The following is a 54642-nucleotide window of genomic DNA, read 5'->3' as shown; positions in this document are numbered from 1 at the left end:
GCTACCCGGCCGAGCTGAACCAGGTGTGGACCCATCTGATCGACAACGCGCTCGACGCGATCGGCGCCTCGCCGGGCACGCTGACCCTGCGCACGCTGCGGGACCTGGACCGGCTTCGCGTGGAGGTGTGCGACACCGGTCCCGGCATGTCCGACGACGTGCTGGCCCGCGTCTTCGACCCGTTCTTCACCACCAAACCGTTCGGGGAGGGCACCGGACTGGGCCTCGACGTCGCCGCGCGCATCGTCGACCGGCACGACGGCAGCCTGTGGGCGGAATCAACTCCCGGCGATACGCGTTTCATTACTTCACTGCCGATCGGGCCATAGGAAGGACCTGTCATGGGCGAAAAGTGCCTTCCCGACGAGTTGCGCTCGTTGTTCCTCTTCGAGGCACTCGACGACGAACAGCTGGCGACGCTGTGCGCCAACGGTCACATCGCCACCTTCGAACCCGGCCCGATCCACTCCGAGGGTGATCCCGCGACGTGCTTCTACGTGCTGATCGAGGGCGAGCTGGTGATGTCGAAACGCTCGGGCGGAGTCGACATCGAAACCAACCGCACCTCGCAGCGGGGCGTGTACTGCGGCGCGTGGTCGGCCTACATCCCCGGCGCCGAGCACGTCTATCAGGCGTCGGTTCGGGTCACCACGCCGTCGAAGTTCTTCGTCCTCGACGCGAACGCCTTCGCGGAATTCATGCAGAAGGAATTCCCGATGGCCGTGCACCTGCTCGAGGGACACATGGTCGGTGGCCTGCGGCAACGCCAGATCCTCGGCCAGCGCGAGAAGCTGCTGGCGCTGGGCCAGCTGTCGGCAGGCCTGACCCATCAGCTCAACAACCCGGCGGGGGCGACGGCCCGCGCGGTCGCCGATCTGCGTGAAGGCGTCGGCAAGATGCGGCACAAGCTCGCGATGCTCGCCGACGGCAAGTTCACCCCCGCCGCGCTGAAAACGCTGATCAGCATTCAGGACGAGGTCGCCGAGCAGGTGGCCAAGTCGAAGTCGCAGGAGCTGACGGCACTCGAGACGTCAGACCGTGAGGATCAGATCGGCGACTGGCTCGACGAGCACGGCATCGCCAGCGCGTGGGACTACGCGCCGACATTCGTCGAGGCCGGTCTGGACGTCGACTGGCTGGAGCGTGTCGAGGCCTCCATCGACGACGTGGACTGCTCGGCCACGCTGCCGGGCGCGATCGGCTGGCTGAAGTACACGATCGACACCGAGTTGCTGATGAACCAGATCGCCGAGGCGAGCAAGCGCATCTCCGCGCTCCTGGCCGGCGCCAAGCAGTACTCGCAGATGGATCGCGCGGAGTACCAGAGCGCCAACATCCACGAACTGCTGTTCAGCACGGTCAAGACGATCTTCGGCGACAAGCTGGGCAAGGACAAGCCGGTCGCGCTGCACTGGGACAAGGACAAGACGCTGCCCGAATTGCTCTGCTACCCGGGCGACCTGAACCAGGTCTGGACGAACATCATCGACAACGCGATCCAGGCCATGAACGGCCACGGCAACCTGACGATCCGGACCATGCGGGAGAACGAGTCCACGGTGCGTGTCGAGATCTGCGACGACGGACCGGGCATCCCCGAAGACATCGTCGAACGGATCTTCACCCCCTTCTTCACCACCAAGCCGTTCGGCGAGGGCACCGGGCTCGGGCTGGACCTGGCCTGGCGCATCGTCGTCGAGAAGCATCACGGCAACCTGTCCGTGCAGTCGCAGCCGGGCGACACCCGGTTCATCGTGTGCCTGCCGCTGGAGGCGCCCGCGCCCACGGAAACCGCGGCGTCGGCCACAACCGGTATGACCGAGCCCGCTGCCGGGTAGTGACCTGAGCGAGGAATTCCTACGACGAGAGGTCCCGATGTCTGAATCCGAAGGTCCGTCACTCAAGCCCGCACTGGGCCGATACGGGGTGTGGACCGGCCAGCCGGTCACCCCGGAGCAGGCCGCGGACATCGAAAAGCTGGGCTACGGCACCGTGTGGGTGGGCGCTTCGCCGGCGGCGGATCTGGCGTTCGTCGAACCGATTCTCGAGAAGACCGAGACTCTGCAGGTGGCCACCGGCATCGTCAACATCTGGACCGCCGACGCCAACGAGGTGGCCGAGTCGTATCACCGCATCGAGAAGGCCTTTCCCGGCCGGTTCCTGCTCGGCGTCGGCGTCGGCCATCCTGAGCACCAGCAGCAGTACACCAAGCCGTACCAGGCACTCGTCGACTACCTCGACGTGCTCGACGCCGCGAAGGTACCCACCAGCCGCCGCGTGCTCGCCGCGCTCGGGCCGAAGGTGCTGAAGTTGGCCGCGCAGCGCAGCGCCGGTGCGCACCCGTACCTGACCACCCCGGTGCACACCGGCCAGGCCCGCGAACTGCTCGGGCCGACGGTGCTCATCGCGCCGGAGCACAAGGTGGTTCTCACCGATGACCCGGCCGCTGCGCGGGAGGTGGGCCGGCAGACCGTCGACTTCTATCTCGGGTTGTCCAACTACGTGAACAACTGGAAGCGGTTGGGCTTCACCGACGACGACCTGGACCGGCCCGGCAGTGACCGGTTCATCGACGCGGTGGTGGCGTACGGATCACCCGACGAGATCGCGGCGCGACTCGACGAGCACCTGCAGGCCGGCGCGGACCACGTGGCCATCCAGGTGCTCGGCGGCGGCGACGAGCTGCTGTCGACGCTGGAGGAGCTGGCGCGTCCGCTGGGTCTCGCGCAGAGTTGATTCCTGCCGGATAGAGTCGGCAACCATGCGATTGCTGGTTACGGGGGGCGCCGGCTTCATCGGTGCGAATTTCGTTCATGCCACCGTGCGTGAACGCGACGACGTGCACGTCACCGTGCTCGATGCGTTGACGTACGCGGGGAGCCGCGAGTCGCTCGCGCCGGTGGAGGGGGACATCCGCCTGATCGAGGGTGACATCACCGACGCGGAACTGGTCGGCAGGCTGGTCGCCGAGTCCGATGCGGTGGTGCACTTCGCTGCCGAGACCCACGTCGACAACGCACTCGCCGATCCCGCTCCGTTCGTTCACACGAATGTACTGGGAACGTTCACGGTGCTCGAAGCGGTGCGCGCCAATGACGTTCGTCTGCATCACATTTCGACCGACGAGGTGTACGGCGATCTCCCGCTGGGGGATCCGGTGCGATTCACCGAGGCCACGCCGTACAACCCGTCGAGCCCGTACTCGTCGACCAAGGCCGCCTCCGACATGTTGGTGCGCGCCTGGGTGCGGTCGTACAACGTCGCCGCGACGCTGTCGAACTGCTCGAACAACTACGGCCCGTATCAACACGTGGAGAAGTTCATTCCGCGGCAGATCACCAACATCCTGACGGGGCGGCGACCGCGCCTGTACGGCGCCGGAGCCAACGTTCGGGACTGGATTCACGTCGAGGACCACAACAGCGCGGTGTGGCGCATCCTGACCGACGGCGAGATCGGCCGCACCTATCTGATCGGGGCGAACGGCGAGCGCGACAACCTCACGGTGCTGCGCACGATCCTGCGGCTGATGGACCGCGCCGACGACGATTTCGACCACGTCATCGATCGAGCGGGCCATGATCTGCGCTATGCCATAGATCCCGGCCCGCTGCGCGATGAACTGGGGTGGACGCCACGGCACACCGATTTCGAGGAGGGGCTCCGCGCGACGATCGCGTGGTACCGCGACAACGAATCATGGTGGGCTCCACTGAAAGACGCGGTCGAAGCGCGCTACCTGGTGCGTGAAGGGTGAAGGTGCGCGAGCTCGTGGTCCCGGGCGCGTGGGAGCTGACGCCGACGGTGCACGGTGACTCACGCGGCGGGTTCTTCGAATGGTTCACCGAGGCGTCGTTCACCGCCATGACGGGGCATTCCCTCGATCTGAAGCAGGCGAACTGCTCGGTGTCGTCGACGGGAGTGCTGCGCGGCCTGCACTTCGCACAGCTGCCACCGAGTCAGGCCAAGTACGTGACCTGCATGCGTGGCGCTGTCGTGGATGTCGTGGTCGACATCCGGGTCGGCTCCCCGACCTACGGCAGCTGGGATGCGGTGACGCTGGACGACGACACTCACCGGGCGGTGTACCTGTCAGAGGGCTTGGGTCACGCTTTCCTTGCGCTACAGGACAATTCGGTGGTCACCTACCTGTGTTCGGCCGGCTACGACCCCGCACGGGAGCACACCATCGATCCTCTCGACCCGGCGATCGGCATCGACTGGTCCTCGTGGCTTCCCACAGCCGACCTGATCCTGTCCGATCGCGATCGCGCCGCCCCGTCCCTGGCCGACGCGAATTCCAGCGGTGTACTGCCCACGTGGGAAGAGTGCGTCGCGTTCGCCGAGAAGCTCCGCGGCTAGGGCCCCTGGTCGTCTTCGGGTAGGAGGTAGCGCTCGGGGTGGTGGTAGCCGTTCACGCGGCGTCGGCCGGTATCGAGGTCGGGTGGGGGCAGCCATTCGGTCTGGCCGCGGTCGTTGACTTTCGTGGTCCAGCCGGTCTGTTCGACCATCCGATTGATGCTCCTATGCAGCGTCAAGGCTTTCTTTGGGTGCGGCTAGGTCGGCTTGGAGTGCTCGGTAGAGCTCGCGTACGACTGCCCGTTTGAGGCAGCGGATGATTTCTTTTTTGGTCTTTCCTTCTTGGATCCGCCGTTCGAGATAGCGCTGAGTGGGTTCGTGCCATCGCAGACGATTGATCACGATGAGGTGGATGGAGCAGTTGGCGTGACGGTCGCCGCCGCGATGTAACCGGTGGCGAGTGGTGTTGCCACTGCTGGCTGGAATGGGAGCTACCCCGCACAAGCGAGCGAGAGACGCTTCGGAAGAGAGTCGGTCGCTGTTCTGGCCGGCAGTTGTCAATAGCTGGCCAGCGGCTTCAGTTCCAACTCCGTTGATGGCTAATAGGTTTGGTGCGTGTTTGGTGAGGATGTCCTTGAGTTCGGTGTTGGCTTCGGCGATCTCCTCGTCGAGATATTGGATCCGTCGAGCCAGGCGTCGCAGCATCCTGCGGGCGGTGATCGTGGGATCGTCGATGGCGCCGGCGGTCGGTATGCGCAGCCGGGCGCAGCGTGAGACCAGGGCGGCGCGGTCATAGCTGGCGAGTTTTGCTCGCAGATCTTCGGGTGCGCACCAGAGCAGGCCGTGGATCTGCTGAAGCGCTGCTTTGCGCGCCTTGGCTGCGCTGCGGCGGGTAGCCCGGATCTGTCGTACGGCCTCGACATGACCGTCACGATTTTTTGGGGTGGTGGTGGCTGATTCGCTGAGTACCGCGCGGGCGGCGTTGATCGCATCGATTGGATCGGACTTGCCTTGTCGGCGGCGGTCTTGGCGGTTAGGTCGGGCCACCTCGATCACTCTCACGCCCTGGGCTTGCAGATGACGGTGTAAGCCAGCCCCGAACGAGCCGGTGCCCTCGATACCAACGGTGGTGAGGCCGCCGAGCGACTGCGCCCAGGACAGCAGGCGTTGATACCCCGCCGGTGTAGCTGCGAACTCCTGATCACCCAATAGCTGGCCCGTGCCAGCATCCAAAACGGCGGCGTGATGGGTCATTTTGTGAGTGTCGACGCCCGCTACGACGTGACGAGTTAGCGATAGCTTTGTCATGCTGGTTCCTGCCGTCCTCTATCCGGTGGATGGGTGGGCGTCACCGGCGTCGATGGTTGGACAGGACAGAGATGGGGGCCTGTTGGCGCAAGCTCCTATGAAGTCACAGCCGTCACGTCGGTGACGTCGAGCACGCCACCATCGACGACAGCCGACAGATCAACACGCAGGACAACCCGTTAAGGGTGTCAGTCAGGGCCGGAGTCAGACCGCCGCCGACAGTGGCGCCCCTCCATGCTCTCTGTCCGGTCCACACGCGAGGGTGAGGGTGGTGATGTCGGTGGCGCCGCCGTCCTTCCAGTCCTGCACGTGATGCACCTGCGCCCAGTAGCCCGGCACCGTGCAGCCGGGTCTGGTGCAGCCCCGCGCGGAAGAGTGCAGCATGATCCGCTGCGCGGGTGAGGCCAGCCGTTTCGTGCGGCCGAGGTACAGCGGCTCATTGGTGTGCCGATCGAACACCGCCAGATAGTGATGGGCGTGGCCGGCCATGCGGATGAGGTCCGCCACCGGCAACAGAGAGCCACCACCGGTGACCGCCATCCCCGCGGACTTCTCCAGCTCCTGCAGCGTCGTCGACACGATCACCGTGACCGGTAATCCGTTGTGCGACCCCAAGTCCCCTGAGCACAAGGCCATCCGCCCGACGGCCAGCCACGCGTCATGGTTGCGCTGGGCAGCGCTGCGCGTGTCATCCCGGCGCTGTTGCTCGTCGGGTTCTGCGTCGACACACGGTGTCTGGTCGTCGGGGTTGCACATGCCCGGGGCGGCAAGCTTGGCCTGGATGGCTTCGTAAGTGGCGCGTGCTTCCGGGGTGATCCAACCGGACAGGCGGCTCATCCCGTCGGCCTGTTGCTGGCCGAGCGTGATGCCGCGTCGGCGGGCCCGGTCGGCGTCGGTGGGTTCGGGGCCGTCGGCGTCGATCATCGCCGCCAACCGATCCGCAGCCTTCTTCAACTCATTCGGGGTCAGCCCGGCGCCGAGGCGGGCGAGTTGGCGGTCGGCGGCAGCGCGGGTATCGACATCCACCCACACCGGCAGTCCGTCGTGGAACGTCGCGATCACCGCGACATGCTCAGCATCCAACGCTCCGGCGGCTTGCGCCGCAGCAGTCGCCTCCCACAACGGCTGCAACGGCTCCCCGGTCAACGCTTGCCGCGGACCCAACGCGGCCGCTTCGGCGAGTCGGCGTTTCGCCTCTCTATCCGAGACCCGCAGCGCTGTCGTCAACACCTTCTTCCACGACGCTTCCCCCAGCCGGCGCGGCTCCGTCTCTGTGGTCAGCCGAGCCAGGATCTGATGCTCCAACGCCGGAACCGACCGCACCACCGTCGTGACCTCAGCCAGCAGGGCTACCAGCTCAGGATGGGTCAGCGTGTCGCAGGCCTCGGACAGGATCGCGAGCTGAGCCCGCATCCCCTCCACCGCACCCGCGACTACCTCCATACATCGAACACTAGTTCGATATACCGACAAGTCCCGCCTCTTGCCATCACCCAGCGAGGATTACTAGGATATCCAACTATCTACACTCGGTCGCTCCTGGAAGGCTCCTCATGACCAAGCGAATTCCCCACTTCATCGACGGTAAGCGCAGCGAGCTGGCATCCACTCGGACCGCAGACGTGTTGAATCCGAGCACGGGCGAGGTCCAGGCTCAGGTGCTGCTCGCCAGCAAGGCCGACGTGGACACCGCGGTCGCCTCTGCCGTCGAGGCGCAGAAGGAGTGGGCGGCGTGGAACCCGCAGCGCCGGGCCCGCGTCATGATGAAGTTCATCGAGCTGGTCAACGCCAATACCGAAGAACTCGCCGAACTCCTGAGCATCGAGCACGGCAAGACCGTCGCCGACTCCAAGGGCGACATCCAGCGCGGCATCGAGGTGATCGAGTTCGCGATCGGCATCCCCCATCTGCTCAAGGGCGAGTTCACCGAAGGCGCCGGCGGCGGCATCGACGTCTACTCGATCCGCCAGCCCCTCGGCGTGGTCGCCGGCATCACGCCGTTCAACTTCCCCGCGATGATCCCGCTGTGGAAGGCCGGACCCGCGCTGGCATGCGGAAACGCGTTCATCCTCAAGCCTTCTGAGCGTGACCCGTCCGTTCCGCTGAGGCTCGCCGAACTATTCCTCGAGGCGGGTCTGCCCGCCGGCGTCTTCCAGGTGGTGCAGGGTGACAAGGAGGCCGTCGACGCGATCCTCACCCACCCCGACATCCAGGCCGTCGGCTTCGTCGGCAGCTCCGACATCGCGCAGTACATCTACTCCACCGCCGCCGCCAACGGTAAGCGCAGCCAGTGCTTCGGCGGCGCCAAGAACCACATGATCGTCATGCCCGACGCCGATCTCGATCAGGCCGTCGACGCGTTGATCGGCGCCGGCTACGGCAGTGCGGGCGAGCGGTGCATGGCGATCAGCGTCGCGGTCCCGGTCGGCGAAGAGACGGCGAACCGGCTCCGTAATCGCTTGGTGGAGAGAGTCAATCAGCTCCGCGTCGGGCACAGCCTGGACCCGAAGGCCGATTACGGTCCGCTTGTCACCGCTGCCGCACTCGAGCGGGTGAAGAGTTACATCGCCCAGGGCGTGGATGCCGGTGCCGACCTGGTGGTCGACGGTCGCGAACGGACGACGGACGAGCTCTCCTTTGACGACCAGAGCCTGGAGAACGGCTACTTCATCGGTCCCACGCTCTTCGACCACGTCACCACCGACATGAGCATCTACACCGACGAAATCTTCGGCCCGGTGCTGTGCATCGTCCGCGCCCACGACTACGAGGAGGCACTGAGCCTTCCGAGCAAGCACGAGTACGGCAACGGCGTCGCAATCTTCACCCGCGACGGCGACGCAGCGCGCGACTTCGTCTCGCGGGTACAGGTCGGCATGGTCGGCGTGAACGTCCCGATCCCGGTGCCGGTGGCCTACCACACCTTCGGCGGCTGGAAGCGGTCCGGCTTCGGCGATCTCAACCAGCACGGCCCCGCGTCGATCCAGTTCTACACCAAGGTCAAGACCGTCACCGAGCGGTGGCCGTCGGGCATCAAGGATGGCGCCGAATTCGTCATCCCGACCATGAAGTGACGACGTGGACTTCTTCAGCCTCGGCGACGACGACCGCGTGATCGCCGAGACGGCAGCGGCGTTCGCCACGAAACGGATGGCGCCCCACGCGTTGGAGTGGGACGAGACGCATCACTTCCCCACCGACGTCCTGCGGGAAGCCGCGGAACTGGGCATGGCCGCGATCTACTGCCGCGAGGACGTGGGCGGCAGCGGCCTGCGGCGCATCAACGCGGTGCGCATCTTCGAACAACTCGCCACTGCCGATCCGACCGTCGCCGCGTTCCTGTCCATCCACAACATGTGCGCGTGGATGATCGACACCTTCGGCTCACCCGAACAGCGCAAGACGTGGGTGCCCCGGCTGGCGTCGATGGACGCGATCGCCAGCTACTGCCTCACCGAGCCGGGCGCCGGCTCCGACGCGGCCGCCCTGCGCACCAAGGCTGTTCGCGACGGTGACGGGTGGGTGCTCGACGGGGTCAAGCAGTTCATCTCCGGGGCCGGTAGCTCCGACGTCTACGTCGTGATGGCGCGCACGGGAGCCGATGGCCCCAAAGGCATCTCCGCCTTCGTCGTCGACAAGGACACGCCGGGATTGAGTTTCGGCGCCGACGAACAGAAGATGGGGTGGAACGCTCAACCCACCCGGCAGGTGATCCTCGACGGCGCACGGGTGCCCGCCGAGGCACTCCTCGGCGGCGAGGAGGGCACCGGCTTCGGCATCGCGATGAAGGGCCTCAACGGCGGCCGCATCAACATCGCGGCCTGCTCGCTGGGCGGCGCGCAGGCGGCCTACGACAAGGCGACCGCCTACCTGGCCGACCGGCACGCCTTCGGCGGTGCGCTCATCGACGAGCCCACGATCCGGTTCACGCTGGCCGACATGGCGACCGCGCTGGAGACGTCACGAATGATGTTGTGGCGAGCGGCGACTGCGCTCGACGAGGATCACCCGGACCGGGTGGAGCTGTGCGCGATGGCCAAGCGCTACGTCACCGACGCCTGCTTCGACGTCGCCGACCAGGCGCTGCAACTCCACGGCGGGTACGGCTACCTGCGCGAGTACGGACTGGAGAAGATCGTCCGCGACCTGCGGGTGCATCGAATCCTCGAGGGCACCAACGAAATCATGCGCGTGGTGGTCGGGCGGGCAGCCGCTGCCCGGGCCCGCGCCTCGTAGACGACGACGTAAAGAGGAGAAGCATGACGACGATCGCATTCCTGGGACTCGGCCACATGGGCGGCCCGATGGCGGCGAACCTGGTCGCCGCCGGGCACACGGTGCGCGGCTTCGACCCGGTGGTCGCGCTGCGGGACGCTGCCGAGGAGAAGGGCGCGGCGGTGTTCCACACCGGCGCCGAGGCAGTCAGCGCAGCCGAGGTCGTGATCACCTCGCTGCCCAACGGAAACATCGTCAAGGCTGTGTACGACGAGGTGCTTCCGGCGGCCCCCGGCGGCGCACTGCTCATCGACACGTCCACGATCTCGGTCGACGACGCGCGCACCATCCACACCCAGGCAGCGGATCGCGGCCTCGCGCAGATCGACGCACCGGTCTCGGGAGGTATCAAGGGCGCGACCGCCGGCACGTTGGCGTTCATGCTCGGTGGGGACACCGGGGCCGTCGAACGGGCCCGCCCGGTACTGGAACCGATGGCGGGCAAGATCATTCACTGCGGCGATTCGGGCGCCGGGCAAGCCGCCAAGCTGTGCAACAACATGGTGCTCGCGGTGCAGCAGATCGCGATCGGCGAGGCGTTCGTGCTCGCCGAGAAGCTCGGCCTGCCCGCGCAGTCGCTGTTCGACGTGATCACCGGCGCGACCGGCAACTGCTGGGCAGTCCACACCAATTGCCCTGTGCCCGGGCCGGTTCCGACGTCTCCGGCCAACAACGACTTCACGCCCGGTTTCGCGACAGCGTTGATGAACAAGGACCTCGGCTTGGCGATGGCCGCGGTGGCGTCGACGGGAGCGCAGGCTCCGCTGGGGACGCACGCTGCGGACATCTACCGACAGTTCAACGAAGATCACGCCGACAAGGACTTCAGCGCTGTGATCGAGATGCTGCGCGGCTAGACAGGTCCCAGCAGGATCTGCCGGATCACCGGACGGGCGAAGCGAATCAGCTCGTCACGGCTCAGCTCGGCGACGGCGGGGTTCACCATCACGTAGCGGGTGACGGCCAAGCCGATGACGAACGCGCCCATCAGGCCTGCACGTTGGGCCGCGTGGTCGGGGGTGACGACCGCCAGCGCCGGCCCCACCTGGGTGGCGAACACCCGTCGCATCGTCTCGACGGCAGACTCACTCGTCATGGCCGCCCGCAGCAGCGCGACGAACGTACTGTCCTGCTCCCAGACCGCGAAGAACCGGGACAGCAGGACGTCGGCGACGTCGTCGGGCGCGACGGACGTGAGATCGGGCAGATCGAGGGTGAAATCGGCGGCCTCGGCGAACAGCTCCTGCTTGCTCCCGAAGTAGCGGTTGATCAACGCCGGGTCGACGCCCACGTCGGCGGCCACCGCGCGCATCGTGGTGGCTTGATAGCCCTCGGAGCCGAACCGCGCGCGGGCCGCCGCCAGGATGTCGGCGCGCGTCTTCGACGCGTCGCGGGATCGGGTCGAGCTCACCCGCGCAAGGATAGGACGCCGTGTACGCGCGGAAAGCTAGGCAGCGGTCGGGGTGGGATGGGTGTCGCGCCAGGAATCGTGGATCTGCCGACAGTCCGCGATGCGATGCAGGATGCCCGCTCCCTCTGAATCGACTGCACCGACCGAGATCGTCGCCACCCCCGCGGCGTTCGCGGACTTGAAGCTCGCCGACGAACCCGCGAACGCCAGCGAACTGCGGGCCGTGACGCCCAGTTCGGCCAGCGCGGCCCGGAACAGGTCGGTGCCCGGCGCATCCTCGGCGGTGACGATCGCGGTGACCACACCGTCGCCGACGAGCTGCCGAACCAGCGGCGCCACCCAGGAGTGGCTGCCGGAGCTCACCACCCCGACACTGATCCCCGCGGCATAGGCCTCGGTGATCAGGTCCGCCAGGCCTGCGCGGGCCGTGATGTCGGCATCGAGGATCGTCTCGGCGAGAATCCGGTTCTTCCGGGCGCAGATGTCGTCGACGAGGAGTTCGGCGAGCACATCGCAGTCGGAGCGGATGCCGCGCTTGCGCAGTTCGGCGGCCACCCGCCGGCGCTCGTCGCTCAGTGTCAGCAGCTGCCGGTACCGCGCCTCGGACCAGACGATGTCGAGGCCGAGCTCGGCGAACGCCGCGTTGAACGCGAGTCGATGCCCGGCGCAATCGAGGTCGGCGATCGCGTCGAGGTCGAAGATCACCGCCTGAAGGGAGGGCTTCAAGGTCGGTGCGAGGCTCTCGCTGGGGCTGGGCCAGTCCCACCAGAACCGACCGGCACGCCAGGTTTTCTGCTGTGAGGGCTCCATGACCGTCATGGTGTCCCAGGTCACAACTCGGCCGCCTCCCCCATTAGGGGGATTCGGCGGGGAATCGCGGGTGCGCCTCTAAGGTGAGGGCCATGACCAGCCCCTCGGATCGCCCCGGCCCGGTGCGAATCGTGCTGGTAGACGACCACGAGATGGTGATCGAAGGCCTCAAGGCCATGCTCACCGCGTTCGCGAGCAGGGTCACCGTGGTGGGCCAGGCCGTCGGCGCGGAAAAGGCCATGGACGTGATCGCCGACCTCGATCCCGACATCGTGCTGTGCGATGTGCGCATGCAGGGTTCGAGCGGTCTCGATCTGTGCCAGCGGCTGCGCGAGCGCGATCCGGGCCGTCGCGTCGTCATGCTCTCGGTCTACGACGACGAGCAGTACCTGTTCCAAGCGCTGCGTGTCGGAGCGGCGGGCTATCTACTCAAGAGCATCAGCAGCGAGGAGCTGGTGCGGCAGCTCGAGTTCGTCCACACCGGGGCGACGGCGATCGATCCGGTGATGGCCGCGCGCGCAGTCGACACGGCTGCCCGCCTGCAGCGCGACGAGTTCTGGCCCGGCGCACGCCAGGGCCTCACCCAACGAGAGAGCGAGATCCTCGCGCTGGTGGTCAACGGTCTGTCCAACCGCGCCATCGCGGCCAAGCTGGTGATCGGCGACGAGACGGTCAAAACCCATCTGAGCTCGCTGTACCGCAAACTCGGCGTCAGTGATCGCACCGGTGCGGTGGCCACCGCTCTGCGCGAAGGCATCTACCAGTGAGCGCGCGGCCGGTCCTGACCGCCGATCGGGAACTGGCGCTGCTGCGCGAACTGATCCAGGCTGCCTCGCGCGGCCCCGGCGTGGAGCCGCTGGCCGCCGCGGCGGCTCGGATGATCACCGCGGCCACCGACAGCGACGTCTGCTTCGTCCACGTCCTCGACGACACCGAGCGATCGCTGACGCTGGCCGGCGCCACCCCACCGTTCGACGCCGAGGTCGGCAAGATCCGGCTGCCCCTGGGCCAGGGAATCTCCGGGTGGGTGGCCAGTCACCTGGAACCGGTGGTGATCCGCCGCGACAAGGAGTCCGACCCTCGCTACCTGCCGTTCCAGTCGCTGCGCGGACGTGACTTCACCTCGATGGTCTCGGTGCCGATGGAGTCGACCCCGGGCGGGCTGGTCGGCGTGCTGAACGTGCACACCGTGGCCGAGCGGGACTTCGGGGACCGCGACGTCGAGCTGCTGCTGGTGATCGGCCGACTCATCGCCGGGGCCATGCATCAGGCCCGCCTGCATCGCCAGCTGGTGGCCCGCGAACGCGCCCACGAGAACTTCGTCGAGCAGGTCATCGAGGCCCAGGAGATCGAACGGCGCCGGCTCGCCGGCGACATCCACGACGGCATCTCCCAGCGGCTGGTCACCCTGTCCTACCGGCTCGACGCCGCCGCCCAGGCAGCGCGCTCCCCCGATGACCGCGAGGCGCTGACCGAGCAGCTGGACCGCGCCCGCGAGCTGGCGGACCTCACGCTGCAGGAGGCCCGGGCCGCGATCAGTGGCCTGCGCCCACCGGTGCTCGACGACCTGGGTCTGTCCGGCGGGCTGGCCAGCCTGGCGCGGTCGATCCCGCAGGTCAAGATCAACACCGACCTCGCCGACACCCGGCTGCCCGACCACATCGAGCTCGCGCTCTACCGGATCGCCCAGGAGTGCCTGCAGAACGTCGTCAAACATGCGCGCGCGACGGTGGCCCGGCTGGCGTTCCACGCCGACGACCAGACCGCCCGCCTCGAAATCGCCGACGACGGCGTCGGTTTCGACACGTTGGAACGCCCGCTGGGTAGCGACGAAATGGGCGGATACGGTCTGCTGTCGATGGCCGAACGCGCCGAGATCGTCGGAGGCCGACTCAACATCCGCTCGCGCCCCGGGGCGGGCACCACCGTCACGGCGACGATCCCACTTCCCAGCCGCTAGAGCGGCCGCGAGCTAGAAGTCTCCGGCGCCGCGGCGCAGCGTCTCGATCGCTGACGACAGGGCGAGGGACTGCTCGTCGGTGATGCCGAGATCGGCGAACACCTCGGTGTTGAGCGTGACGGTGGCGTCCTCGACCGTGGACCGCCCCAGGTCGGTGAGGCGGACCAGCGTCGTGCGCCCGTCGGTCGGGTGTGGGATGCGCTCGACCAGACCGTCGGCCTCCAGCCGGCGGATCGCGTGCGTGACGCTGGTGACGTGGACCTGCAACCGGTCCGACGCCTTGGTGATCGGCAGCGCGCCGGTCCGGCTGAACGCCAGCAGGCGCAGCAGTTCGAACCGCGAGAAGCTCAGGTCGTAGGGCCGCAGCGCGGCCTCGACTCGGGCCAGCAGGATCTGGTGGGCGCGCATCACGGACGTCACAGCGACCATGCCGTCGGCCACCTCACCCCACCCCGAGGCCTCCCAGTTGGCGCGGGCGGCGGCGATCGGGTCACGGGGCACGCCTCTTCTTACCGCATCACAGCTGCTTCTCCAGCAGCACCTTTCCGTCGGTCATCGAGACCATCTGCACCGCGGAGATGTCAGCGCGCTGCATCGGGGTCGTCCCGCTGGGGAGCGCCGTCGCCCCGGGGATCCCCAACCAGGTCGCGATCTGCGATCGGGTGCCGTCGCGGCCGACGACGACCATGCCGAGGCCCTTGGGCGGCGTGTTGTTGTCGCCCCACTGGCCGTAGGAGCAGGACATGTCGATGCGGGTGCCCCAGCCGAAGTCGGTCAGCGCGATGCTGGCGTTGATCGGCGTCGGAGCCATCTTGGTCATGTCGGCCATCTGTGCGGTGTTCTGTGTGGTGGCGCCGTCCTCGAACCCCATGATCGCGGGCCGGGCCACCAGCAGAATGCCGACGGCCAACACCGCCGCGGCCAATCCGACGACGGTCGAGGTGACCCACCGGCTGCGGCGGCGGCGCCACCGAACCTTGGCCAGCACGTTGTCGAGTACCTCGGGGCGCAGTGGCGGGTACGGCTGCTCGTCGTCGAGAGCGGTCACGTCGTCGAGGTCGAGCAGTCCCAGCAGCCCCGGCATCCCGGACATCTCTGCCACGGCGTCGCGGCACTGCGCGCAGCCGGCGAGGTGGTCTTCGTATTCGAGGCGCTCGTCGCTGCTGAGCGAGCCCAGCACGTAGGCCGCGTCCCAGGTCAGGTAGCGGTCGTCGCGCTCGTGGACGGTCATCGCGTCACCCCCATCTCCTGGAGTCCCAGTCTCAGGGCCCGCATGGCGTAGTGCAGCCGGGATTTGACCGTGCCCTCGGCGATGCCGAGGTCGGCGGCGATCTGCGCGGTCGTCCAACCCTGGTAGTAGGCGCGGCGGACGACGGCGCGGTGTTCCTCCGTCAGCTGGGCCAGCGCGGTGGAGAGCAGGATGCGGTTCAGCGCGGTGTCCACCTCGTCGGACGATGCGCGGTCGACGACCTCTTCCGGCACCGGTTCGGCGGCCTCGTTGCGGAACCGGGCGCTGCGCCGCTCGTCGATGATCATGTTGCGCGCGACGGTGAACAGCCAGGCCCGGGCGGAGCGCTCCGCGTCCGCGGTGACCGAGGGATGTCGCCACGCCTTCAGCAGCGTCTCCTGCACCACGTCCTCGGCGCGGGCGCGGTCACCGGTCAATCGCAGCGCATAGCGCCACAGCGCATCGCCGTGTTCGTCGTAGAGCACGCGCATCATGGCGGCCTCCGGATCGTCCATTCCCAACCTCCGTGTACTACACGGTGTCGGCGGCGTTCCGGTTCACCCGCAGCCCGAATCAGAGGGTGAGAATCCTCGGCCCGTCGTCGGTGACCGCAACGGTGTGCTCCCAGTGTGCGGCCCGGGAGCCGTCCGTGGTGACCACCGTCCAGTCGTCGTCGAGGATGCGCGTCTTCGCCGTGCCCAGAGTCAGCATCGGTTCGATCGCGAGCACGGAGCCGACGGCCAGGTGCGGTCCCCGCCCGGGCGAACCCTCGTTGGGCAGGAACGGGTCCATGTGCATCTCGCGGCCGATGCCGTGGCCGCCGTAGCCGGCGACGATGCCGAAGCTGCGGTCGTAACGCTTCTCGGCGGCATGGGTGCCGGCCTCGATGGCATGCGAGACGTCGGTCAATCGGTTGCCGGGCACCATCGCCGCGATTCCGGCCTCCATCGACTCGCGGGTGGCGGCCGAGAGGTTGGCGTCAGCCTCGATCAGGTCGCCGATGCCGAAGGTGACGGCGGAGTCACCGTGCCAGCCGTCGAGGATCGCACCGCAGTCGATCGACACCAGGTCGCCGGCGGCGAGCGTCTCCGTCGCCGACGGGATGCCGTGCACGACGCGGTCGTTCACCGACGAGCAGATGGTGGCCGGAAATCCGTGGTAGCCCAGGAACGACGGCACCCCGCCGCCGTCGCGGATCACCGCTTCGGCGACACGGTCCAGGTCGAGGGTCGACACGCCGGGCGCGGCAGCCTCCCGGACGGCACGCAGCGCGGCGGCCACCAAAGCACCGGCGGCGGCCATCGCGTCGAGTTCCCCGGCGGTCCGCTGGGGAACGACCTTGCGGCTGCGCAGCCCGGGTAGCGACACCATGGCTAGCGGCCGAGCGCCTTCAACGCGCGCGCGAACACCTCGTCGAGCTCGCCCACGGCGTCGACCGTGGTCAGCGAGTCGCGGTAGTGGTCGAGCAGCGGAGCCGTCTCCTCGCGGTACACCTTGAAGCGATTACGGATCACGTCCTCGGTGTCGTCGGCGCGGCCGCGGCCCTGCAGGCGGGACACCAGTTCCTCTTCGGGCACCTTGAATTCGACGACGGCGTCCAGCGACAGGTTGCGCTTGGCGAGCATCTGGTCCAGCGCCTCGGCCTGCTCCACCGAGCGCGGGTACCCGTCGAGGATGAAGCCGGCCTGGGCGTCCTCGTCGTCGAGCCGGTCGTCGACCAGCGCGTTCGTGAGCGAGGCCGGGACGAGATCGCCGGCGTCGAGGTACTTCTTGGCTTCCACACCCAGCTCGGTGTTGTTGCTGATGTTGTACCGGAACAGGTCGCCGGTGGAGACGTGCGGGACGCCGAGCTTGTCGGCCAGCTTCTGAGCCTGGGTTCCCTTGCCCGCGCCGGGCGGTCCCAACAACACGATTCTCACTTCAGGAACCCTTCGTAGTTGCGCTGCATGAGCTGGCTTTCGATTTGCTTGATGGTGTCCAGGGCGACGCCGATCGCGATCAGCACGGCGGTACCACCGAACGGCAGGTTCTGCACCGAACCGGTGTTGCCGATCTCCAGGAACAGGTTGGGCAGCACCGCGATGACACCCAGGTAGATCGAGCCGGGCAGCGTGATGCGAGACAGCACGAACCGCAGATAGTCCGCGGTCGGCTTGCCCGGCCTGATGCCCGGGATGAAGCCGCCGTACTTCTTCATCTCGTCGGCGCGTTCGTCGGGGTTGAACGTGACCGAGACATAGAAGTAGGTGAAGAACACGATCAGCCCGAAGTACAGGGCGATGTAGACCGGATCCGCCGGGTTGGTCAGGTAGTCGGCGACGAACGTCTGCCACCAGCCGGTGCCGGGGTTGTCGCTGGCGCTCTGGATCAACTGGGTGATCAGGTGCGGGATGTAGATCAGCGACGACGCGAAGATGACCGGGATGACGCCCGCCTGGTTCACCTTCAGAGGCAGGTAGGTCGACGTACCGCCGTACATCCGGCGGCCGACCATGCGCTTGGCGTACTGCACCGGGATACGGCGCTGCCCCTGCTCGACGAACACGACGCCGACGATGATGATCAGCGCCGCGACGCAGACCAGCGTGAACACCATGCCGCCGCGGCTGTCCAGGATGGTCTTGCCCTCGCTGGGGATGCGGGCCGCGATGCCGGCGAAGATCAGCAGCGACATACCGTTGCCGACGCCGCGCTCGGTGACCAGCTCGCCCATCCACATCACCAGCGCCGAACCGGCCGTCATCACCAGCACGATGATGATCAGGCGGAACAGGTTCATGCCCTCGCTCTGACCCTCGATGATGTCGAGCGTGCAGCCCTGCAGCAGACCGCCGTTGGCGGCCAGCGCCACGATCGAGGTGGACTGCAGGATCGCCAGCGCGATCGCGAGGTAGCGGGTGTACTGCGTCAGTTTCGCCTGGCCGGCCTGTCCTTCTTTCCGCAGCTGTTCGAAGCGCGGGATCACCACGCCGAGCAGCTGCACGATGATGCTGGCCGTGATGTAGGGCATGACGCCGACGGCGAATACCGACAGCTGCAGAAGCGCGCCGCCGGAGAACAGGTTGATGAGCGAGTAGATCTGTGCGGAGTCGCCGCCACTGACCTGCGCGATGCACTGCTGCACGTTGGGGTAGTTGACCCCGGGGGACGGGACCGTGGCACCCACCCGGTAGAGGATCACGACGCCGAGCGTGAACAGGATCTTTCGCCTCAGATCAGCTGTCCGCAGTGATGAGATGAAAGCCGAGAGCACTCTTTCCTCCTGCACGGCCAGCTGACGTTCGCGGCGTGCTCATGTGGCTGGCGTGACCAGCGTCGGTTAAGTCTTGTGCGCGACGGTCCCAGGCAGGCGAACGGCCTGCGCAGGTCACGCGTTGGAACAGTCTACGAGACTAACAGTTGCAACTTGGTTGCCCCGAATCTGACAGCCCCTCTCAGTCTGGGGGAATACAGTGCCGAGAGAACTTCGTTAACCGAACTAGCTAATTTTTGACGACAGGGAGGAGCCGCTGTGGCGCGCACCGACAACGACACCTGGGACCTGGCATCCAGCGTGGGAGCCACCGCGACGATGGTCGCCGCCGCACGAGCTGTGGCCAGCCGGGCCGACGAGCCCGTCATCAACGATCCGTTCGCCGAACCTCTGGTGCGCGCCGTGGGTGTCGACTTCTTCACCAAGCTCGCCACCGGCGAGCTGACCGCAGAGGACCTCGACGTGGACTCCGACGGCCAGAACCCCGTCGGCGTCACCAACTTCGCCGACATGATGGCCGCCCGCACGAAATTCTTCGACGAGTTCTTCGCCGACGCCGCGGCCGCCGGTGTCCGCCAGGCCGTCATCCTGGCCTCCGGCCTGGACGCGCGCGGTTACCGCCTGACCTGGCCCGCCGACATGGTGCTCTACGAGATCGACCAGCCGGACGTGATCGCGTTCAAACGGCAGACGCTGGCCGGTCTCGGGGCCGAACCCCGCACCGACCTCAGAACGGTGGCGATCGATCTGCGCGAGGACTGGGCGCGGGCGCTGGCCGAGGCCGGCTTCGACGCGAACCGGCCGACGGCGTGGATCGCCGAGGGCCTGATGGGTTATCTGCCGCCCGAGGCGCAGGACCGGCTGCTGGACCAGATCGGCGAGTTGAGTGCGCCGGGCAGCCGGCTGGCTGTCGAGGCGGTGCCCTCACAGCAGGAGGCCGATCAGCAGGAGGCGCGTGAGCGCATGCAGGCCTCCACGGATCAATGGCGCGAGCACGGCTTCGACCTGGAGTTCTCCGAGTTGGTGTTCTTCGGGGAGCGGGCCGACGTCGTCGAGTATCTGAGCGGCCACGGCTGGACCGCGCACGGCACACCGGCCAATGATCTGCTGCGCCGGTACGGGTTGACCCCCATCGACGCGGAGCAGGGCTTCGCCGACGTTTCCTACGTGAGCGCATCGAAGTAGGACCCCGTCATGGCCAGCGGCGCGAGGACAGACAACGATCAGTGGGATCTGGCGTCGAGTGTCGGCGCCACCGCGACGATGGTCGCGGCCGCCCGGGCGGTGGCCAGCCGCGAACCGGATCCGCTGATCGACGACCCGTTCGCCGCGCCGCTGGTGCGTGCGGTGGGCATCGACTTCTTCACCAAACTGGTCGACGGTGAGTTGACGCTCACCGAGACCGACGAGTCCGGGGCCGCCCAAGTCATGACGGACGTCATGGCAGTGCGGACCCGGTTCTTCGACGACTTCTTCGCCGACTCGGCCGCCGCCGGCATCCGGCAGGCGGTGATCCTGGCCTCCGGCCTGGATTCGCGGGCCTACCGGTTGGACTGGCCCTCGGGCACCGTGGTGTTCGAAATCGACCAGCCGCAGGTTCTCGAGTTCAAGGACGCCACATTGGCTGCGATCGGGGCGCGCCCGTCCGCCGACCGCCGCGCGGTCGCCGTCGACCTGCGCGACGACTGGCCCGCGGCGCTGCGCGGGCACGGCTTCGACTCTTCGGCACCGACGGCCTGGACCGCGGAAGGTCTGCTCGTCTACCTTCCGCCCGAGGCACAGGACCGGCTGTTCGACGCGATCACCGAGCTGTCGGCGCCCGGGAGCCGACTGGCCACCGAATACCACCCCGACGCCGGCGCCTCCCTCGGGCAACGGTCCCGCGCGATGCGCGAGCTCTGGAAGGAGCACGACAAGGACGGCAGCATCCCCGACCTCGGCGAGCTGTTCTATCCCGGCGAACGCACTCCCCCGGCCGACTACCTGACCGGACTGGGCTGGACGGTCAGCACCCGCCCGCGGCCCGAGGTGTTCGCCGCCTATGGGCGCACATTCGGCAGCGGAGAGGCGTTCGAGACGCTGAAGAACTCGCTGGCGCTGACGGCGGTGAAATCGTGAGCCGCACCGATGGAGACTCCTGGGATCTGGCGACCAGCGTCGGCGCGACCGCGACGTCGGTGGCCGCCTCGCGTGCCGCGGCGTCGCGCGGACCCGATCCGTTGATCGACGATCCTTACGCGCAGCTGCTCGTCGACGCCGTCGGCATGCCCGAATTCACCGCGTTGGCCCGCGGTGATGCCGAAGCGCTCGACGGTGCCCGCGAGTACATCGCCGTCCGGACCCGGTTCTTCGACTCCGCGCTGACGGATGCCGCTTCCGCCGGGGTGCGTCAGATCGTGATCCTGGCCTCCGGCCTGGACACCCGGGCTTACCGGTTGAGCTGGCCGGCCGGCACCACGGTCTTCGAGCTCGACCAGCCCCGCGTCATCGAGTTCAAGACCCGAGTGCTCTCCGACGCCGGGGTGACGCCGTCGGCGCACCGGGTGGCCATCGGCGTCGACCTGCGCGACGACTGGCCACAGGCATTGCGGGACAACGGTTTCGATCCCGGTCAGCCCAGCGCGTGGATCGCCGAGGGCCTGCTCATCTACCTTCCACCCGACGCCCAGGACCGGCTGCTCGACCACATCGGTGAGCTGTCGGCGCCGGGCAGCGTACTGGCCACCGAGCACATGGACACCGGCGCGATGACCGCGGACTGGGCCAAGGAGTTCAGTGAGCGCAGCCGCCGCCGCGGCAGCACCATCGACCTCTCGGAACTGTTCTACGCCGGCGAGCGCACCCCAGCCGGCGACCACCTGGCCCGCGCCGGTTGGCGGATCGATGTGCTGTCGAACGCCGACGCGTACGCCGCCCAGGGCTTCACCCCGCCCACCGACAATCTGCTCAGCATGCTCGGCGATTCCGGATACCTGACGGCCCGACGACAGGAGTGGTGATGGGCAGGCACGACCAGGATTCGTGGGATCTCGCCTCCAGCGTCGGGACGACCGCGACGCTGGTCGCCGCCGGCCGGGCGATGGCCACGGCCGCGCCCAACGCCCTCATCGACGACCCGTTCGCCGCTCCCCTGGTCCACGCGGTCGGCATCGACTTCTTCACCGCGATGGTCGACGGCCGGTTGGACGTGGCCGCGATGAGCGCACTGGACCCGGCACGGGCCGAGGCGATGATCAACGGGATGGCGGTCCGCACCCGCTTCTTCGACGACTGCGTGCTGGGCGCGACGGCCGCCGGCATCCGGCAGGTGGTGATCCTGGCCTCCGGCCTCGACGCGCGCGCCTACCGGCTGGCGTGGCCCGAGGACACCGTCGTGTTCGAACTCGACCAACCCGAGGTGATCGCGTTCAAATCCTCGACGCTGGCCGCGCTGGGCGCCGAACCGGCGGCCGACCGGCGTGCCATCGCCGTCGACCTGCGCGATGACTGGCCGAAGATGCTGCGCGACAACGGCTTCGACGCAGGAGCCCGCACCGCCTGGCTGGCGGAGGGTCTGCTGATCTATCTGCCACCAGACGCGCAGGACCAGCTGTTCGACCGCATCACCGCCCTGTCGGCGCCGGGCAGCACGATCACCACCGAATACGTGCCCGGCATCGTCGACCTCGACGAGGAGCGGGCGCGCGCGGCCTCGGCGCCGCTGCGCGAGCACGGCCTCGACATCGACATGCCGTCGCTGGTGTACACGGGGCCGCGCACCCCGGTCCCTGACTACCTGCGGTCGGCAGGCTGGCAGGTCACCGCCGCACCGCGTGACGAGCTGTTCACGCGGTACGGCAGGCCGCTGCCAGAAGACGGTGATGCAGGCGATCCGCTGGGCGAGATCGTCTACATCAGCGCCGAATTCGATGCCGAACTCAGTAGCGAGACGCCCCCAGCCACAGCACATTGACCCCGGTCAGCGATCGCTGAGACTGCTCGACCACGTCGCTCAGCGAGCGCACGGCCACCGCACTGAACAGCTCCGACAGCGACGCCGCCGCGGGCTGTGATGACGGCTTGGGCCGCAACATGTCTCGCAGGGACGACCCGGGCAGCTGCGTGATCGCGACCTTGGTGTCCTCGGCGATACCGGCCAGGGCCTTGGCCCGGGTGATCGCCGTGCGCAGGCCGCCGAGCTCGTCGACGAGGCCGCGCTCGAGCGCGTCGGCGCCCGTCCACACCCGGCCGCGGGCCACGGCGTCCACCGCCTCGGGGGTCATGCCGCGCCCCTCGGCCACCCGATGGACGAAGTCGGTGTAGAACAGGTCGGCCTCGGCTTCCACGTGGGCCTGCTGCTCGTCGGTGAACGGCGCATTGCTCGACCATGCGTCGGCGTTGGCGTTGGTGCGGACGGTGCCCGACCCGACGCCGAGCCGGTCCTTGAGCTCGCGGGCCACCAGCTTGCCGGTCACCACGCCGATCGAGCCGGTGATCGTGGCGGCGTTGGCGACGATCGCGTCGGCGGCCATCGACACGTAGTAGCCGCCCGAGGCGGCCACCGCACCCATCGACGCCACCACCGGCTTGCCCTGTTCCCGCAGCCGCACCACCTCACGCCAGATCGTCTCCGACCCGGTGACCGAGCCGCCGGGGCTGTCGACGCGCAGCACCACGGCAGCCACATCGTCGTCGGCTCCGGCCTGCCGCAGCGCCGCGGCGATGGTGTCCCCGCCGGCGCTCGCAGCGCCCAGCGGCGAGACGGGACGTCCCTTCCCGCTGACGATCGGACCGGCCAGCGTCACCACCGCGATCCCCCGCCGGCTGCGACCAGGCAGTGGCGGCGTCGGCATCGACGGCCGATTGGTGCGGGCGTAGCGGGACAGGAACAGCCGCGGGGCGGCCTCGCTGTCGTCGGCCGGCGCACCGGCCAGTTCGGCGATCCGCGTGTAGGCCTCGTCGCGGAACCCGATGCGGTCCACCAGCTTCGCCGTCACCGCATCGTCCCGCAGCAGCGGCGCCCGGTCCGCGAGACCGTCGAGCGCGTCGGGGTCGATGCCCCGCGACGCCGCGACCGCCTCCCACACCTGCGCGCGCAGGCTGTTGACCAGGGCCGTATCGGCTTCGCGGTGGGCCTCGGTGTACCCGTCCTGGGTGAAAAGGTTTGCCGCGGACTTGTATTCACCGCGGGCGGTGAACTGCGCCTCCACACCGAGCTTGTCGAGTGCATCCCGCAGGAACAGCGCACTAGTGGCGAAGCCGACCAGCCCGACGGTGCCCGACGGCTGCATCCACACCTCGCCGAATGCCGATGCCAGGTAGTACGACAGCGTGCCCGGATATGTCTCCGCCCATGCCAGCGATGGCTTGCGCTCGGTGAACGCCGCAATCGCCGCGCGCAACTCCTGCACGGGTCCCGGTGGGGCAGCGTCGATCTGGACGCGCGCGATGAGACCGGCAACGCGCGGGTCTTCGGCGGCGCGGTGGATCGCGGCGACGGTCTCGCGCAGCAGCAGCGGGCGGCTCGACCCGAGGATTCCCGTCACCACCGCGACGGGATCGAACCCGGCGGTCTCCGGCGGCGCCTGCTGCAGATCGATCTCCAGGATGACGCCGTCGGGCACCCCTTGATGACGGGCGGTGTCGACCTTACGAACCAGTTCGCGGACGTCGTCCAAGCCGGGGACGCCGGAGAGCACAGAAACCATGGCTCCGAGCGTACCGACGCCCGGACCGACGCTCAGCGCCCGACGAAGCGGGCCTGCTGCGGGCAGTACGCCTGCACCGACAGTTTCAGCAGGCTGCCTGCTTGCGCGCGATCGAGACCGCGGCTGGACAGTTGGGTGACCACCCCACGCACCGCGGGCACCGGGTTGACGCTGTTGGCGGCCAGGCTGGAGGTCAGCAGCTCGCAGACCTGCTTGCCGACGGCAGGCAGATCAGTGTTCGGCGCGAAGGGGATGCCCAGCTTGGTCACCGCGGCGGTGAATGCCTCATCAGTGGTCTGCGCCTGAGCGGGGGCCGCCGCACCGAGGGCGACCCCGGCGGCGACGAACGCCGCGACTGCGCGCCGGTTGATCATTGTCGAGCTGCTCCTTTGGTCTCCCCGTCGGTGACTCCATCGCCCCTGGCCGCCACGACGTTACCGTCCACCAACCAAAAACCCCCGCCGGAGCGGGGGTCAGTGGCTGTGTATCGCCTTACAGTTCGGTGGCGCTGCCGCCGGCGGCGGTGATCGCCTCGCGGGCACTACCGCTGAACTTGTGCGCGGTGACGTCGACCTTGGCCGACAGCTTGCCGTCGCCGAGAACCTTCACCAGAACGTTCTTGCGGACCAGGCCGTTGGCCACCAGCTCGTCGACACCGATGGTGCCGCCCTCGGGGAACGCCTTGGCGATGTCGCCGACGTTGACGACGCCGTACTCGGTGCGGAACCGGTTACGGAAGCCCTTGAGCTTCGGCAGGCGCATGTGGATCGGCATCTGGCCGCCCTCGAAGCCCACCGGGACGTTCTTGCGGGCGCCGGTGCCCTTGGTGCCGCGGCCCGCCGTCTTGCCCTTCGAGCCTTCACCGCGACCCACGCGGGTCTTCGGCGTCTTCTCCCCGGGAGCCGGCCGCAGGTCGTGCAGCTTGATCGGAGCCATGGGTTAAACCTCCTCCACCGTGACGAGGTGGTGCACGGTCTTGATCAGTCCGCGTGTCTGCGCGTTGTCCTCGCGCACCACGGACTGGCGGATCTTGCGCAACCCGAGGGTGCGCAGGGTTTCCCGCTGCTTCCAGCGCGAACCGATGGTGCTGCGCACTTGGGTGATCTTGAGTTCTGCCATGTTCCTAAGCCGTTCCCTCACGCGCGGCGCCTGCAGCTGCAGCCTCGGCCTCACGACGAGCCCGGAGCATGCCGGCGGGCGCCACATCTTCGATCGGCAGGCCGCGGCGAGCCGCGACCTCTTCGGGGCGCTGCAACAGCTTCAGCGCGGCGACGGTCGCGTGCACCACGTTGATCGCATTGTCGCTGCCCAGCGACTTGGCCAGCACGTCGTGCACGCCGGCGCATTCCAGCACCGCGCGGCACGCGCCACCGGCGATGACACCGGTACCGGGGCTGGCCGGACGCAGCATCACGACACCGGCCGCAGCCTCACCCTGCACAGGATGGGTCACGGTGCCGCCGATCAGCGGGACGCGGAAGAAGTTCTTGCGCGCTTCCTCGACACCCTTGGCGATCGCGGCGGGGACCTCTTTGGCCTTGCCGTAGCCGACGCCGACCATGCCCTTGCCGTCGCCGACGATCACCAGCGCGGTGAAGCTGAACCGGCGACCACCCTTGACGACCTTCGAGACGCGGTTGATCGCGACGACGCGCTCCAGGTACTGGCTCTTCTCGCGGTCGTCACGTCCGCCCCGGCCACCGCGATCATCGCGGCGACCCCGGCCACCGTCACGGCCACCGCCGCGATTGTCCTGCGCCGAACCGGCGCCAGCCTGCTCGGCCATCATGCAGTCCTCTCGTTGTACGTCATCAGAACTTCAACCCGCCTTCGCGCGCCGCGTCGGCCAGTGCCGCGATCCGTCCGCCGTAGGTGTTGCCACCGCGGTCGAACACGACCTGATCGATGCCGGCGGCCTTGGCGCGCTCGGCGATCAGCTGGCCCACCCGCGTGCTGGCGGCCTTCTTGTCACCCTCGAGGGCACGCACGTCGGCCTCGATGGAGGAGGCCGCCGCTAGCGTGACGCCCTGGGCGTCGTCGACCAGCTGCACATGGATGTGCCGCGACGAGCGGTTGACCACCAGGCGGGGCCGCTCGGCGGTGCCGGCGACCTTCTTGCGCAGCCGCGCATGCCGGCGCGTCCGCGCCGTCCGGCGGATCTGAGACACGTTCTTGCCGACCGGGGTGTGCCCGGTCGCTGCTGGGGTTTTGGTGTTGGTAGCCATCTACTACTTACCTGTCTTTCCGACCTTGCGGCGGATCTGCTCGCCTTCGTAGCGGATGCCCTTGCCCTTGTAGGGATCGCTCTTGCGGAGGCGACGGATGTTCGCCGCGATCTGGCCGACGGCCTGCTTGTCGATACCGGAGATCGAGAACTTCGTCGGCGTCTCCACCGCGAAGGTCACGCCCTCGGGCGCGTTGATCAGCACCGGGTGGCTGTAGCCCAGGGCGAACTCGAGGTCGCTGCCCTTGGCCACCACGCGGTAACCGACGCCGAAGATCTCCATCTTGGTGGTGTAGCCCTGCGTCACGCCGGTCACCAGGTTGGCGATCAGCGTGCGGGACAGTCCGTGCAGCGAGCGGTTGCGCCGCTCGTCGTTGGGCCGGGTCACCACGATGGCGCCGTCGTCGCCGCGGGACACCTCGATCGGCTCGGCCACGTCCAGGGTCAGCGTGCCCTTGGGGCCCTTGACCGCGACGTTGCGTCCGTTGATGGTGACGTCGACACCGGCGGGAACCGGGACCGGCTGCTTTCCAATGCGAGACATGTGACTAGTCCTCCCTCACCACACGTAGGCGAGGACTTCGCCGCCGACGCCCTCACGGGAGGCCTGGCGATCGGTCCTCAGACCGGACGACGTGGAAATGATGGCCACACCGAGCCCGCCGAGCACGCGCGGCAGGTTGGTGGACTTGGCGTACACGCGCAGACCGGGCTTGCTCACCCGGCGCAGGCCGGCGATGCTGCGTTCCCGGCTGGGCCCGTACTTGAGCTGCACGACGAGGGACTTGCCCACGCGGGCGTCCTCGGTGCGGTAGTCGCTGATGTACCCCTCGGACTTCAGGATCTCGGCGATGTTGGCCTTGATCTTGCTGTGCGGCAGGGTCACTTCATCGTGGTACGCCGAGTTGGCGTTGCGCAGACGTGTCAGGAAGTCTGCGATCGGATCCGTCATGGTCATGACAGCCGGTTCACCTTTCTCGCGGCGGTTCCCAGGTATTCGGGCCTACCGCAACATGTTTCGTGGGTTGGGCTGGCTTACCAGCTGGACTTCTGGACGCCGGGCAGTTCGCCGGCGTGCGCCATCTCGCGAAGGCAGATGCGGCACAGGCCGAACTTGCGGAACACCGCGTGCGGGCGACCGCAGCGGTTGCAGCGCGTGTAGCCCCGCACCTTGAACTTGGGCTTCTTGTTGGCCTTGTTGACCAGAGCCTTCTTTGCCATTGCTCAGTTCTCCTTGAACGGGAAGCCCAGCGCCCGCAGAAGCGCCCGACCTTCGTCGTCGTTGGTCGCCGTGGTGACGACGGTGATGTCCATGCCGCGCGGCCGATCGATGCTGTCCACGTCGATCTCGTGGAACACCGACTGCTCGGTCAGTCCGAAGGTGTAGTTGCCGGTGCCGTCGAACTGCTTGCCGTTGAGGCCGCGGAAGTCGCGGATACGGGGCAGGGAGATGGAGATCAGCCGGTCGAGGAATTCCCACATGCGGTCGCCGCGCAGCGTGACGCGGGCACCGATGGGCATGCCCTCGCGCAGCTTGAACTGGGCGATGGACTTGCGGGCGCGACGGATCTCGGGCTTCTGGCCGGTGATCAGCGCCAGGTCGTTGACCGCGCCGTTGATCAGCTTCGCGTCACGGGCGGCGTCACCGACACCCATGTTGACGACAACCTTGACCACGCCCGGGATCTGCATGACGTTGGCGTAGCCGAATTCCTTCTGCAGCGCGTCGCGGATCTCTTCGCGGTAGCGCTGCTTCAGGCGGGGCAGGGCTTTGGTCTCAACAGTGGTCATGTCAGATGTCCTTGCCGTTGGTCTTGGCGATGCGGACCTTCTTGCCGGTCTCGTCGTCGATGCGGTAGCCGACGCGGGTCGGCTTGCCGTCGGAATCGAGCAGCATCACGTTGGACACCGCGATCGCGGCTTCCTGGGTGACGATGCCGCCCGACGAGGCGCCCCGCTCGTTGGCGGACTGCGCGGTGTGCTTCTTGATCCGGTTCACGCCCTCGACCAGCACCTTGTCGCGCTCGGGGTAGGCCACCAGGACCTTGCCCTTGGCGCCCTTGTCCTTGCCCGAGATGACGAGCACGGTGTCGCCCTTACGAACCTTCATCACAACACCTCCGGGGCGAGCGAAACGATCTTCATGAACTTCTTCTCGCGCAGCTCGCGACCGACGGGCCCGAAGATGCGGGTGCCACGCGGATCGTTGTCGGCCTTGATGATGACGGCGGCGTTCTCGTCGAACTTGATGTAGCTGCCGTCGGCGCGGCGGCGTTCCTTGACGGTGCGCACGACGACGGCCTTGACGACGTCGCCACGCTTGACGTTGCCGCCGGGGATGGCGTCTTTGACGGTGGCCACGATGACATCACCGATGCCGGCGTAGCGCCGCGACGAGCCACCGAGAACGCGGATGCACAAGATCTCCTTGGCGCCCGTGTTGTCGGCGACCTTGAGCCGCGATTCCTGCTGAATCACTCGATCTCCTCGACCTGGGTTTTCGTATGCACGCAGGATTACCGACCCTGACGTGCGCGGTCTGTGTCACCTAAAGAGCACGCAGGGTTTTCTCCGTCAGAATGAACGTGAGATAACCGAGGTCTGCCCTAGGCAACCCCTACATACTAGGTGAGCTCGGCGAATGCACCAAATCGCTGGTCAGAGGGGACCTGCGACGCACCGGAAGCCGATGTGCGTGGTGGCGCTGTCCTGTGACTGCGGGGAACGTGCGGTCGGCCGGTAGCGGTGACAGTACTCCGGGGCGCACAGGTGGGAGCCGCCCTTGAGCGCCTGGTTCACCGCCGGGTCGGGCACAGCATCCGGGCCGGCAGGTCCACAGCACGAGTCGACCCGTCCGTCGAGCTGGTGGTGTCCGGTGAACCGGGTGGTGGTCCATTCCCAGACGTTGCCGATCATGTCGACCAGTCCGTAGGCGTTGGGTGCGTACGTGCCCACCGGGGTCGTGCCGATGCGGCCGGTGTGGCGGTACGGGAAGTCGCCCTGCCAGATGTTGGCCATCTGCTCCCCGCCCGGGGCCGCCTCGTCGCCCCAGGGATAGATGGTGCTCGCACCGCCGCGGGCGGCGAATTCCCACTCCGCCTCGGTGGGTAGCCGTCGGCCGGCCCAGCGGGCGTAGGCCAGCGCGTCGGCGTAACAGACCTGCACCACAGGGTGATCAGGCTCGACGGTGCTGCCCGGCCCGTAAGGCCGCCGCCAGTTCGCGCCGGGCACCCACTCCCACCACTGCCGCCAGTCGCGCAGGTCGACCGGACCGCGCGTGGGCCGGAACACGAGCGCGCCGGGTACCAGATCGGCGGGCGTCGCACCGGGATAGGCCGCCGGATCGGGGGCGATCTCGGCGACCGTGCGATAGCCGGTGTCGGCGACGAATGCGGCGAATTGGGCGTTGGTGACAGGGTGCCGTTCGATCGCGAACGGCTCGACGGTGACGGTGTGCGCCGGTGCCTCTTCGGGATAGAACTGCGTCGATCCCATCCGGAATCGTGCGCCGTCGAGCGTGACGAGCTCGGTCAGCATGGCGTTCAGGGTAGGCCGATCCTCAGTCCCCCGGTCGGCACCGCCGCCGCCGCATCGAAGTCGGGGGTGCCGGTCGGCGCCTCGGCGTACACCGCGATCAGATAGCCCGGCACGTGCACGATGCGGGCCTCATAGACGACCTCGTCGAGCTGGCCCATGAGCTTCTGCCCGCTGAACCCGCAGGTTTGCGCGGGCAGGAGGCTCAGCGTGCTCAACTCACTCTCGGCGGTCAGGTCGTCGGCGTATCGGCGAAACGCCTGCGCCGGACCCATCGGTGTCGCCGTGATCGTCACGGTGCCCGACATTCCTCGGCCCTGCATCGTCACCCCGTCTTGCGCCGGCGTCGCGGTCCACCCGTCAGGCACTCCGACCACCACGGTGGGCGCCTTCGGATTGTCGATGCGCACGTCGACCGGGACGCCCACCGGCGCACAGTCCTCGTCGCTCGTCGCCGCAGGGGTCGGAACGACACCCGGCACGTCGTCGGTCGGCACCGCCGAAGACGCAGCGGCCATTGAGGATTCGGCAGGCCGCATGATCGGCGAGCCGTCACTGCCGCGGACACACGACGGGAGCAGCAGCGCTGTTCCCGCCGCCAGCAGCGCCAGTGCACCGCGAACCACGTCAGTCCTTGGCGAAGGCCCGCGCGAAATCTCGTTCCAGGTCGGCGTACGGCGCACCGGAGACGTCGATCTTCACCTGGGCGATGGTGCCGCCGGTGAACGGGAACGGCGCGGCGTACGCGCGCGTCACCGGTGACCCGTTGTTGGCCCCCACACTCAGACTGGCGGCGGCCAGACCGAAAGTGCCCGGGTGCACGCGCATGTCGCGGTAGTCGGCCACCTTGGTGTCGTCGATGTAGAGGGCGCCGTCGCCGATCGGGGTGTGGCTGCCTTCAGCAGTCCCGGTCCGCGTGAACGCGAAACCCAGCACGTGCTGCCCGGGAGTCAGCGGATCGGATGACGACAGGGTCTGCTCCTGTTCGCCGAGGAAGTTGTAGCAGAAGTGCAGCCGATGCCCCTGCACGTACATCACGTAACCGCCATGTGCTCCACCGTGTTTGACGATGACACCATCGGCATCGACATCGTCGTCATCGACGGTGACCTCCGCCATCACCGCGAACGATCGTCCGCGCAACTCCACGACGGCACCCATCCCGACGTCGGCGGTTCCGGGGTAGTAGACGTAGGAATCCCGTTCACCGGCGATGTACGGCCGCCACCGCGTCATGGTCTCGAGCATGTTCAGATCGCTCAGCGGCAACCCGTTGTACTTGGCCGCCTCGGCAAACCACAGATCGACCATCTCCGAGAGCTTCTCGGGGTGCTCGGCGGCCAGATCCCGACACTGGCTCCGGTCGGCCTCGATGTGGAACAACTCCCAGCGGTCGGCGTCGAAGTGCGACCAGCCCGCGGGCGACGCGGCGTGCACGGTGTTGGCGAACCAGCCCCTGTGCCAGACGCCACGTGTGCCGAGCATCGTGTAGAACTGTGTTTCCTTACCCGTCGGCGCATGCGGATTGTCCAGCGCCACTTTGAAACTCACACCGTCGAGCGGCTTCTGCGGCACCCCGCGCACGATCGCCGGCGGAGTGATCTCCAGCAGGTCGTACACGGTGGGCGTGATGTCGGCGACGTTGACGTAGTTGTCCCTCACCTCGCCGTGCGCGGCGATTCCCTTGGGCCAGGACAGGATCGCAGTGTCGGCGATGCCGCCCTCGTGGGAGGCGTAGCGCTTGTAGAGCTTGTAGGGGGTGTTGAACGCCATCGCCCAGCCGATCGGGTAATGGTTGTAGGTCTCCGGCCCGCCGAGATCGTCGAAGTGCTTCAGGCTTTCCTCGACCGAATCGATGTACCCGTTGAAGAACTTGACCTCGTTGACCGATCCGTTCGGTCCGCCTTCCCCGCTGGCGCCGTTGTCGGAGATCACGACGATGATCGTGTTGTCCAGCTGGCCCGATTCCTCGAGATAGTCCAGGACGCGGTTGATCTGGTCGTCGGTGTAGGACAGGAAACCGGCGAACACCTCGGCCATCCTGCTGAACAACCGCTTCTCGTCGTCGTCGAGGTCATCCCACGGCCGCACGGTGTCCTGCGCCGGCCACGGCTCACCGTTCGGACCCGTGACATCCGAATACGGATTCATCGGGGAGAGTTCGGTGTCGGGTGGGACGATTCCGAGCCGCTTCTGGTTCTCCAGCACGATCTCGCGGTACCGCTCGTAACCCATGTCGAAGACCCCGGCGTAGCGGTCGGCCCACTCGGCGAACACGTGGTGCGGCGCATGCCCGGCGCCCGGGCACAGGTAGGTGAACCACGGCTTGTCCGGCGCGATCACCTTGGCGTCCCTGATGAACTCGATCGTCTTGTCGGCCAGGTCTTTCGACAGGTGGTAGCCCTCCTCGGGCGTCGCCGGCGGCGGAACCGGATGGTTGTCGTAGACCAGCTCGGGATACCACTGGTCGGTCTCCCCGCCCATGAATCCGTAGAACCGTTCGAAGCCCCGGCCCAGCGGCCAATGCCGTTTGGTCGACGCGAGATTGGACTCCTCGAGTGGCGTGAGGTGCCACTTGCCCACGCAGTAGGTGTTGTAACCGTTCTCGGCCAGCACCTCCGACAGCAGTGCGGTGTCGAACGGTATTCGCCCGTTGCAGTTGGGGAAACCGTCGGTGAACTCCTCGATGGTGGCCATTCCGACCGTCGTCGCGTTACGTCCGGTCAGCAGCGAGGCGCGCGTGGGGCTGCACAGTGCGGTGGTGTGGAATTGGGACAGGCGCACGCCCCGTTCGGCTATCCGGCTCATCGCAGGCATGTTGACCAGCCCACCGAAGCAGTCCCACGTCGCGATACCCGTGTCGTCCCACACCAAATACAGGACATTGGGCGCCTCGGGCTGGGCCACGGGCGCCGCGTACGGACCCCAGTCGGGTTCGGAATCCCGGATGTCGAGTTCGATCTTGCCGTTGAAGTCCGAGGTCATAGCGCCGGACAGTACACCCAGCGAACCCCCCTGGCAGGCAGAAACCCCCGCAGCCAATTGGCGTGCGGGGGTTCTGACAGCTCGTGCCGTGCGGCTACTTGGCCCTCTCGAGGACCTCGACCAGGCGCCAGCGCTTGGTCGCCGACGTCGGCCGGGTCTCCATCAGAGACACGCGGTCGCCGATACCGGCGTCGCCGTTCTCGTCGTGGGCCTTGACCTTCGTCGTGGTCCGGATGATCTTGCCGTACAGCGGGTGCATCTTGCGGGACTCGAGCTCGACCACGATGGTCTTCTGCATCTTGTCCGACACGACGTAACCGATGGCGGTCTTGCGGCGACCGCGCGACTCCTCGGTCCGCGGGGTGTGCTTGTCACCCTTCGTTTCTGCCATTAGGAATCCTCACCTCCGGGTCCGGCGGCCAGACCCAACTCACGTTCGCGCAGCACGGTGTACACCCGTGCGATCTCCTGCCGGACGACACGCAGCCGGCGGTTGTTGGCAAGCTGGCCGGTCGCCATCTGGAAGCGCAGGTTGAACAGCTCTTCCTTCGACTCGCGGAGCTTGTCGGTCAGTTCGTCGTCGGTGAGCTCACGGAGCTCTCCCGTCGAAACTCCTACTGCCATCAGAAGGTCTCCTCTCTGGTGACGATGCGAGCCTTGATCGGCAGCTTGTGGATGGCGCGGGTCAGAGCGTCCCGGGCGATCTTCTCGTCGGGGTAGCTCAGCTCGAACAGCACGCGGCCGGGCTTGACGTTGGCCACCCACCACTCCGGCGAACCCTTACCGGAACCCATGCGGGTCTCGGCGGGCTTCTTGGTCAGCGGACGGTCGGGGAAGATGTTGATCCACACCTTGCCGCCACGCTTGATGTGCCGGTTGATGGCGATACGGGCGGACTCGATCTGCCGGTTGGTGATGTAGGCGTGCTCCAGAGCCTGGATGCCGTAGTCACCGAAGCTGACCGTGGTGCCGCCGCTGGCGACGCCGCGCTGCCGCGGGTGGTGCTGCTTGCGGTGCTTGACCTTGCGGGGAATCAGCATGACTAGCTCTCCGTGCTTTCCGGGGCGGGTGCGCCCGCGGTCGCTTCGACGGCTGCGGGTGCTTCTGCTGGGCTCTCGGTGGCGGCCCGGCCGGCGTCGGTGCTCGTCGCCGTGGTGCCCGACGCGCCGCTGCGGCGCGGACGGGTACCCGACGGACGCTCGCGACGCGGGCGGTCCGCGGACGGTGCGGCGGCGGTCAGCTCACGCTTGCCACCGACGATGTCGCCCTTGTAGATCCAGACCTTCACGCCGATCCGGCCGAAGGTGGTCTTTGCCTCGTAGAGGCCGTAGTCGATGTCGGCGCGCAGCGTGTGCAGCGGGACTCGACCTTCGCGGTAGAACTCCGAGCGGCTCATCTCGGCGCCGCCGAGGCGACCCGAGCACTGCACCCGGATGCCCTTGACGTTGGGCTGGCGCATCGCCGACTGGATCGCCTTGCGCATCGCGCGGCGGAACGCCACGCGGTTGCTCAGCTGCTCGGCCACGCCCTGGGCCACCAGCTGGGCCACCGACTCGGGGTTCTTGACCTCGAGGATGTTCAGCTGCACCTGCTTCTTGGTGAGCTTCTCCAGGTCGGCGCGGATGCGGTCGGCCTCGGTGCCGCGGCGGCCGATGACGATGCCGGGGCGGGCGGTGTGGATGTCGACCCGCACGCGGTCACGCGTGCGCTCGATCTCGACGTCGGCGATGCCGGCGCGCTCCAGGCCCGTGGCCAGCAGCTTACGGATTGCGACGTCTTCCTTGATGTAGTCCGCGTACTGCTTGTCCGCGAACCACCGCGACTTCCACTCGGTGGTGATGCCGAGCCGGAAACCGTGCGGATTGATCTTCTGACCCACTACTCCGAGCCTCCCTTGTTGCTGGCGGCCTTGCTGGCCTGCGCGCGGCGTGCACGCGCTGTGGACGCGGACGCGCCGCCTCTGGCGGACCGGCTCGGACGACTCTCCACGATCACGGTGATGTGGCTGGTGCGCTTGCGAATCCGGTAGGCGCGACCCTGCGCGCGCGGCCGGATGCGCTTGGCCGTCGGGCCCTCGTCGGCGTAGACGGTGGCGACGACCAGCGTGGAGGGATCGAGCCCCTCGTTGTTCTGCGCGTTCGCAGCGGCGCTGGCGATCACCTTGGCGACCGGCTCGCTGGCGGCCTGGGGCGCCCAGCGGAGGATGTCGAGGGCTTCCTCGACGCTCTTGCCGCGGACCAGGTCGATGACGCGCCGTGCCTTGGTCGCCGAGACGCGCACGAAGCGCGCCTTCGCGCTCGCGGACGGGTATTCAATCGCTGTAGTCATTACCGCCTCTTGGACTTCCGGTCGTCCTTGATGTGACCCTTGAAGGTGCGGGTGGGGGCGAACTCGCCCAGCTTGTGCCCGACCATCGACTCGGTGACGAACACCGGCACGTGCTTGCGACCGTCGTGGACGGCGAAGGTGTGGCCGATGAAGTCCGGGATGATGGTGGACCGGCGCGACCAGGTCTTGATGACCTGCTTGGTGTTCTTCTCGTTCTGTACGTCGACCTTCTTCAGCAGATGGTCGTCGACGAACGGGCCCTTCTTCAGGCTGCGTGGCATCGCTTTACTCCCTAGCGCTTATTCTTGCCGGTGCGCCGGCGACGGACGATGAGCTTGTCGCTCGCCTTGTTCGGCTTGCGGGTGCGGCCCTCGGGCTTACCCCACGGGCTGACCGGGTGGCGGCCGCCGGAGGTCTTGCCTTCACCACCGCCGTGCGGGTGGTCGACCGGGTTCATCACGACACCACGGACGGTGGGGCGCTTGCCCTTCCAGCGCATACGGCCGGCCTTGCCCCAGTTGATGTTCGCCTGCTCGGCGTTGCCGACCTCGCCGACAGTGGCGCGGCAGCGCACGTCGACGCGGCGGATCTCACCGCTGGGCATACGCAGCGAGGCGTAGGTGCCTTCCTTACCGAGCAGCTGGATGCTGACACCGGCCGAGCGGGCCAGCTTCGCGCCGCCGCCGGGCCGCAGCTCCACAGCGTGGATCACGGTGCCGGCGGGGATGTTGCGCAGCGGCAGGTTGTTGCCCGGCTTGATGTCGGCGTTGGCGCCCGACTCGATGATCGTGCCCTGCTTGAGGCCCTGCGGCGCGATGATGTAGCGCTTCTCGCCGTCCAGGTAGTGCAGCAGCGCGATGTTCGCGGTGCGGTTCGGGTCGTACTCGATGTGTGCGACCTTGGCGTTGACGCCGTCCTTGTCGTGGCGACGGAAGTCGATGACGCGGTAGGCGCGCTTGTGGCCGCCACCCTTGTGCCGGGTGGTGATGCGGCCGTGTGCGTTGCGGCCGCCCTTGCCGTGCAGCGGACGAACCAGCGACTTCTCCGGATGGTCACGCGTGATCTCGGCGAAATCGGAGACGCTCGAGCCGCGGCGACCTGGAGTCGTCGGCTTGTACTTACGAATAGCCATCTTGTGTATCTCCCTGCCGGACTAGGCCGGCGCTCCGAACAGATCGATGGATTTGCTGCCCGCGGCGAGCGTCACGATCGCGCGCTTGGTGTCCTTGCGCTTGCCGAAACCGGTGCGGGTGCGCTTGCGCTTGCCCTGCCGGTTGGCGGTGTTCACCGAGGCGACCTTGACGTTGAAGATCTTCTCGACGGCGATCTTGATCTGTGTCTTGTTCGAGTCCGGGTGCACGACGAACGTGTACACGTTGTCCTCGATGAGCCCGTAGGACTTCTCCGAGATCACCGGGGCCAGGATGATGTCGCGGGGATCGGTCACGGTAGCCATCAGGCCGACACCTCACTATCCGTCTTCTTGGTTGCGCCTGCGATGTACGCGTTGAGCGCCTCGACGCTGAAGATCACGTCGTCGGCCTTGAGCACGTCGTAGGTGTTCAGCTGGTCCGGCGAGATCACATGCACGCCAGGCAGATTGCGCACGCTCAGTGCGCTGTTCTCGTCGGTGCGGCCGATCACGACCAGGACCTGCTTGCGATCGGTCAGCGTCGCCAGGAACGACTTCGCGCTCTTGGTCGACGGCGCCTGGCCCTCGACGATCTCGGTGATCGCGTGGATGCGGTCGTTGCGTGCCCGGTCTGACAGCGCGCTGCGCAGGGCAGCGGCGATCATCTTCTTGGGCGTGCGCTGGCTGTAGTCGCGCGGCTGCGGGCCGTGCACGACGCCACCACCGGTGAACTGCGGCGCGCGAGTCGAGCCCTGGCGGGCGCGGCCGGTGCCCTTCTGGCGGTAGGGCTTCTTGCCACCACCGGAGACCTGGCCACGCGTCTTGGTCGCGTGCGTGCCCTGGCGCTTGGCGGCGAGCTGAGCCGTCACCACCTGGTGCATCAGCGCGATGTTGGGCTCGACGTCGAACAGCTCGGCGGGCAGCTCGATCGAGCCGTCCTTCGTGCCGGCCGGGGTCTGAACATCAATGTTGAGTGTCATGCCTTCTCGCCTCGCTTGATTGCGCTGCGGACAACGACCAGTCCACCGTTACGACCGGGGACGGCGCCTTTGATCAGCAGCACGCCGTTCTCGGCGTCCACCTTGTGCACCTTCAGGTTCTGCGTGGTCACACGGTCACTACCCATGCGGCCCGACATGCGCGTGCCCTTGAACACGCGGCCCGGGGTGGCGCAGCCACCGATCGAGCCCGGCCGGCGGTGCACGGCCTGCGCACCGTGGCTGGCGCCCTGACCCTTGAAGCCGTGGCGCTTCATGGTGCCCGCGAAGCCCTTGCCCTTGCTGGTGCCGGTCACGTCGACGTATGCGCCGTCGGCGAAGATCTCGGCGGTCAGCTCCTGGCCGACCTCGTACTCGGCGGCCGCGGCCTCGTTCTCCAGGCGCAGCTCGGCGAGATGCCGGCGCGGGTTGATCCCGGCGGCGGCGAACTGACCGGTCACCGGCTTGGTGACCTTGCGGGGGCTGATCTCGCCGTAGGCGAGCTGCACCGCGCTGTAGCCGTCGCGCTCCGGGGTGCGGATGCGCGTCACGACGTTGGGCCCGGCCTTGACGACCGTCACCGGCACGACCTTGTTGTTCTCGTCGAACACCTGCGTCATGCCCAGCTTGGTGCCCAAAATGCCTTGTCTAGCCATTTTTCTGGGTTCTCCTACTGGATGTTGACGTCGACGCTGGCCGGCAGGTCGATGCGCATCAGCGCGTCGACCGTCTTCGGCGTGGGGTCGAGAATGTCGATCAACCGCTTGTGGGTGCGCATCTCGAAGTGTTCCCGCGAGTCCTTGTACTTGTGCGGGGACCGAATGACGCAGTACACGTTCTTCTCGGTCGGCAGCGGCACCGGGCCGACCACACTCGCTCCCGTCCGGGTGACCGTCTCGACGATCTTGCGCGCAGAGGCGTCAATCGCCTCATGGTCGTAGGCCTTGAGCCTGATGCGGATCTTTTGTCCCGCCACGCTTCTCCTACCTCACTACTAACGGGCCCTCGAAGGGCCTGGCTGTGCCGCCGCTGTTTACCTGTCTGTGGTTCACCGGCCCCCGCGGTCGGGTGTGTCGCCCGTACACGGATGGGGGACCGGACGCGCCCCGCGAGGGGCGCCAGTCGCATGCCAGGGCCAGGCGAACCCGGCTCAAGGCAACCCGAACAGTATGCCTCAGATCGGCGCGTGCTCCAAATCCCTGGTCAGACCGAACTTACCCAAGAGTAAGGTCGCGGTCGTGACGAGTTCTCCCACCTACCGCGCCTGGCAGCAGCTCGACCGGGTGCCCGGCGGATCCCGGCTGTTCTCGCTGGCCGCCATGGCCCGAGTGCCCTACTTCGCCTCGATCCTCCCCCACGTCCGGCGGATGGAGCCGGGCGTGGCCGAGGTGTCGGTGCCCAAGTGGTTCTTCCTCCACAACCACCTGGGCACGGTGCACGCGATCGCGTCGTGCAACGCGGCAGAGGCCGCGATGGGGATGCTGATGGAGGCGACGGTGCCGACGACGCACCGATGGATCCCGAAATCGATGACCGTCGCCTACCTGCAGAAGGCGACGACGTCACTGCGCGCGACGGCGCGACTCGATCCGCTGGACTTCACCCAGATCACCGAGGGTGTCGAGCTCGTGATCCCGGTGAGCGTCGTCGACGACAACGGCGTCGAGGTGGTGCACGCCGACATCACCTGCTGGGTCACTCCCGCCTGAGCTAGGAGATGCCGTCCCAGAAGTCGCACTGGTGGGTCGCACGGAACGTGTCTGCCATGCGGCTGCCGTCGGGTTGCAGCGACATCACCCGGTTGCCGTCACCGAACGCGTCCCACCGCGGCTGACCGTCGGTGTCGGGCGACGCGTTCTTCACGAACGACGCCCAGTAGTCGATCATCTGGTCGGCCAGCTTCTGCTGTGCGGGATCGAGCGGCAGCGCGGGCCCTACGTCGAAGAGGTATCGCAGTTCCAGAGAGTGGCTCGCGCCGACGGGGAACGGCAGGGTCTTCAGCGGTTCGGGGGCCGGGGCGGCGCGGTCGTTGAACTCGTAGAAGTAGACCGGGTCGTCGCGGATCGCGCGCGCCAACCGGTCACCGAGACAGGAGAAGACGCCGTCGGTGACGGCCGCGGAGTATGCGAGCGGAACGTCCGGGTAGGCCGACAACGGATAGCGCTCCTCGACGGCGCGGGCGTTGCGCCCGAACGCGCCGGTCAGCAGCCGCGGGTAATCCTGCGGCCCGTAGCGCACCCCGTCGCGGAGGTACTGCATGCCGACGAACAGGGTGAACTCGTCGCGGGTGGTGCCGATCAGCACCGGAACCCGCTGCGCGTCGGGACCGCCGATCGCCCGCACAGGGTCCACCGGCAGCGCGGCCGAACCTGTGACCGGGCCACTGAGCTGGTCGTCCCCTATGCCGTAGAGCCACACCGGCTCACGCAGCGCGTCGGCGGGCAGCGACCTCAGGCATTGCGCGGCCGCGGCGGGGTCGGCGCACCCGTGATCGGCCGCGTAGGCCAGCGACCGGTCCTGCCCGGCCGGCAGCACCGCCTGCGCCTGGCACGGCCCACTCTGGATGATGGCCGCCGAGAACAGGCACCGCGAGCCGGGTGCGACGAGGTGATCGCAGACCGACATTCCGCCTGCGGACTCCCCCGCGATCGTCACGCGGTCGGGGTCACCGCCGAACGCGGCGATGTTGTCGCGGACCCACCGCAGCGCCGCTTGTTGATCGGCCAGCCCGTAGTTGCCGACCTGACCGGGCGGGCCCAGCGCGGGGTGGGCCAGGAAGCCCAGGGCGCCGAGCCGGTAGTTGAGAGTGACGACGATGACGTCGCCGCGGGCGGCCAGCCGGTGTGCGTCGTAGATGCGGCCGCTGCCGTTGACGAACGCCCCGCCGTGAATCCACACCATCACCGGACGCGGCTGTGACGCCGGCGCGGGCGGCGTCCAGACGTTGAGGCTCAGACAGTCCTCGTCGGTCTGGCGGCCGAGTTCGAGATCCCCGCCCAGGCTCTGCATGCAGCGCGGACCGAATGTCGTGGCGTTGCGGACGCCCGGCCACGGGGCCGGCGGCTGCGGATCGGCGAAGCGCAGCGGCCCGACGGGCGGGGCGGCGTACGGGATGTCGGCAAAGAGCCGGTGATCTGGCGCGACGACGCCGCGCAGGGTGCCCGACGCGATCTGCACCACGGCCGGGTCGGCGGGCGGAGCCGACGCGGCCTCGCTCTGTCCGTCACTGCGGACGCAGCCGGCCAGCAGCACCACTGCCGACAGGAGGGCTGTAAGGCTGGCAAGCAGCCGCGTCCATCGCACAGCCGCGAGCCTAGATGGCGATGATGATGGACAACTCGACGAGAGGACCCGACATGGCGATACGGCAGTTCGAGGCCGATCTGGTGACCATCGGCTTCGGCAAGGGGGCCAAGACGCTCGCGGCCGCACTCGGAGCCCGGGGTCGACGCGTCGTGATGATCGAACAGTCAGCCCAGATGTACGGCGGCACCTGCATCAACATCGGCTGCGTACCCACCAAGTCGCTGGTGTTCCAGGCCGAGCACCTTCAGCAGACGGGGGCGGGCCATCCTCCCGATCCCGGGGTTTACACCCACGCGGTGCATACGACGGCCGACCTGACCGCCGATCTGCGGGCGAAGAACTTCGCGATGCTGGACAGCCTGCCGACCGTCGACGTGCTCACGGGCTCAGCTTCGTTCGTCGACGCCCACACCGTCTCGGTGCAGACCGCGGACGGGGAGGTCATCGTGACCGGTGAGCACATCGTCATCGGCACCGGATCGGAACCCGTGGTGCCGGACATCCCCGGGCTGCACGGCAACGACCGCGTGGTGACGAGCACGGACCTGCTTGTGACCGAAGAGCTTCCGCGGCAGCTCGTGGTCCTCGGCGGAGGCTACGTCGGCCTGGAGTTCGCGGCGATGTACGCCAGGTACGGCGCGGAAGTGACTGTCCTGGAACGGCATCCGGCCATCCTCGGCCAGGAGGACGACGATGTCGCAGCCGCGGCCACCGAGCTGCTGGCGGCCGCCGGGGTCCATATCGTCACCTCGGCCGCCGTCACCGCCGTCGACGGCGCAACAGTGCACTACGAGGTCGACGGAGTATCGGCGTCGGTCCAGGGCGACCGCATCCTGGTCGCACTCGGCCGCCGCCCGGTCACCGCCGAACTCGGGTTGGACCGGGCCGGGGTCGACACCCGCGCCGACGGGTCCGTCGTCGTCGACGAACACCTGCGCACGAACCAGCCGCACATCTTCGTCGTCGGCGACGTCAACGGCGGACCTCAGTTCACCTACGTCTCACTGGACGACTACCGCGTGGTCCTCGACCAACTCGACGGGACGGGTCGGCGGAGCACCGCCGATCGGGTGGCGGTGCCCTACGTGTTGTTCATGACTCCGCCGCTCGCGCGCGTCGGACTGACCGAGCGCGCGGCCCGCGCCGACGGCCACCGCGTGAAGGTCGCTGCGCTGCCGGTGGCGAAGATGGCCACCGTGCCGCGCGCACGAATCGTCGGACAGCCCGAGGGCATGATGAAGGTCGTCGTCGACGCGGACACGGATCAGATACTCGGCGCCGCACTGCTCAGCCACGATTCGCACGAGGTCATCAACGTCGTCGCGCTCGCCATCCGCCACCGCATCACGGCGAGCCAACTGCGCGATGAGATCTACACGCACCCCTCGATGACCGAGGCGTTCAACCAGCTTCTCGGCGCGCTCACCTGATCTGCCATGGAGCGTGGCGCCCGTCACATAGAATGCTGAATTGACAGGCGTCAAGCACCCGAGGAGATGCGAATGAGCGACCCACGCACGATGGACGACGCAGCGAAAGTCCTGGCCGACCCGACGGCATACGCCGACGACGCCCGGTTGCACGCAGCACTCGCTCATCTGCGCGCCAACGAGCCCGTGGCCTGGGTCGACAACCATCCCTACCGCCCGTTCTGGGCGATCACCAAGCACGCCGACATCATGGCCATCGAGCGCGCGAACGATCTGTGGCTCTCCGAGCCCCGCCCGCTGCTGGCCACCGCTGCCGCCGACGACTACATGGCCCAGCAGATGGAGGCCGGCATGGGTCTGCGCACGCTGATCCACATGGACGATCCGCACCATCGCAAGGTGCGCTCTATCGGCGCCGACTGGTTCCGCCCCAAGGCGATGCGCGATCTGAAGATCCGCGTCGACGAGTTGGCCAAGCGCTATGTCGACCGGATGCGCGACATCGGTCCCGAATGCGATTTCGTCACCGACATCGCAGTGCAGTTCCCGCTGTACGTGATCATGTCCCTGCTCGGGTTGCCCGAGGAGGACTACGGCCGCATGCACGCGCTGACCCAGGAGATGTTCGGCGGCGACGACGACGAGTACAAGCGCGGTGTCAGCCCCGAGGAGCAGATGGCGGTTCTGCTCGATTTCTTCACCTATTTCTCGACGCTGACCGCGTCGCGTCGGGAGACTCCGACCGACGACCTCGCCTCGGCGATCGCGAACGGCCGGATCGACGGCGAGCCCCTCTCCGACATCGACACCGCGTCCTACTACGTGATCGTCGCCAGCGCCGGCCACGACACCACCAAGGACGCGATCTCCGGCGGACTGCTCGCGCTGATCGAGAACCCGGGCGAGCTGGATCGGCTACGGGAGAACATGGATCTGATGCCGACGGCGGTCGAGGAGATGATCCGCTGGACCACGCCGGTCAAGGAGTTCATGCGGACCGCCGCCGAGGACACCACGGTGCGCGGGGTGCCGATCGCCCAGGGCGAATCGGTCTATCTGGCCTACGTCTCGGGCAACCGGGACGAAGAGATCTTCGACGAACCGTTCCGGTTCGACATCGCCCGCGACCCGAATCGGCACGTGTCCTTCGGCTACGGCGTGCACTTCTGCCTGGGCGCCGCACTGGCCCGCATGGAGATGAACAGCCTGTTCACCGAGCTGGTACCGCGACTCGAATCGATCGAGCTGGCCGGGGAGCCGGAACTGGCCGCGACGACGTTCGTCGGCGGGCTCAAGCACCTGCCGATCCGCTACTCCGTGCGCTGACCGCGAGGAAGCCGTCGACTGCCGCGATAGCCGTTGCGCGGTAATCGAATTCGGACAGCGTGCTGATCCTGCCGAACACCAGCGGGCCGATCAGCAGCGCGAACGCCGTCGTTCTGTCGACGCGGCCGAGATGCTCCGGCGCGTCCGGGCTGTCGAAGATGGCATCGAAGGGCGCCGAGTACTGCTCGGCGATGCGCTCGCGCAGCGAACCGACCGCTCCGCCGGCGGTGGGCACTTCGGCGATGTCGGGCCCCAGGGAGAGCCACGCCATGGCGGTCAGCAGCGTCGGCGCCTCGGCGATGGCGTCGGCCCATCCGCCGACGACGGCGATGAGACGCTCGCGCAGAGTGCCGTCCGGGGGCGGCATGGGCGCCGGCGGAATCAGGCTCATGAACGCCGCTGCGACAAGGTCATTCGAGCTCGGGAAGTGCCGGTACAGGGTGGCACGCGCGACGTTGGCATGCCGGGTGACCGCGTCGATCGTCACCGCGCTCGGACCTCCCGAGCGCAGCAGAGCCGTCGCGGCCTCCATCAATCGCGCGCGCGAACGGGCCGGCCTCGGGTCACCACCGCCGGCCGTCATGGCATGTCCTTTCTCGTCGTCGGGTAAAGAGACTATCGGTCTTGCACCGAGACTGTTAGTCTCGAAATCCCGGCGAGAGAGAGTCCATGACAGACACGAGCACGCCGCCCGACCAGGATATCGACGGCGGGATCGCCGCTCTCTCACCGTGGGGACGACGCTGGCTGCTCACCGTGACCAGCCTGGCCCTGCTGCTGGTGATGGGCTCGATGGTCGCCCTCAACGCCGCCCTGCCCGACATCGCCGTCGAGACTGCGGCCAATCAGGCGCAGCTGACATGGATCGTCGACAGCTACACCCTCGCGCTGGCCTGCCTGCTGCTGCCCGCCGGAGCCCTCGGCGATCGCTACGGCAGGCGCGGCGCGCTGCTGCTGGGCGTGGTGATCTTCGGACTCGCCTCGGCTGCACCGACAGTCTTCGACAGTCCCGTGGCGTTGATCGCTGCGCGGGCCGCCGCCGGCGTCGGCGCGGCCTTCGTCATGCCCGCGACGCTGTCGCTCCTGACGGCCGCGTTCCCGAGATCAGAACGAACCAAGGCCGTCGGGATCTGGGCCGGGGTGGCCGGATCCGGTGCTGTGGTGGGCTTTCTGGGCACCGGCCTTCTGCTGCGGCACTTCTCGTGGCAGTCCGTGTTCGTCGCGCTCACCATCGCCGCGGCGGCGACTTTCGTCCTCGCGCTGACCATCGGCAGCTCCCGCGATCAGACAGCGACCCCGATCGACTGGCTGGGCGCCGCGCTGATCGGCGGTGCACTCGCGGTGTTCGTCGTGGCGGTGGTCGAGGCTCCGATCCGGGGCTGGACCGACCCGCTGGTGCTCGGCGGGTTCGCCCTGGGAATCGTGCTGGCCGTCGCCTTCGCTGTCGTCCAGCTGCGCCGTCGCCACCCTCTTCTCGACGTCCGATTGTTCACCAGGCCCGATTTCGCGACCGGCGCCTTCGGCATCACGTTCATGTTCCTCGCCATGTTCGGCTTCTTTTTTCTCGCCATGCAGTTCCTGCAACTGGTGATGGGCTACTCCCCGCTGTCCACCGCATTCGCGCTGTCGCCACTGGTGGCGCCCGTCCTGGTGCTGAGTGCGACAGCGCATCTGTACCTCCCGAAGTTGGGCCTGCGGTGGACGGTCACGATCGGCTTGCTGCTGATCGCGGTCGGGTTGCTCTGCATGCGGCTGGCCGGTGCCGATGCGGTGTACCTCGACGTGATGTGGCCCATGCTGGTGATCGCCTCCGGCGTCGGCCTGTGTACCGCCCCCACGACGACGGCGATCATGAATGCCGTTCCGGACGACAAGCAGGGCGTGGCATCGGCAGTCAACGACGCGACGCGCGAGGTCGGCGCCGCGGTGGGCATCGCCGTTGCCGGATCGATTCTGGCCGCCTCCTACCGCAACGCACTCGCCCCGCAGCTGTCGGCATTCCCGCCACAGGTCCGCGACACCGCCACCGACTCGCTGGCCTACGCGCTCGCCCTGTCGGATCGCCTGGGCCCGCAGGGCGCCGCGCTGCGGGAGGCGGCACGCTCGGCGTTCGTGCAGGCCTCCGATCACGCACTGCTGGCACTCGCCGGGGTCATCGTCTTCGCCGCCGTTGTCGTCGCCGCATGGGCGCCGGGTCGCGACGGCACGCAGCTGTTCAGGAGATGAACTCGGCCGCGCGGTGCGCGGCCATCACGATCGTCGCGTGGGGTCCGCGACTGGGGATGGCGGGCAGGATGGAACCGTCCACCACCCAGAGTCCGTCGACGCCGAGGACGCGGCACCGACTGTCGAGCACCGCGGCGGGATCTCCGTCGCGACCCATCCTGGCGGTACCGCACAGATGCTGCGACGTGGCCCACGACGGCTCGGATTGCACTGTGCCACCGGCGATCTCGGTGGCGAGGTCAGCGCCCCGGCGCAGCAGCTCGACATCGGCGGGCGCGGTGTCGTACCTCTGCTCGACGAGCGGATCGACGAACGGGTCCGCCGACACCAGCGTCACGCGGCCCCGCGAAGCCGGCCTCATCAGGGTCACTCCGAGGTGGGGACGGTCGGTCGGGTCGTCGCGTCGCTCGCTGGTCATCGCACCGAAACCCGCTGTGTAGGGCCGGATCTCGATACCGTCCTCGGTGGTCAACACCGCCTCCAGCGGTGGTACGCCATGGGTGGCGGACCAACTGACGGGAAGCACCCACTCCGGATGGTCGACCGTGTCGACGCCCACCGGGAGGTCGGCCACGACCCGCACCCCGACCGCACTCAGCGGGGCCGCGGGTCCGATGCCGGAGAGCATCAGCAGGTGCGCAGAACCGAGTGCGCCGGCGCTGACCACCACCCGATCCGCATCGAGCACCGCCGGACCGTCCGGCCCGATGCATTCGGCACCGACCGCGCGGGGTCCGTCGAAGCGCAGGCGCAGCACCCGGGTGTCGGTGAGCACCGTCAGGTTGGGCCGGCCCATCGCCGGTTCGAGAAATGCGCCGCCTGGCCCGACCCGGGTGCCCCGGTCGATGTTCAGCGGCACGGCGCCCACGCCGGGTGGCACCGGCGCCTGCGGGCTCGATCCGTTCAGATCCTCCACCCAGGCGAATCCCGCGTCCTGCGCCGACCGGACGAACGACACTGTGCACCCGTCGAACTCAGCGACCCGGCGAACGGTGATCGGGCCGCGGTCACCGTGCAGGCCGCCGGGGAAATCGAGATCGCGTTCGATCGCGGTGAAATGCGGGAGTGCGTCGCGCCAGCTCCAACCCGGCAGCGCCCAGCCGTCGAGGTCGGCCGGCAACGCCCGGCAGAAGTAACCGCCGTTGACAGCGCCGGAGCCCCCCACGACGGCACCGCGCATGATCTGCGCCAAGCGGCGCGGCTCCTCGGTGAGCACCGCCGTGTACCACCGCACCACCCCGCTCGCCTCGCCGAGCGGCAGGCGCAGTGCATCGGTGATCTGCCGCCGCACCCGGGGATCGGTCGGCGCCGGACCGGTCTCGACCACGGTGACCGTGGTGCGTTCATCGGCCGAGAGCCGTTCCGCCAGTACGGAACCGGCGCTGCCTGCCCCGATGATCAGAACGTCGGCCAACGCGGACGTCAGGTTCTGATCTGCGGCTTGAGCGCGCCGGCGTGGCGCTCCCGGATCACCCCGGTCCACAGGCCGAGGCCATAGGCGATGTCATCGAGTCGCTTGAGCAACAGAAAGGTGAGAATGCCGACCCGCTTGACGTCGTCGTCGGTGCCACTGTGTCCGCGGGTGGCCCAGTCGAAGACGCCGTCGAGGACCGCGGCCACCACGACCACCTGCCGGCAGCGCCGCGAGCACACCGCGGCCAGCATGGCCACCGGCCAGTAGTGCCGGCAGATCGCCGAGGCCAACTGCAGCGCCGCCGACCACAGACCGTGAGCCGCCACGACGGCCACCTCCATGGGTTCGGTGCGCACGCTGGCCAGCGACCTGGCGATCCGCCGGCCCGTGAACACCGCCACCGCCACCGACCCCAGGTACCCGAGCCGCGATCCCAGAGCGATCAGGAGCCAGACCACCAGGGTCCACCCCGAAATCACCAGCGGCGCCGTCTTGCCCGGATGGCGAATCGACAGCGGTGCCGCCGATCCACCGTAGAAAGACTTGCGCGCGAACCACTTTCGCAGTTCCACCCGGTGGTCGTGGGCCACCAGGGCGATCGGCTCGTAGCGCAGCCGGGCGCCGGCCTCGTTGAGCCGCCAGCACAGGTCGACGTCCTCACCGGAGGTCAACGTCTCGTCAAAACCACCCACGTCGAGCAGCGCGCTGCGCCGGCAGATGATCGCGGCGCTGGGTACGTAGGAGACCGTGCCGAACGGCACCACCGGCGCCTCGCGCAAGCCGAGGTCCAGCGATGACCGGACGGCCTCGTACCGCGCGACGGCGCTGTCGGAGGGTTGCAGCGCGACGATGCGCGGTGCGGCCAGCGCGACCGCGGGATCGCAGAAATGTCCTAGCAGTGCTTCGAGCCAGCCGCGTCGCGGCACGACATCGGAATCCAGGAAGGCCACGAAGTCGGTGTCACATGCCATCAGGCCGGCGTTGCGGGCCGCGGCGGGCCCGCGGTTGCGGTCCAGCCGGAGCAGTCGGACGTCACAGTGGGCGTCCCGGAAGTCGTTCTCGTGCAGAGGAACTGCCGATCCGTCGTCGACCACGACGACTTTCAGGCCGCGCAATGCGCTGAGAAGGCGCAGAAGTCCGGACGGGTTGTCCCGCACCGGGATCACGACGGTGACATCGCGGTGCGACGGACCACTCAGCGGGCGCGGATGAGCGACCGTCGCGTCGAGCAGGGTGCGCGCCAGCTGAGCACTGACCGCGTCATGCACCTCGAGCCGGCCACCGTTGAGCATGGTCTGTGCGGCAGGCGCCAGCCGCAACAAGCGGGTCGGCGAGCCGCCCAGGAGCGCCGCGCCCTCCCCCAGCACGCGCACGCGCCGATCAACTTGGACAGCGAAACCGTCGGGCAGTCGCTGTCCCGTCACCTCAACATCCCCTCGCCGTCAGGTGCCCAGCGAGCGATCCGGTCAACCCCGGCGTCAACCATTCCAGCAAAGATCCTGCCCCCTTCTTCCGCCGTCGCCGTCGTCGGATCACCCAAGATACCCAGCGAACTGACGGCGGCCACCCCCCCTCGACGCATCTGCGGCATCAACTCCGCCAACGACGCCCGATTTCCCGGTACCCGCAGATCCTCTCGCACCAAACCAGGTGAAATATGTAGCAATACAGATGTTTCCGTGTGGCCGGCGTGTGCGTCGCCGCCGGGCGCCACACACGAGCACCACGCGACGTCGCGGCCCTCATAACGCAGCAGTGCGACGGCTTCCCGGAGTGCGGTGACGTTGCCCCCGTGGCCGTTGACGAACACGACCCGCGGAGCCCACCGACACGCCGATCGGGCGAACTCGACGAGAAGTTTTGTCAGAGCCGGTGTGCCAATGGAGACCGTTCCGGCGAATCCCTCGTGCTCACCGCTGGCGCCGTAGGCGATCGCGGGAGCAACCAGCCAGGGTCCGGGTAACCGGTTGACGAGAGCGTCAGCCACGGCGGCCGCAATGCGGGTATCGGTGTCCAGCGGCAGATGAGGGCCGTGCTGCTCGGTGGATCCGACGGGTACGACGAGCGCGGACGCGGAATCCTGCAGTTGTCTCGACGTCGAGTTCCCGAGCTCGTGGGGTGAAGCCACGCGAGCATGGTAGGCCGAATTCACCTGCCGTGCGCCAGTTGTTGGCGCATGCGTGGCAAGAGATTTCCGCCATCGATCAGGGCATCACCTCGCGCCCCGTCCGTCACACCCCCAGCGTGCGAGTGAAACCCTCGGGAATCAGGACGTCGTCGCGGGTCAGGTCGTGGATCGACGACTTGCCCAGGCCAATCAACGCGGAGTCGATGCCGCCACGCATGATGTCGAGGACGTTCTCCACACCGGCCTGCCCGTTGGCCGCCAGACCCCACAGATAGGCCCGCCCGATCATCACGGCCCGGGCCCCCAGAGCAACGGCCTTGACGACGTCGCTACCCCGCCGGATCCCGCCGTCCAGCAAAACCTCGACCTGGTCACCGACGGCGTCGGCGATCGCGGGGAGGCAGCGGATCGCGGCGGGCGTGCCGTCGAGGTTGTTGCCGCCGTGATTGGACACCGTGAGAGCCGAAACGCCCGCATCGACAGCACGTTTGGCGTCGTCGACGCGCACGGTGCCCTTGAGCAGGAAGGGCCCGCCCCACTGTTCGCGCAGCCAGGCGACGTCCTCCCAGGTGGGGGGCGGGGTACCCATCCACTGGCCGTAGGCCTCGAAGAACGTCGGGCCGGTCTCGCCGCGGCGGCCCTGGTTGGGAACGCGCAGGTCAGGGGGCCGCAGGTGCTTGGCGAAGCTGTAGAACCACCGCGGCTTGGTCATAACCTCCGGAGACATCCGGATCATGGTCTTCAGATCCATCCGCTCCGGGATCTTGGGGCTGCCCCAGTCCCGGCCGTGGGCGAAACTCCAGTCAGTGGTCAAGATCAGGCCCTTGGCACCGGCGGCGCGGGCCCGCTCCATGCGGGCGAGGATCTCGTCGCGGCTGCCGAGCCAGTAGATCTGGAAGAAGATCTTGTCGTTGACCGCCGTCACCTCCTCCATGGGCTTGCTCGCGAACGACGACAGGCCCATGGCGGTGCCCCGGGCAGCGGCGGCGCGTGCGACGGCCACCTCACCGTCGGGATCGATCGCCTGCACCCCGGTCGGCGAGATGATCACAGGCAGCGAAATGTCCTGTCCCATCACGGTTGTCGCCATGTCGCGCTTCTCGGTGGCGCCGATGACGTGCGGCGCGAAGCCGAGTTCGGAGAACGACTCGACGTTGGCGCCGACCGTGATCCCCTTCTCGCTGGCGGAGATCAGCGATGAGTACGCCGATTTCGGCAGACGCTTCTTGGCCCGCTGCTGGGCGATGGCGACAGTTTCGAACCAGGTATCACGAGCCATGATGAGCTAGACCGGACTTTCGTTGCAGAACTTCTTCGGAGGGGCGCTCAGCAGGGTGAGCGGAATGGGGCCCTTGGGGGTGCGGCCGCCGCTGCGGGAGTGGTCGACGCTGGACTTGGGCTTGGTCCGATCCGCGGCCAAGGCGGGTTCGCCGTAGCCCTGCACGCATTCGGGGTCGGGGCCGTCCAGAGGAAGACCGGTGAAGAACTTCGCGGCCATGCAGCCGCCGCGGCAGGCGTCGTAGTGCCCGCAGCTGCCACACGCGCCGGCCGACTGCGGCTCCCGGAGCTCGCGGAAGAGCTCGGAGTTCTGCCACACACTCTGAAAACCGTTGTCGGTGAGAATGTTTCCGGCCAGGAACTGGTCGTGGATGGCGAACGGGCAGGCGTAGACGTCGCCGACCGGATCGATCAGGCAGACCACGCGGCCGGCGCCGCAGAGATTCAACCCGGCAAGCGCGCCGGGCTCGCCGAGCCCGGACAGGTGGAAGAACGAGTCGCCGGTGAGCACGCGTTCGCCGTGGGCGACCAGCCAGTCGTAAAGCTGGACCTGCTGCGCGGCGGTGGGGTGCAGTTCGTCCCAGACGTCGGCGCCACGGCCCGACGGCCGCAGCCGGGTGATGCGCAGCGTGGCGCCGTAGGAGTCGGCCAGAGCTTTGAACTCGTCGAGCTGATCGACGTTGTGACGGGTCACGACGACGGAGATCTTGGCGTCGGTGAAGCCTGCCGCGCGCAGGTTCTCCAGCGCGCGGGTGGCCATGGCGAAGCTGCCCGGGCCGCGGACCGCGTCGTTGACCTCGGCGGTCGCGCCGTCCAGCGAGATCTGCACGTCGACGTAGTCGCTGGCAGCGAGCTTCGCGGCCACCTCCTCGGTGATGCGCACGCCGTTGGTGGAGAACTTGACCCCGACATGGTGGGCGGTGGCGTAGTCGACGAGCTCCCAGAAATCCGACCGCACCGTCGGCTCGCCGCCACCGATGTTGACGTAGAAGACCTGCATGCGCTCGAGCTCGTCGATGATGTCCTTGCACTGCTGGGTGGTCAGCTCGCGCGGATCGCGCTTGCCCGACGAGGACAGGCAGTGCACACAGGACAGGTTGCAGGCGTAGGTGAGTTCCCACGTCAGGCAGATCGGGGCGTCGAGGCCACGTTCGAACTGGTCGACGAGCCGGGGCACGGGTGCGGTGACGGTCATCGGTCTTCTCCTGCGATGAGCATGTTCGACGAGACCAGCACACCCATGGCGTGCAGGTACGGCGTCAGTTGGTCGTCTTCGAGTCCTGCTGCGTGACAGGCGGATCGAGCGTCGGGGTGATCAGACAGCGAGTTGATCACCTCGACGATCGTCCGGTTCTTCAGGAACGACAGCTTGCGGGTCCCGAAGTGGTAGAGCAGCGCGCCGAACGGCTCGGGCCGGACGGCCACCTGCGGATGCAGCCGCCAGCGCTGGTCCGGATCGAAAGTCGGCGCGGTCATGATCAGTAGACCCCGCACATCCCGTCGATGGAGACCTCTTCGACCAGGCTCTCGGTGACCAGTTCGTCGTTCTCGGTGTGCTGACTCGGCTCCATGGCGCTGCCTTTCTGTTCGGTGGGGCTCGACTTTTGTGACGCAGATCGCAACAATAAGGCACCGGGTGCCGAAATGGAAGAGGGGTGCCGATGCCAACCGAGAAAGCACGTGTCGGCCGTCGCCGGTCGACCAGCTGGGAGCACATCAGTGCGGTCGCGATAGACCTGTTCACCGAGCGTGGTTTCGACGAGGTCAGCGTCGACGACGTCGCGACGGCCGCGGGGATCGCCCGCCGGACCCTGTTCCGGTACTACCCGTCGAAGAACGCCCTGCCGTGGGGCGACTTCGACGCTCACCTCGGTCTGATGCAGGGACTGCTGGCCGCCACCGATCCCGCCGCCCCGATTCACGAGGCGCTGCGCGAGGCACTCCTGGCGTTCAACGATTTCGACGATGCCGACCGACACCGGCAGCGGATGCGGTTGATCCTGGAAACCGAAGCGCTGCAGGCGTATTCGATGACGATGTACGCGGGCTGGCGGGCGGTGGTGGCCGCGTATGTCGCGCGCCGCCTCCAGATTTCCCCCGCCGACCTGGTCCCGCAGACGGTGGCCTGGACGATGCTTGCGGTGGCGCTGACGGCCTACGAACAGTGGCTCGCTGACGAGTCGGTATCGCTGGCTGCTGCGCTGGGCGGCGCCTTCGACCTGCTGGCCGGCGGGTTGGCGGGCCTGGAGGCTCAGATCTAAGCCGCCTCTGGATGGCGGATCCACTGCCGCTGTGCAGATCCCACGCTTCTGCGCCAATTTCGCTTACAGGCGTGGTCCACCAGTGCTGTTCGGGTCTAGGCGCGTCTCCAACCGGGCGGCTTTAGGCCCCGCCGTCTCCGTCTGCCTGCGTTTCAAGGCCCGGGGGCGAGGGTGCCGCCGAATCATCCTCGGCGGCAGCGGGGAGACTGGGCGTTTGCCTCTGCGACGATCTGGAGGCCAGAAGTTCCGCTGCCTCCACGTCCATCTCGATATAACCCTGGAGCTGCCAAGATCTCTTCTTCACAAGGTCGCCGGTGACGGTGATTGGGAATCGGTCGCGGTAAGCCTGAATAGCGAACTCGTGTGCGCGGCCTGTCAATTCGACGAATACTTTGCGCACACGGCCGTTTACTTCGGCCATCAAGGCAACCTCACCACTCTCTGCTGCTTCCTCTTCGGCCAAGTTTCTTGACAGCAGGGTTACTGGTCCGGTCAGAGTTTCGCGTACAGGATCCTGGCGATCTTGCAGCGTGTCAGCGACCTGCGGAATAAGTTCTAGAGTCGGTCGATCGAACGTAATTAGTGACGGCACTTCGTCGATCGGGGGCGGCGGTACGGCATCGGACCAGTCGAAAGAGACCTCGATCGCCTGAACGCCCTCTTCCTTGGAGAAGCGTTCCAAAGCTTCTGCCATCTCCAAACTCAGGCCTTTTTCTACTGCTGTGTTTACCGGCGCCTTCTTCTCCGCGACATTCTTGGCAGCCTCAAGGCTTCTTGAAAGCGTCGTCATAACACGACGCGCAAACGGCGGAACGGCTGTTCCGTGGGCGGGAGCTGAGTCGATCTGTTCGTTTGATGGAACTTCCGGCGCTGCTGGTGCGTCGTCGTGTGCTGGATTCTCGTGAGCAGAGCCTGGCTCGACAGCGACGGCGCGCTCGATCCTCGCTGCCGCAGTCACTACAAAACTCCCCCGCTTGGTGTGCCCAAGACGCAAATCCTCGGCTAGGAACTCATCAACCTCGGCCGGTCTCCGCCCTTGATGCGAGTGCGACGGATTCGCAACGGTCGTCGCGGCCGCACGCACCATCACAGCAATGCTTTCTAATGCCCGCTGCGCCTGTCTGAAGGAAATCGTGCCGTCGACGGAATCCTGTTGTATCCGAAAGAAGAACAGATCGGCCGATAGCGCAGTGATCCGCTCGGAGAGCTCACTGATAGTGAGCTTATAGACGCGCATGATGCCCTCTACCGCTTCGGCGAGGCGCTGGTTGTAGTCGTCGTACTCCTCATCGAAGACTAAAGTCACCATCATTGACGGAAGCCCTGACGGGGCGCGCCATACCTCCCACTCACGGGACCGGTCTTCAACAATCAGCCAACTATTGGCGGCTAGAAATCGCTTGAGTGCGGATGGGGGAATTTGATCATCAGAGAAGAGATCTACGTCCGCCATCCCGGACTCCCCTCGCCAATCTCGTGCATAATCCCCAGCAGCGAGTCTCTCGTCAGCCTATTCTTCTTCGGCAGTTGCACGGTCATCTTGTCCTGACCTGCAGGGAAGGCCTTCGGGATGTCGACCCCGTTGACCCAATACATAACACTCTTAGTCATCAGCTTCGTCTCGTCGATTTCAAGCCAATCGTTGAGCGCATGGGGGACGACGAGAACGGCCAAGATTATCGGACACGTTCTCTTCGTTTTGATCAGCTTTCCGTGCGTTCGCTCATCGAGTCTCCACGCGATGTGATGCTGACGCACGACGTCTTGGCCAGTGCACTTGAGCTGGATGTCCAGTTGCGGGCCGTCCCTATAGGCGTACTCCGCTGATGACCTAATCGAGATATCGATCGCATCCTCATCAG

At 67.5% G+C, this 54642-nt stretch carries 66 protein-coding genes and 1 pseudogene (2 of these 67 running past the window's edge); 19 read left to right on the top strand and 48 right to left on the bottom strand.

The window, feature by feature from the left end; translation table 11 throughout:
• The 5 genes in view from ACZ50N_RS05760 to ACZ50N_RS05740 are tightly spaced (at most 37 nt apart) and all read left to right on the top strand, a layout consistent with a single transcriptional unit that may run on beyond the window.
• Window positions 1–329: the 3' portion of an ATP-binding protein gene (locus ACZ50N_RS05760; RefSeq protein ID WP_048424694.1), read on the top strand. The gene continues 1087 nt to the left of window position 1, outside the view; 329 of the gene's 1416 nt are visible here — the last part of the coding sequence; the start codon falls outside the window, past its left edge; the stop codon is at window positions 327–329.
• A gap of 12 nt (window positions 330–341) precedes the next feature.
• Entirely contained in the window at window positions 342–1838 is a 1497-nt protein-coding gene (locus ACZ50N_RS05755; protein WP_464474876.1) for an ATP-binding protein, read from the top strand.
• A gap of 37 nt (window positions 1839–1875) precedes the next feature.
• On the top strand, window positions 1876–2736 hold the full coding sequence (locus ACZ50N_RS05750) for an LLM class F420-dependent oxidoreductase (RefSeq protein ID WP_046362715.1): 861 nt from the start codon (window positions 1876–1878) through the stop codon (window positions 2734–2736).
• 25 nt (window positions 2737–2761) lie between these two features.
• Complete coding sequence (gene rfbB / locus ACZ50N_RS05745; protein ID WP_464474875.1) at window positions 2762–3757, top strand: dTDP-glucose 4,6-dehydratase; 996 nt, start codon at window positions 2762–2764, stop codon at window positions 3755–3757.
• Window positions 3754–4362: a dTDP-4-dehydrorhamnose 3,5-epimerase family protein gene (locus ACZ50N_RS05740; protein WP_464474874.1), complete on the top strand. Its 609-nt coding sequence runs from the start codon at window positions 3754–3756 to the stop codon at window positions 4360–4362. Before rfbB ends, ACZ50N_RS05740 begins: the two co-directional genes overlap by 4 nt.
• On the opposite strand, the pseudogene ACZ50N_RS05735 reads toward ACZ50N_RS05740, so the two are convergent.
• From ACZ50N_RS05735 to ACZ50N_RS05725, 3 genes and pseudogenes are all read right to left on the bottom strand, one after another.
• Window positions 4359–4517 (bottom strand): annotated as a pseudogene (locus tag ACZ50N_RS05735) (HNH endonuclease signature motif containing protein); the annotation flags it as partial. The gene ACZ50N_RS05740 and the pseudogene ACZ50N_RS05735 sit on opposite strands and share 4 nt — an antisense overlap.
• A 7-nt stretch (window positions 4518–4524) precedes the next feature.
• On the bottom strand, window positions 4525–5607 hold the full coding sequence (locus ACZ50N_RS05730) for an IS110 family RNA-guided transposase (protein ID WP_046362712.1): 1083 nt from the start codon (window positions 5605–5607) through the stop codon (window positions 4525–4527).
• A gap of 204 nt (window positions 5608–5811) precedes the next feature.
• Complete coding sequence (locus ACZ50N_RS05725) at window positions 5812–7050, bottom strand: HNH endonuclease signature motif containing protein (RefSeq protein WP_464474873.1); 1239 nt, start codon at window positions 7048–7050, stop codon at window positions 5812–5814.
• Window positions 7051–7160: 110 nt separating this feature from the next.
• On the opposite strand from ACZ50N_RS05725, the gene ACZ50N_RS05720 reads away from it, so the two are divergent.
• From ACZ50N_RS05720 to mmsB, 3 genes are read left to right on the top strand one after another with little or no spacing between them, the layout of a single operon-like run.
• The gene (locus tag ACZ50N_RS05720; protein ID WP_046362711.1) at window positions 7161–8681 is read left to right on the top strand and encodes a CoA-acylating methylmalonate-semialdehyde dehydrogenase; all 1521 of its coding nucleotides are present in this window, start codon (window positions 7161–7163) and stop codon (window positions 8679–8681) included.
• Window positions 8682–8685: 4 nt separating this feature from the next.
• Window positions 8686–9843, top strand: a complete 1158-nt coding sequence (locus tag ACZ50N_RS05715) for an acyl-CoA dehydrogenase family protein (RefSeq protein WP_464474872.1) — start codon at window positions 8686–8688, stop codon at window positions 9841–9843.
• A gap of 23 nt (window positions 9844–9866) precedes the next feature.
• Window positions 9867–10739 (top strand): 3-hydroxyisobutyrate dehydrogenase, encoded by an 873-nt coding sequence (gene mmsB / locus ACZ50N_RS05710; RefSeq protein WP_046362709.1) that lies wholly within the window; start codon window positions 9867–9869, stop codon window positions 10737–10739.
• On the opposite strand, the gene ACZ50N_RS05705 is transcribed toward mmsB, so the two are convergent.
• Window positions 10736–11293 carry a TetR/AcrR family transcriptional regulator gene (locus ACZ50N_RS05705; RefSeq protein WP_464474871.1) on the bottom strand — a complete coding sequence of 186 codons (558 nt, stop codon included), beginning with the start codon at window positions 11291–11293 and terminating at the stop codon, window positions 10736–10738. The two genes, mmsB and ACZ50N_RS05705, sit on opposite strands and share 4 nt — an antisense overlap.
• 36 nt (window positions 11294–11329) lie before the next feature.
• On the bottom strand, window positions 11330–12103 hold the full coding sequence (locus ACZ50N_RS05700) for an HAD hydrolase-like protein (RefSeq protein WP_464474870.1): 774 nt from the start codon (window positions 12101–12103) through the stop codon (window positions 11330–11332).
• A 92-nt stretch (window positions 12104–12195) separates the two neighbouring features.
• Between ACZ50N_RS05700 and ACZ50N_RS05695 the strand changes: the two genes are divergently transcribed.
• Window positions 12196–12870, top strand: coding sequence for a response regulator (locus tag ACZ50N_RS05695; protein ID WP_046362707.1), 675 nt, complete (start codon window positions 12196–12198; stop codon window positions 12868–12870).
• Complete coding sequence (locus tag ACZ50N_RS05690) at window positions 12867–14063, top strand: GAF domain-containing sensor histidine kinase (protein ID WP_046362706.1); 1197 nt, start codon at window positions 12867–12869, stop codon at window positions 14061–14063. Before ACZ50N_RS05695 ends, ACZ50N_RS05690 begins: the two co-directional genes overlap by 4 nt.
• A 12-nt stretch (window positions 14064–14075) precedes the next feature.
• Here the strand turns inward: ACZ50N_RS05690 and ACZ50N_RS05685 are convergent, their stop codons facing one another.
• From ACZ50N_RS05685 to secY, 6 genes are read right to left on the bottom strand one after another with little or no spacing between them, the layout of a single operon-like run.
• Window positions 14076–14564 (bottom strand): MarR family transcriptional regulator, encoded by a 489-nt coding sequence (locus ACZ50N_RS05685; RefSeq protein ID WP_046362705.1) that lies wholly within the window; start codon window positions 14562–14564, stop codon window positions 14076–14078.
• Between the two features lie 16 nt (window positions 14565–14580).
• The gene (locus ACZ50N_RS05680) at window positions 14581–15294 is read right to left on the bottom strand and encodes a zf-HC2 domain-containing protein (protein WP_464474869.1); all 714 of its coding nucleotides are present in this window, start codon (window positions 15292–15294) and stop codon (window positions 14581–14583) included.
• On the bottom strand, window positions 15291–15806 hold the full coding sequence (locus tag ACZ50N_RS05675; protein ID WP_048424703.1) for a sigma-70 family RNA polymerase sigma factor: 516 nt from the start codon (window positions 15804–15806) through the stop codon (window positions 15291–15293). Before ACZ50N_RS05675 ends, ACZ50N_RS05680 begins: the two co-directional genes overlap by 4 nt.
• Before the next feature lie 58 nt (window positions 15807–15864).
• Window positions 15865–16662, bottom strand: coding sequence for a type I methionyl aminopeptidase (gene map, locus ACZ50N_RS05670; RefSeq protein ID WP_464474868.1), 798 nt, complete (start codon window positions 16660–16662; stop codon window positions 15865–15867).
• A 2-nt stretch (window positions 16663–16664) separates the two neighbouring features.
• The gene (locus tag ACZ50N_RS05665; RefSeq protein ID WP_046362701.1) at window positions 16665–17210 is read right to left on the bottom strand and encodes an adenylate kinase; all 546 of its coding nucleotides are present in this window, start codon (window positions 17208–17210) and stop codon (window positions 16665–16667) included.
• Window positions 17207–18544 carry a preprotein translocase subunit SecY gene (secY, locus tag ACZ50N_RS05660; RefSeq protein WP_046362700.1) on the bottom strand — a complete coding sequence of 446 codons (1338 nt, stop codon included), beginning with the start codon at window positions 18542–18544 and terminating at the stop codon, window positions 17207–17209. The genes ACZ50N_RS05665 and secY overlap by 4 nt, the downstream gene beginning before the upstream one ends.
• Before the next feature lie 258 nt (window positions 18545–18802).
• Between secY and ACZ50N_RS05655 the strand changes: the two genes are divergently transcribed.
• From ACZ50N_RS05655 to ACZ50N_RS05640, 4 genes are read left to right on the top strand one after another with little or no spacing between them, the layout of a single operon-like run.
• Window positions 18803–19729, top strand: coding sequence for an SAM-dependent methyltransferase (locus ACZ50N_RS05655; RefSeq protein ID WP_073682386.1), 927 nt, complete (start codon window positions 18803–18805; stop codon window positions 19727–19729).
• A gap of 9 nt (window positions 19730–19738) precedes the next feature.
• The gene (locus ACZ50N_RS05650) at window positions 19739–20662 is read left to right on the top strand and encodes a class I SAM-dependent methyltransferase (RefSeq protein ID WP_048424706.1); all 924 of its coding nucleotides are present in this window, start codon (window positions 19739–19741) and stop codon (window positions 20660–20662) included.
• Window positions 20659–21543 carry an SAM-dependent methyltransferase gene (locus ACZ50N_RS05645; protein WP_464474867.1) on the top strand — a complete coding sequence of 295 codons (885 nt, stop codon included), beginning with the start codon at window positions 20659–20661 and terminating at the stop codon, window positions 21541–21543. The genes ACZ50N_RS05650 and ACZ50N_RS05645 overlap by 4 nt, the downstream gene beginning before the upstream one ends.
• On the top strand, window positions 21543–22496 hold the full coding sequence (locus tag ACZ50N_RS05640) for a class I SAM-dependent methyltransferase (RefSeq protein WP_464474866.1): 954 nt from the start codon (window positions 21543–21545) through the stop codon (window positions 22494–22496). The genes ACZ50N_RS05645 and ACZ50N_RS05640 overlap by 1 nt, the downstream gene beginning before the upstream one ends.
• Here the strand turns inward: ACZ50N_RS05640 and sppA are convergent.
• The 26 genes from sppA to rpsJ all read right to left on the bottom strand — a co-directional run bounded on the left by sppA (window position 22462) and on the right by rpsJ (window position 38387).
• Window positions 22462–24231, bottom strand: coding sequence for a signal peptide peptidase SppA (gene sppA, locus ACZ50N_RS05635; protein ID WP_464474865.1), 1770 nt, complete (start codon window positions 24229–24231; stop codon window positions 22462–22464). The genes ACZ50N_RS05640 and sppA overlap by 35 nt on opposite strands.
• 32 nt (window positions 24232–24263) lie before the next feature.
• Window positions 24264–24605 carry a DUF732 domain-containing protein gene (locus tag ACZ50N_RS05630; RefSeq protein ID WP_133413581.1) on the bottom strand — a complete coding sequence of 114 codons (342 nt, stop codon included), beginning with the start codon at window positions 24603–24605 and terminating at the stop codon, window positions 24264–24266.
• Window positions 24606–24723: 118 nt separating this feature from the next.
• Entirely contained in the window at window positions 24724–25167 is a 444-nt protein-coding gene (rplO, locus tag ACZ50N_RS05625) for a 50S ribosomal protein L15 (RefSeq protein ID WP_464474864.1), read from the bottom strand.
• 3 nt (window positions 25168–25170) lie between these two features.
• A complete protein-coding gene (gene rpmD, locus ACZ50N_RS05620; protein WP_046362692.1) occupies window positions 25171–25350 on the bottom strand; it encodes a 50S ribosomal protein L30 in 180 nt (59 codons plus the stop codon).
• A gap of 4 nt (window positions 25351–25354) precedes the next feature.
• Entirely contained in the window at window positions 25355–26017 is a 663-nt protein-coding gene (gene rpsE, locus ACZ50N_RS05615; protein WP_048425044.1) for a 30S ribosomal protein S5, read from the bottom strand.
• 25 nt (window positions 26018–26042) lie between these two features.
• Window positions 26043–26456, bottom strand: coding sequence for a 50S ribosomal protein L18 (gene rplR / locus ACZ50N_RS05610; protein ID WP_046362690.1), 414 nt, complete (start codon window positions 26454–26456; stop codon window positions 26043–26045).
• Window positions 26457–26459: 3 nt separating this feature from the next.
• Window positions 26460–26999 carry a 50S ribosomal protein L6 gene (rplF, locus tag ACZ50N_RS05605; protein WP_464474863.1) on the bottom strand — a complete coding sequence of 180 codons (540 nt, stop codon included), beginning with the start codon at window positions 26997–26999 and terminating at the stop codon, window positions 26460–26462.
• Window positions 27000–27014: 15 nt separating this feature from the next.
• Window positions 27015–27413 carry a 30S ribosomal protein S8 gene (rpsH, locus tag ACZ50N_RS05600; protein WP_011895861.1) on the bottom strand — a complete coding sequence of 133 codons (399 nt, stop codon included), beginning with the start codon at window positions 27411–27413 and terminating at the stop codon, window positions 27015–27017.
• 77 nt (window positions 27414–27490) lie between these two features.
• Window positions 27491–27676 carry a type Z 30S ribosomal protein S14 gene (locus ACZ50N_RS05595; protein WP_011778599.1) on the bottom strand — a complete coding sequence of 62 codons (186 nt, stop codon included), beginning with the start codon at window positions 27674–27676 and terminating at the stop codon, window positions 27491–27493.
• 3 nt (window positions 27677–27679) lie between these two features.
• Window positions 27680–28246 carry a 50S ribosomal protein L5 gene (rplE, locus tag ACZ50N_RS05590; RefSeq protein ID WP_043405794.1) on the bottom strand — a complete coding sequence of 189 codons (567 nt, stop codon included), beginning with the start codon at window positions 28244–28246 and terminating at the stop codon, window positions 27680–27682.
• A 1-nt stretch (window position 28247) separates the two neighbouring features.
• On the bottom strand, window positions 28248–28565 hold the full coding sequence (gene rplX / locus ACZ50N_RS05585; RefSeq protein ID WP_046362688.1) for a 50S ribosomal protein L24: 318 nt from the start codon (window positions 28563–28565) through the stop codon (window positions 28248–28250).
• Window positions 28565–28933: a 50S ribosomal protein L14 gene (rplN, locus tag ACZ50N_RS05580; RefSeq protein ID WP_024440402.1), complete on the bottom strand. Its 369-nt coding sequence runs from the start codon at window positions 28931–28933 to the stop codon at window positions 28565–28567. Before rplN ends, rplX begins: the two co-directional genes overlap by 1 nt.
• A 180-nt stretch (window positions 28934–29113) precedes the next feature.
• Entirely contained in the window at window positions 29114–29992 is an 879-nt protein-coding gene (locus tag ACZ50N_RS05575; RefSeq protein ID WP_073682392.1) for a formylglycine-generating enzyme family protein, read from the bottom strand.
• Window positions 29993–29997: 5 nt separating this feature from the next.
• Window positions 29998–30615, bottom strand: a complete 618-nt coding sequence (locus ACZ50N_RS05570) for a hypothetical protein (protein WP_464474862.1) — start codon at window positions 30613–30615, stop codon at window positions 29998–30000.
• Between the two features lies 1 nt (window position 30616).
• A complete protein-coding gene (locus ACZ50N_RS05565) occupies window positions 30617–32974 on the bottom strand; it encodes an arylsulfatase (protein WP_464474861.1) in 2358 nt (785 codons plus the stop codon).
• Between the two features lie 94 nt (window positions 32975–33068).
• A complete protein-coding gene (gene rpsQ, locus ACZ50N_RS05560) occupies window positions 33069–33365 on the bottom strand; it encodes a 30S ribosomal protein S17 (protein WP_046362684.1) in 297 nt (98 codons plus the stop codon).
• Complete coding sequence (rpmC, locus tag ACZ50N_RS05555) at window positions 33365–33598, bottom strand: 50S ribosomal protein L29 (RefSeq protein WP_046362683.1); 234 nt, start codon at window positions 33596–33598, stop codon at window positions 33365–33367. The genes rpsQ and rpmC overlap by 1 nt, the downstream gene beginning before the upstream one ends.
• Complete coding sequence (gene rplP, locus ACZ50N_RS05550; RefSeq protein WP_046362682.1) at window positions 33598–34014, bottom strand: 50S ribosomal protein L16; 417 nt, start codon at window positions 34012–34014, stop codon at window positions 33598–33600. Before rplP ends, rpmC begins: the two co-directional genes overlap by 1 nt.
• A 2-nt stretch (window positions 34015–34016) precedes the next feature.
• On the bottom strand, window positions 34017–34853 hold the full coding sequence (rpsC, locus tag ACZ50N_RS05545; RefSeq protein ID WP_046362681.1) for a 30S ribosomal protein S3: 837 nt from the start codon (window positions 34851–34853) through the stop codon (window positions 34017–34019).
• Window positions 34853–35302, bottom strand: coding sequence for a 50S ribosomal protein L22 (gene rplV, locus ACZ50N_RS05540; RefSeq protein WP_046362680.1), 450 nt, complete (start codon window positions 35300–35302; stop codon window positions 34853–34855). Before rplV ends, rpsC begins: the two co-directional genes overlap by 1 nt.
• Window positions 35302–35583 carry a 30S ribosomal protein S19 gene (rpsS, locus tag ACZ50N_RS05535; protein WP_011739061.1) on the bottom strand — a complete coding sequence of 94 codons (282 nt, stop codon included), beginning with the start codon at window positions 35581–35583 and terminating at the stop codon, window positions 35302–35304. Before rpsS ends, rplV begins: the two co-directional genes overlap by 1 nt.
• 11 nt (window positions 35584–35594) lie before the next feature.
• Window positions 35595–36434, bottom strand: a complete 840-nt coding sequence (rplB, locus tag ACZ50N_RS05530; protein ID WP_046362679.1) for a 50S ribosomal protein L2 — start codon at window positions 36432–36434, stop codon at window positions 35595–35597.
• Between the two features lie 21 nt (window positions 36435–36455).
• Window positions 36456–36758 carry a 50S ribosomal protein L23 gene (gene rplW / locus ACZ50N_RS05525; protein WP_046362678.1) on the bottom strand — a complete coding sequence of 101 codons (303 nt, stop codon included), beginning with the start codon at window positions 36756–36758 and terminating at the stop codon, window positions 36456–36458.
• On the bottom strand, window positions 36758–37414 hold the full coding sequence (gene rplD / locus ACZ50N_RS05520) for a 50S ribosomal protein L4 (RefSeq protein WP_464474860.1): 657 nt from the start codon (window positions 37412–37414) through the stop codon (window positions 36758–36760). Before rplD ends, rplW begins: the two co-directional genes overlap by 1 nt.
• On the bottom strand, window positions 37411–38067 hold the full coding sequence (gene rplC / locus ACZ50N_RS05515) for a 50S ribosomal protein L3 (RefSeq protein WP_043405756.1): 657 nt from the start codon (window positions 38065–38067) through the stop codon (window positions 37411–37413). Before rplC ends, rplD begins: the two co-directional genes overlap by 4 nt.
• A gap of 14 nt (window positions 38068–38081) precedes the next feature.
• Window positions 38082–38387 carry a 30S ribosomal protein S10 gene (gene rpsJ / locus ACZ50N_RS05510; protein WP_003883485.1) on the bottom strand — a complete coding sequence of 102 codons (306 nt, stop codon included), beginning with the start codon at window positions 38385–38387 and terminating at the stop codon, window positions 38082–38084.
• A 262-nt stretch (window positions 38388–38649) separates the two neighbouring features.
• Here rpsJ and ACZ50N_RS05505 point away from each other — a divergent pair, with 262 nt between their 5' ends.
• On the top strand, window positions 38650–39120 hold the full coding sequence (locus ACZ50N_RS05505) for a hotdog fold domain-containing protein (protein ID WP_046362676.1): 471 nt from the start codon (window positions 38650–38652) through the stop codon (window positions 39118–39120).
• 1 nt (window position 39121) lies between these two features.
• On the opposite strand, the gene ACZ50N_RS05500 is transcribed toward ACZ50N_RS05505, so the two are convergent.
• On the bottom strand, window positions 39122–40714 hold the full coding sequence (locus ACZ50N_RS05500) for a carboxylesterase/lipase family protein (protein ID WP_464474859.1): 1593 nt from the start codon (window positions 40712–40714) through the stop codon (window positions 39122–39124).
• Window positions 40715–40767: 53 nt separating this feature from the next.
• On the opposite strand from ACZ50N_RS05500, the gene ACZ50N_RS05495 reads away from it, so the two are divergent.
• Both ACZ50N_RS05495 and ACZ50N_RS05490 read left to right on the top strand, forming a co-directional pair.
• Complete coding sequence (locus tag ACZ50N_RS05495) at window positions 40768–42147, top strand: FAD-dependent oxidoreductase (protein WP_464474858.1); 1380 nt, start codon at window positions 40768–40770, stop codon at window positions 42145–42147.
• 72 nt (window positions 42148–42219) lie between these two features.
• Complete coding sequence (locus ACZ50N_RS05490) at window positions 42220–43473, top strand: cytochrome P450 (RefSeq protein WP_133413587.1); 1254 nt, start codon at window positions 42220–42222, stop codon at window positions 43471–43473.
• Here ACZ50N_RS05490 and ACZ50N_RS05485 read toward each other — a convergent pair.
• Window positions 43439–44056, bottom strand: coding sequence for a TetR/AcrR family transcriptional regulator (locus tag ACZ50N_RS05485; protein ID WP_046361122.1), 618 nt, complete (start codon window positions 44054–44056; stop codon window positions 43439–43441). The genes ACZ50N_RS05490 and ACZ50N_RS05485 overlap by 35 nt on opposite strands.
• A gap of 86 nt (window positions 44057–44142) precedes the next feature.
• On the opposite strand from ACZ50N_RS05485, the gene ACZ50N_RS05480 reads away from it, so the two are divergent.
• Window positions 44143–45699 (top strand): MFS transporter, encoded by a 1557-nt coding sequence (locus ACZ50N_RS05480; protein WP_464474857.1) that lies wholly within the window; start codon window positions 44143–44145, stop codon window positions 45697–45699.
• Here ACZ50N_RS05480 and mftG read toward each other — a convergent pair.
• From mftG to mftA, 7 genes are all read right to left on the bottom strand, one after another.
• Window positions 45689–47113, bottom strand: a complete 1425-nt coding sequence (gene mftG / locus ACZ50N_RS05475) for a mycofactocin dehydrogenase MftG (RefSeq protein WP_464474856.1) — start codon at window positions 47111–47113, stop codon at window positions 45689–45691. The two genes, ACZ50N_RS05480 and mftG, sit on opposite strands and share 11 nt — an antisense overlap.
• A gap of 8 nt (window positions 47114–47121) precedes the next feature.
• Window positions 47122–48537, bottom strand: coding sequence for a mycofactocin biosynthesis glycosyltransferase MftF (gene mftF / locus ACZ50N_RS05470; protein ID WP_073682529.1), 1416 nt, complete (start codon window positions 48535–48537; stop codon window positions 47122–47124).
• The gene (gene mftE / locus ACZ50N_RS05465; RefSeq protein ID WP_046361118.1) at window positions 48534–49265 is read right to left on the bottom strand and encodes a mycofactocin biosynthesis peptidyl-dipeptidase MftE; all 732 of its coding nucleotides are present in this window, start codon (window positions 49263–49265) and stop codon (window positions 48534–48536) included. Before mftE ends, mftF begins: the two co-directional genes overlap by 4 nt.
• A gap of 79 nt (window positions 49266–49344) precedes the next feature.
• Window positions 49345–50520 (bottom strand): pre-mycofactocin synthase MftD, encoded by a 1176-nt coding sequence (gene mftD / locus ACZ50N_RS05460; RefSeq protein ID WP_464474855.1) that lies wholly within the window; start codon window positions 50518–50520, stop codon window positions 49345–49347.
• A gap of 6 nt (window positions 50521–50526) precedes the next feature.
• Entirely contained in the window at window positions 50527–51714 is a 1188-nt protein-coding gene (gene mftC, locus ACZ50N_RS05455) for a mycofactocin radical SAM maturase (RefSeq protein ID WP_048424715.1), read from the bottom strand.
• Window positions 51711–51995 carry a mycofactocin biosynthesis chaperone MftB gene (gene mftB, locus ACZ50N_RS05450; RefSeq protein WP_046361115.1) on the bottom strand — a complete coding sequence of 95 codons (285 nt, stop codon included), beginning with the start codon at window positions 51993–51995 and terminating at the stop codon, window positions 51711–51713. The genes mftC and mftB overlap by 4 nt, the downstream gene beginning before the upstream one ends.
• A gap of 2 nt (window positions 51996–51997) precedes the next feature.
• Window positions 51998–52090, bottom strand: coding sequence for a mycofactocin precursor MftA (gene mftA, locus ACZ50N_RS05445; protein ID WP_073682527.1), 93 nt, complete (start codon window positions 52088–52090; stop codon window positions 51998–52000).
• 90 nt (window positions 52091–52180) lie between these two features.
• Here mftA and mftR point away from each other — a divergent pair, with 90 nt between their 5' ends.
• Window positions 52181–52780 carry a mycofactocin system transcriptional regulator MftR gene (gene mftR / locus ACZ50N_RS05440; RefSeq protein ID WP_464474854.1) on the top strand — a complete coding sequence of 200 codons (600 nt, stop codon included), beginning with the start codon at window positions 52181–52183 and terminating at the stop codon, window positions 52778–52780.
• A 121-nt stretch (window positions 52781–52901) separates the two neighbouring features.
• On the opposite strand, the gene ACZ50N_RS05435 is transcribed toward mftR, so the two are convergent.
• Window positions 52902–54233: a hypothetical protein gene (locus tag ACZ50N_RS05435; RefSeq protein ID WP_464474853.1), complete on the bottom strand. Its 1332-nt coding sequence runs from the start codon at window positions 54231–54233 to the stop codon at window positions 52902–52904.
• Window positions 54221–54642, bottom strand: partial view of a DUF4365 domain-containing protein gene (locus ACZ50N_RS05430; protein WP_464474852.1) — the 3' portion only. It continues 76 nt past the right edge of the window; 422 of the gene's 498 nt are visible here — the last part of the coding sequence; the start codon falls outside the window, past its right edge; it ends in the stop codon at window positions 54221–54223. Before ACZ50N_RS05430 ends, ACZ50N_RS05435 begins: the two co-directional genes overlap by 13 nt.

The organism is Mycolicibacterium obuense, assembly GCF_055397605.1.
Note: the sequence above shows the minus strand (reverse complement) of the source record. Positions and strands in the feature narration are given on the sequence as shown.

Coding starts and splice junctions, on each gene's coding strand:
- ACZ50N_RS05755 (WP_464474876.1), top strand. CDS start 342: ATGGGCGAAAAGTGCCTTCCCGACGAGTTGCGCTCGTTGTTCCTCTTC.
- ACZ50N_RS05750 (WP_046362715.1), top strand. CDS start 1,876: ATGTCTGAATCCGAAGGTCCGTCACTCAAGCCCGCACTGGGCCGATAC.
- rfbB (WP_464474875.1), top strand. CDS start 2,762: ATGCGATTGCTGGTTACGGGGGGCGCCGGCTTCATCGGTGCGAATTTC.
- ACZ50N_RS05730 (WP_046362712.1), bottom strand. CDS start 5,607: ATGACAAAGCTATCGCTAACTCGTCACGTCGTAGCGGGCGTCGACACT.
- ACZ50N_RS05725 (WP_464474873.1), bottom strand. CDS start 7,050: ATGGAGGTAGTCGCGGGTGCGGTGGAGGGGATGCGGGCTCAGCTCGCG.
- ACZ50N_RS05720 (WP_046362711.1), top strand. CDS start 7,161: ATGACCAAGCGAATTCCCCACTTCATCGACGGTAAGCGCAGCGAGCTG.
- mmsB (WP_046362709.1), top strand. CDS start 9,867: ATGACGACGATCGCATTCCTGGGACTCGGCCACATGGGCGGCCCGATG.
- ACZ50N_RS05700 (WP_464474870.1), bottom strand. CDS start 12,103: ATGGAGCCCTCACAGCAGAAAACCTGGCGTGCCGGTCGGTTCTGGTGG.
- ACZ50N_RS05695 (WP_046362707.1), top strand. CDS start 12,196: ATGACCAGCCCCTCGGATCGCCCCGGCCCGGTGCGAATCGTGCTGGTA.
- ACZ50N_RS05680 (WP_464474869.1), bottom strand. CDS start 15,294: ATGACCGTCCACGAGCGCGACGACCGCTACCTGACCTGGGACGCGGCC.
- ACZ50N_RS05675 (WP_048424703.1), bottom strand. CDS start 15,806: ATGGACGATCCGGAGGCCGCCATGATGCGCGTGCTCTACGACGAACAC.
- map (WP_464474868.1), bottom strand. CDS start 16,662: ATGGTGTCGCTACCCGGGCTGCGCAGCCGCAAGGTCGTTCCCCAGCGG.
- ACZ50N_RS05650 (WP_048424706.1), top strand. CDS start 19,739: ATGGCCAGCGGCGCGAGGACAGACAACGATCAGTGGGATCTGGCGTCG.
- ACZ50N_RS05640 (WP_464474866.1), top strand. CDS start 21,543: ATGGGCAGGCACGACCAGGATTCGTGGGATCTCGCCTCCAGCGTCGGG.
- sppA (WP_464474865.1), bottom strand. CDS start 24,231: ATGGTTTCTGTGCTCTCCGGCGTCCCCGGCTTGGACGACGTCCGCGAA.
- ACZ50N_RS05630 (WP_133413581.1), bottom strand. CDS start 24,605: ATGATCAACCGGCGCGCAGTCGCGGCGTTCGTCGCCGCCGGGGTCGCC.
- rplO (WP_464474864.1), bottom strand. CDS start 25,167: ATGGCTCCGATCAAGCTGCACGACCTGCGGCCGGCTCCCGGGGAGAAG.
- rpmD (WP_046362692.1), bottom strand. CDS start 25,350: ATGGCAGAACTCAAGATCACCCAAGTGCGCAGCACCATCGGTTCGCGC.
- rpsE (WP_048425044.1), bottom strand. CDS start 26,017: ATGGCCGAGCAGGCTGGCGCCGGTTCGGCGCAGGACAATCGCGGCGGT.
- rplR (WP_046362690.1), bottom strand. CDS start 26,456: ATGGCTACCAACACCAAAACCCCAGCAGCGACCGGGCACACCCCGGTC.
- rplF (WP_464474863.1), bottom strand. CDS start 26,999: ATGTCTCGCATTGGAAAGCAGCCGGTCCCGGTTCCCGCCGGTGTCGAC.
- rpsH (WP_011895861.1), bottom strand. CDS start 27,413: ATGACCATGACGGATCCGATCGCAGACTTCCTGACACGTCTGCGCAAC.
- ACZ50N_RS05595 (WP_011778599.1), bottom strand. CDS start 27,676: ATGGCAAAGAAGGCTCTGGTCAACAAGGCCAACAAGAAGCCCAAGTTC.
- rplE (WP_043405794.1), bottom strand. CDS start 28,246: ATGACCACTGTTGAGACCAAAGCCCTGCCCCGCCTGAAGCAGCGCTAC.
- rplX (WP_046362688.1), bottom strand. CDS start 28,565: ATGAAGGTTCGTAAGGGCGACACCGTGCTCGTCATCTCGGGCAAGGAC.
- ACZ50N_RS05575 (WP_073682392.1), bottom strand. CDS start 29,992: ATGCTGACCGAGCTCGTCACGCTCGACGGCGCACGATTCCGGATGGGA.
- ACZ50N_RS05565 (WP_464474861.1), bottom strand. CDS start 32,974: ATGACCTCGGACTTCAACGGCAAGATCGAACTCGACATCCGGGATTCC.
- rpsQ (WP_046362684.1), bottom strand. CDS start 33,365: ATGGCAGAAACGAAGGGTGACAAGCACACCCCGCGGACCGAGGAGTCG.
- rpmC (WP_046362683.1), bottom strand. CDS start 33,598: ATGGCAGTAGGAGTTTCGACGGGAGAGCTCCGTGAGCTCACCGACGAC.
- rplP (WP_046362682.1), bottom strand. CDS start 34,014: ATGCTGATTCCCCGCAAGGTCAAGCACCGCAAGCAGCACCACCCGCGG.
- rplV (WP_046362680.1), bottom strand. CDS start 35,302: ATGACTACAGCGATTGAATACCCGTCCGCGAGCGCGAAGGCGCGCTTC.
- rpsS (WP_011739061.1), bottom strand. CDS start 35,583: ATGCCACGCAGCCTGAAGAAGGGCCCGTTCGTCGACGACCATCTGCTG.
- rplB (WP_046362679.1), bottom strand. CDS start 36,434: ATGGCTATTCGTAAGTACAAGCCGACGACTCCAGGTCGCCGCGGCTCG.
- rplW (WP_046362678.1), bottom strand. CDS start 36,758: ATGGCTACCGTGACCGATCCCCGCGACATCATCCTGGCCCCGGTGATC.
- rplD (WP_464474860.1), bottom strand. CDS start 37,414: ATGACACTCAACATTGATGTTCAGACCCCGGCCGGCACGAAGGACGGC.
- rplC (WP_043405756.1), bottom strand. CDS start 38,067: ATGGCTAGACAAGGCATTTTGGGCACCAAGCTGGGCATGACGCAGGTG.
- ACZ50N_RS05495 (WP_464474858.1), top strand. CDS start 40,768: ATGGCGATACGGCAGTTCGAGGCCGATCTGGTGACCATCGGCTTCGGC.
- ACZ50N_RS05490 (WP_133413587.1), top strand. CDS start 42,220: ATGAGCGACCCACGCACGATGGACGACGCAGCGAAAGTCCTGGCCGAC.
- ACZ50N_RS05485 (WP_046361122.1), bottom strand. CDS start 44,056: ATGACGGCCGGCGGTGGTGACCCGAGGCCGGCCCGTTCGCGCGCGCGA.
- ACZ50N_RS05480 (WP_464474857.1), top strand. CDS start 44,143: ATGACAGACACGAGCACGCCGCCCGACCAGGATATCGACGGCGGGATC.
- mftD (WP_464474855.1), bottom strand. CDS start 50,520: ATGGCTCGTGATACCTGGTTCGAAACTGTCGCCATCGCCCAGCAGCGG.
- mftC (WP_048424715.1), bottom strand. CDS start 51,714: ATGACCGTCACCGCACCCGTGCCCCGGCTCGTCGACCAGTTCGAACGT.
- mftB (WP_046361115.1), bottom strand. CDS start 51,995: ATGACCGCGCCGACTTTCGATCCGGACCAGCGCTGGCGGCTGCATCCG.
- mftA (WP_073682527.1), bottom strand. CDS start 52,090: ATGGAGCCGAGTCAGCACACCGAGAACGACGAACTGGTCACCGAGAGC.
- mftR (WP_464474854.1), top strand. CDS start 52,181: ATGCCAACCGAGAAAGCACGTGTCGGCCGTCGCCGGTCGACCAGCTGG.
- ACZ50N_RS05435 (WP_464474853.1), bottom strand. CDS start 54,233: ATGGCGGACGTAGATCTCTTCTCTGATGATCAAATTCCCCCATCCGCA.